The following is a 56215-nucleotide window of genomic DNA, read 5'->3' as shown; positions in this document are numbered from 1 at the left end:
TCGTAATCGGTCAGGTGGCGGTGCAGCACCGCGAACAGGGCGACGTAGTCCGACCGCGGAATCCCCTGTGGATAACCGGCTCGCAGCCAGCCGATGACCCGTCCGAGCAGATTCGGCCGGACCTGGGCAGATTTCGCTGGATCAGTCACGGTGTCACCCTTCTCATGCTCCGAACAGATGGATGCCGAATCGAGCGGCCAGGAATGCCTTAGCGGTGTACAGAATCCCGGTGACAATCGCGGCGACGATCAGCGCGAAGCAGGCGTAGGCACCGACGAGTGCCGGGTAATTGCGTTGAGCGGCAACGCGTTCCGCGGGCACCGTATCGGCGACCGACCAGAGCCGGATCCCGACGGCGAAGACGATCGGCAGGCCTGCGCCGAGCAGCAGACCCGCGACGGTCACCTTCCACAGCGCGTCCAGATTCGTGACGAGTGTGTGCACGATGCGCCTCCTCAGACCTGGGCCGAACGATTGGCGGTTTCCGGCGCGGGCGATCCGGCGGACACGTCACGTTCCCCGTCCTCGACGACCGGCATGGCGTCCTTCGCAACCTCGGTACCGGCGTCCGGCGTGTCACCGGGCCACTCGTTGACATTGCCGGTGTCCACCGGATCCCGCCGCGACCGCAGGTACATCACCGACGACAGCGCGATCAGCAGTGCGAATACCACCAGCACACCGGGCAGCCCGCCGATGACATGCGCGATGGCCCAGCAGCTCGCACCGGCCAGACCTGCGAGCGGCAGCGTCAGCAACCAGGCGACCGTCATCCGGCCCATCACACCCCAGCGCACCTCCGCGCCCTTGCCGAGTCCGGTGCCGAGGATGGATCCGGTCGCGGTCTGGGTGGTCGAGAGCGGCAGCCCGAAATGGGCCGAGGTGAGGATGATGGCGGCGGAAGCCGATTCGGCGGCCAGACCCTGCGGTGAGTCGATTTCGACCAGTCCCTTGCCGAGGGTGCGGATGATCCGCCAGCCGCCGAGGTAGGTGCCCGCCGCGATGGCGACGGCACAGGCCGCCATTACCCACAGCGGCATTTCGTCGTTCTTGGTCAACGTGCCGTGCGCGACCAATGCCAGGAAGATCACGCCCATGGTCTTCTGCGCGTCATTGGTGCCGTGCGCCAGCGAGACCAGCGACGCCGAGCCGATCTGGCCCCAGCGGAAGCCCTCGTTCACCTTGTCGGGATCGGAATTCCCGGTGACCCGGTAGATGCCCCAGGTGCCTATCGCGGAGACCAGCGCGGCCACGATCGGCGCGAGCAGGGCGGGCAGCACGATCTTGGTCAGCACGCCGTCCGCGCCGTGCGCCCAGATCACCCCGCCCCAGCCGAGTGCGGCGATGGTGGCGCCGATCAGGCCGCCGAACAGTGCGTGCGAGGAACTCGACGGCAGGCCGAACAGCCAGGTCAGCAGATTCCAGAGAATGCCGCCGACCAGACCAGCGAACACGATGACGATCAGCGCCTCGCCCTGCACGGCGTCGAGCCGGACGATGCCCTTGGCCACCGTCGCGGCGACCGCGACCGACAGGAATGCGCCGAGCAGATTCAGGACCGCGGAGACCGCGACCGCGACCCGTGGCCGCAGTGCGCCGGTGGCGATCGAGGTCGCCATGGCGTTGGCGGTGTCGTGGAAACCGTTGGTGAAATCGAATGCGAGTGCCGTGACGATGACGATCAGAAGTACCAATAGGTCCGCGCTCACCCCTCCAGTGTGCGGCACTCGGGATCGGGATTGCCATGCGGTTGCCGCCTGTCGGGACGCATTTTCGATCGGCTACCGTGAATCTTCGCTCTACCTGCTGACCCTCGAACAGCCGACCGGTTGGGGCGCGCCCGCGAAGCGCTGATCGATCCAGGAATTGGCGGCCGAACCCCCGGTGTCGGCGACGATCAGATGCTCGCCGAGGTGGGCCTCGAAGCGCACCGGAACCCCCAACCGGCACCAGTCGTCGTAGAGGTGTTCGGCCCCGGCGAACGGAATCCACACCTCGTTGATGCCGTGGTACAGCAAGACCGGCACCCTCGGCGCGGCGGTGCCGAGGCGGTTCTCGGCCAGGATCTCCCTGATCATCGGCAGCTCCGTCGGGTGAGCCACATCGGTGAGCGTCTCCGCGGTTATGGGCGCGAGCACGCCGAGCAGCGCCGCGTCCAGAAAGCAGAGATCCTTCGCGAATTGCGATAGCCGCCAACCGTTGTCATTGAACAGGTCCATGATCTCCGGATACTCCCTGGCCAGACCGAGGGTTGCGGCCAGGAATACGCCGGAGGCGGCATTGGCGCCGTTCATCGTATTGATGAGCAGGCCGAAGTCGGCGGGCACGCCACCGACCACCGCACCGACGAGGTTCAGCTCCCCCGCGTATTCCGGTGCGAGTTGCGCCGCCCAGCCCGAGGCGATGGCACCGCCGGAGTAGCCCGAGACCACCGTGGGCGCATCGGGCGACAGACCCAACTCGGGCGTCTGCACGGCGGCGCGTATCGAGTCCAGTACCGCATGTCCGGCCATGCGACCGGCCGCGTACGCCTGTCGCGGCCCCTGATGATCGGGCACGATCACCGCGTAGTTCTTCGACAGCGACAGCTGCACCGAGCGGAGACCGGCCGCTAGCCCCAGCTCGAGCTGCTGCGACGGCGCACAGCGATTGCCGAGTGAATCGATCGGCACGTTGTAGGCGACGAGGGGCCTGCGCCCCGAACCCTCCCACGGCCCGATGGGCATGAGCAGGGTGGCGACCACCGGCACCGGACGGCCCTTGGCATCGGTCGATCGGATCAGCAGTTCAGTGGCGGTGACCGGCGTCGGCTCCGGCCCGATATCGACGACACGGGCCGTGACCACCGCACCCGGACGCAAATTTTCGAAACCCCGCGGCGGTGTATAGAAGGGGTCGGCGAGCGGTGTCGGCATGACAGAGGCGGGATCACGCGCGGGGTGCACGATACCGGCGACCGGATCCGGCTCCGCCGCAACCGTTCCCGGCATACCGACCGCCACCACTGCCCCGACACAAGTCACCGCACCGAGCACCGCCACCTTCCGCATCGGCCGACCGATGGCCGACCACGTTCCCATCCATCGTTTTCGTGCCGCACCGAGCAACGCCGAGTCCCCGTTTCCGACCGTGTACCGGACCAAACCGGAGCCAGTCTGGCCTATGACCAGTACAAATGCCGGGAGCAGGACCGCTGGGCCCGCATAACGATTCGGACGCCCGCGCGCGAATCCCGATGCGGGGCGAGGCGGCACGGACCGCTCGATCACGGCAGCAGCGCGCGGACCGTTTCGATGGTGTCGGCATCGGCGGCGGACTTATCGGGTCGATACCGCACAACGCGGGCGAAGCGCAGGGCAACACCGCCCGGATAGCGCGGACTCACCTGGACTCCGTCGAGGGCGATCTCGACGACGAGTTCGGGCCAGAGGTAGACGGTGTATTCATCGCGGGCGCGCTCATGCCGCGGGAATTCGGCGGTCTGCCAATGCAACAGCGCATCGGTGAGGCCCTTGAAGGTCTTGCCGACCATCACCGGATCACCCGTTTCCGGATCGCGTGCACCGAGGTGCAGATTCGACAGATATCCGGTGCGACGGCCGTAACCCCATTCAGCACCGAGCACCAGCAGGTCGAGGGTGTGCGTCGGCTTGATCTTCTGCCAGGACCGGCCGCGACGGCCCGCGGCGTAAGGTGCGGTCAACGACTTGACCATCACACCTTCGTGCCCGGCCGCCAGGGCACCGTCGAAATACTCCGCGGCTGCCTCGGCGTCGGGTCGGATCAGGGCCGGGATGCTGTGTGCGGCCGCCACCTTGGTCAGCGCCGCGCGGCGCTCGTGCAGCGGCGCGTCGAGCAGATCTTCACCGTCGAGGTGCAAGCAGTCGAAGAAGTACGGGTGCAGCAGTAGTTCCCTGGTCGAGCTGACCTCGGCGAAGCGGCTCATCGTCTCCTGGAACGGACGTGGCCGTCCGGAATCGGTGAGCGCCAACGTTTCTCCGTCCAGCACCACGCTCGTGCAGTCGAGCTGGGCGACCAGATCGACCAATTCCGGCACACCGGCGGTGATATCGCGCAGCGTTCTGGTGAATACCCAGACCCGCGAACCCTCCCGGTGCACCTGGATGCGCGCGCCGTCCAGTTTGTGCTCGACGCTCACCGCGTCGCCGAATTCGGCCATCGCCTCGTCCAGTGTGGCACCGGGCGAGGCGAGCATGGGTTGGATCGGGCGGCCGACCTCGAGCCGGAATTCGCCCAGCGCCTCGGCCCCACCGGTCAGCGCGGCGACGGCCGTGACCGGTAACTGCCCGGACAGCATGTAGGCCCGCCGGACCAGTTCGATCGGCACCGCCGCGGCCACCGCGACCGCCTCGGCGACGATTGCGGTGAGCGCGCCCTGACGCAACTCGCCGCCGAGCAGACGCATCAGGAAGGCCTGCTGGTCGGCGGTCGCGGCGGTCCACAACCCGCGTAGCAATTCCTTGCGCCGGTTGGTCGAGCCCGGGCCGGAGGTGGTGGCCAATTCGCTCAGCGTGCCGTCGACCGACGAAACCGTCAGCGTCGCAAGCTCACTCGGCTCACATTCGAGTGCGGTCAAAGTGCGCCAGCCGGTGCCGATGCGCCCCTGCCGTAGTTCACCGGAGACCCAGGCGACCACCGGCTCCAGCTCATCCGGGGCGGCCTCGGACAACAGTGCGGCCAGGGTCGCGATCTTCGTCTTCCGGGACCGGGTCGCACGGACGGTCTCCGAGGCCTGCACGACATCCGAGAACAGCATCACTCGACGGTAGCCCGCCCCTGTGACATATCGCTCAGCTCTGCTGCTAACTACCCATTGGCAGGTTTGCGAATTCGCTCATAAACTGGACATATGGCCAAGACTTACGTCGGGGCGCGGCTTCGTCAGCTGCGGACCGAACGAGGGCTGAGCCAGGTCTCACTCGCCCAGAAGCTGGAGATCTCGGCGAGTTACCTCAACCAGATCGAACACGATGTGCGCCCGCTCACCGTACCGGTATTGCTGCGCATCAGCGAAGTGTTCGGGGTCGACGCGACCTTTTTCTCCTCCCAGGACGACACCCGGCTCATCGCCGAACTCCAAGAGGTCGTGATGGACCAGGAGCTCGGTATCGAGGCCGATACTCAGGAGATCGCGGATATGGTCTCCGCGCATCCGAGCATGGCGCGCGCACTGGTCAATATGCACAACCGGTACCGCAACACCTCCGCGCAGCTGGCCGCCGCCACCGAGGACCGCTTCGCCGACGGCTCCGGCAGCGCGGCGATCAGCAAACCGCATGAGGAAGTGCGTGACTTCTTCTATCAGCGGCAGAACTACATCCACGAATTGGATACCGCCGCAGAAGAACTCACCGCCCGCATCCGTTTCCACGGCGGCGATGTGAACAGCGAGATCGCCCGCCTGCTGCGCGCACACGACGTGCACATTATCGAGCGCATCGATCTCGGCGAAGGCGTATTGCACCGCTACGATCCAGAGACCCAGCGGCTGGAGATCGCGCCGCATCTGTCCGGTGGTCAGCGCACCTTCAAACTCGCCGCCGAACTCGCCTACTTCGAATGTGGCGACCTGCTCGAAAAGCTGGTCGAGGAGGGCAATTTCGCCTCCGAGGACACCCGCAAGCTGGCCATGCTCGGCCTGGCGAACTACTTCGCCGCGGCAACCGTCCTGCCCTACACGCACTTTCACGAGGTCGCCGAGGATTTCCGCTACGACATCGAGCGGCTCTCGGCCTTCTTCACCCAGAGTTACGAGACGATCTGCCATCGCCTCTCCACTCTGCAGCGGCCCAAGCTGCGCGGCGTTCCGTTCTCCTTCGTGCGCGTCGACCGCGCGGGGAATATGTCGAAACGCCAGTCCGCCACCGGTTTCCATTTTTCCTCCAGCGGCGGCACCTGCCCGCTGTGGAATGTCTACGAAACCTTCGCCTATCCGGGCAAGATCATGACGCAGATCGCCCAGATGCCCGACGGCCGCAAATACCTGTGGGTGGCCCGCACCGTCGAACGCCGCGCGACCCGATACGGCCAGGCCAGCAAGACCTTTGCGATCGGTCTGGGTTGCGAGCTGCGGCACGCGGGTCGCGTCGTCTACGCCGACGGCATCGATCTCGACGTGGCGAAGGCGACGCCGATCGGTGCGGGCTGCCGGGTCTGTGAACGCACCAATTGCCCGCAGCGCGCATTCCCGCCACTGGGCAAAGTCCTCGATATCAGCGAACACCGCAGCTCGGTATCCCCCTACGTCCTCAAATAGCACACCCCCACCCGCCGAGCGTAGCGATCAAGATCAGGTGGCAGTGGTGGTGGAGGGTTCTCGGGCGATGCCGCCACAGTTTCCACGTGATCACATGTCCAACTGGAGGGGCTGGTTCCTGGTGGCGTTTGGGTTGGGGGGTGCGGTGGGTCCTGTTGTTCTGCATCGACTTCTCGGGGTGCTGGCCCCAGAGGGTTTGGCGTTCTGTGGTTTTGCCGGGGTAGTGCTGGGTGCGTCGGCTGCCGTACGCGGCTTACCTCCCGCAGTTGGGTAGGCGGGCCTGCGGCTTCCAGCTCGGTCGACTGGCTGCGGTTGCGTTCTCGAGAGGTTGCGCAGTGTAGTCAAATGGTCGTTGGTGAGTGGGGCTTTGAGCCACCATTTGACTGCGTTCGACGGCCGCCCCCCTTTTCTGGGGCGGCCGTTGCGGTGAGTGGTCAGGCTGGTTGGGTTGGGCGCTGGATTTGTGTGCCGAGGAGGGTGAGGGCTAGTGCCAGGACCAGCAGGATGGCCAGGGTCCACGCCAGCACCGAAAAGCCGTGCGGCGCAGCGGCCGCGGCCACCAGCGGTCCGGCGGTGGCGCCGACGTAGAAGCTGAACATGGCGACCGAGGACGCGGCGGCGCGCGCCTCACCACCCAACTCCCCCGCGGTCTGCAGGACCGCGGGCGCGATGACACCGAGCCCGCCGACCAGCACGGCGAGCAGGATCGTCAGCACCGCGAGGTGGGTGCCCTCGAAGGTGGCGATCACCATGGCGGTCGCCGCGACCAGCACACCCAGCACCATCTGTCCCGGCTTGGTCAGCCGCGAGAGCGGGATGGCCAGCAGCGGCAGTGCGAACATCACCGGTAGCGCGCCCGCACGCAGGGCGAGCAGTTCACCGGAACCCTTGACCAGACCGGTGATTTCGATGCCGGTGTACACCCCGACCATCACCGCCATGGCCAGCGCGCCCGCGGCCAGCATCGGCAGCAGCGCCTTGATTCGCAGCACCGCGGGGATCGCGGCGTAGCTGTGCACGAGCGGCTTGTCGCGACCGGTGGGTGCGTCGTCGAGCATGACCGCACGCAGCACGAATGCGAGCGCCACGAAGACTACGGCCGAGCCGATGAACATCGTGCGCCACGGGAACGAGGCGACGACGGCCTGCGAGGCGATCTGCGCCAGCACGGTCGCGGCGAGGAAGGAGGTGGCGACCGACATCGTCACCACCGCCCGGTGCGCCGGTGCGATGCGAGTGGCGATATAGGCCATGATCGCGGGCGGAATCGAACCGACGACAAGCCCCTGCGCGACGCGCAGGCCGACCGCGATCGGCGCACTGAACGATAGACCGGTCAACAGTGTGACCACAGCAGCGGCGATCATGCCGGTGACCAGTACCCGGCGGTGGCCGTAGCGATCCGACAGCGGGCCGAACAACACGAAGCCACCCGCATAGCCGAAGGCGAAGGCGCTGATGATCCAGGTCATGACGCCCGCGCCCACATTCCAGTCGGCCTTCATGGCCGTGAACAGGGGAATCGGGATATACATCTGGCCGGTGGCCAGCAATGCGGACAGGACGAAAAAGGGGAGGGTACGCCCGGTGTGCGCGCGTGGTGACGCGCTGCGAGTGCGTGCCGGAGCCGGGATACCGGCCGGAAGCTGAAGAGTCGGCGTTGCCATGTGGACGAAGTTAGGCCCATGGTCGAGCAGCTGTCAACCAAATAGTTGGTTTAATGGGATGGTAAAGTCACGGTCATGACGGTCACGATGAAACGGAGCGACGCGACCAAGCAGGCGCTGCTGCGCGCCGCGCGCGACGAATTCGCCGAATACGGCCTGGCCGGCGCGCGGGTGGACCGGATCGCGGAGGCGGCCGCGGTGAACAAGGAGCGCATCTACGGCCTGTTCGGCAGCAAGGACAAGCTCTTCGACGTCATCCTGATCGACACCATGCGCGAATTCATGGATGTGGTCCAGCCCCTGGCCGAGACCGAACCCGGCGAGTACGTGGGCAAGCTGTTCGACTACCACCGCGAAAATCCGCAACTACTACGGCTTTTGCTCTGGGAGGGACTACACCGCGGCACCGACGCGCACGATATCGACGGCTGGCGCGCCCAGCACTACCTGCGGAAATTCGACCGCGCCAAGGAGCAGTTCGACGTCGACGCCAGCCACGCGGGCCGACTGCTGCTCGCCCTGTGCGGCCTGTCCAACTGGAGCCTCGCCGTCCCGCAGACCACTCGCCTGCTGCTCGGCGCTGATGCCGAGAACCAGCAGGCGACCCGCGAATTCATGATGGAGTTCGCCAGGGCGGCACTGCGAACGGATAAGTCGATCCCGCACCGCGAGCCGATCAACGAGTTGACCACCGAATCGACCAGCGTTGACGGCGCACCCGCGGCCGATGCGCCGACCGATCCCGTAGACCGCGCAGCGCAACGTCTACGCGAGGCCCAAGCCGCCGCCGACGCTGCCCGCGACGAACTCGCCGCCGCTCTCCGCGACGCCCACACCGAAGGCACCAGCGCCAACCAACTCGCCCGCCAGGTGTCGGGAACCCTGTCTCGCCCTGTCGTGCTGAAGCTTCTCGCCGAGTGAGCGCTTTTCGGTTCAGGCGGTATCGACGCCGCTCGGATCCAGAGTCAATCCCGGACCGCGCGTGAGAGTTTCGTGAACTCGATCGCCTGCTGGGCACGCGCGAGCACGTGCGTGCGCGAGCTACCGATGTGCGCGGTGAGCGTGCGCAGCGCGGCAGCGGGATCGCCATCGAGTAGTTGTTCGGCGATAGCGATGTGCTCGGCGGTCATGGTGGCGATCCGCTCGGGCGTCGGCAGGTCCAGGGTCCGGACCGGGCGGACCCGGACGTACACACCGGTGAGTGCGTCCGCCAGCGCTGTGTTGCCCGCCGCGGCAAGCAGAGTCGTGTGGAAATGCTCGTCCGCGGCGACCAGCGCGGGGCCCGGTTCGGGCGGATCGTCGCGAAATCCGCGCCAGATATCGAGTTCCGCGCGCACCATGGACAAGTCGTGTGCCGGTGCGGGTTCCCCGACGATGCCGATGACGCGCTGAATTCCCCTGGTCTCCAACACGATCCGCAACTCGAACAGGTTGCCCAGCTCCTCCAACCGCGGTCGATACGGATACAGCCCATCGGCGTGCCGCTCCACCAATCCGTCGGCCTGCAGCCGGGCGAGCGCTTCCCGCACGGGGGTGCGCGAAACCCCGTAGGTCTCGGCCAGGCGTTCCTCGCCGAGCCGTTCGGTGGGCACGATCGCCCCCGTGGCCAGGTCCCGCCGCAGCGATTCGTAAACCTGCTCGCTGAGCGGAACCCGCCCTCTGCGCGTCATGGCGGCCAGCTCAGATCGCCATCGCCGAGCGAACCGAGGTCTCCGCGCCCGCTCCGCCCTCGCCGGTGGATGTCACGCGGCCGGACTGCAGCACGTAATAGCGTTGCGCCGCTTGCAGTGCGAAGCCGATGTGCTGTTCCACCAGCAGCACGCTGAGTCCGCCACGACCGGTCAAATCGATGATGGTGCGCTCGATTTCGGCGACCACAGACGGCTGGATGCCCTCCGTCGGTTCATCGAGAATGAGCAGCTTCGGCTCGGTGATCAGCGCCCTGGCGATCGCCAATTGCTGGCGCTGGCCGCCGGACAGCAAGCCCGCCTTGCGATTCAACAGTTCGCGCAGCGCCGGAAACAGGTCCAGCGATTCGTCGATCAATGCCTTACCGCGCTTGCGGCCATCGGCGACGACCTGCAGATTCTCGGCGGTGCTGAGCTGCGGGAAGCTCTGTTGCCCCTGCGGCACATACGCGATTCCACGTTTGACCCGACGCGACGGCGACATCTTGGTGATCGCCGCACCGTTGAAGTTGATCTGTCCGGATTCGGCGCCGATCAGGCCGACGGCCGTGCGCAGCAGCGTGGTCTTGCCCGCGCCGTTGTGCCCCATGATCGCGACCACGCTGTCGTCGGGAACGGTGATCGAGACACCATGGATCACCTCGGTCCGGCCGTAGCCGGAATGGATGTCGATGAGCTCAAGCATCGGCGGACTCCTTCGCGGTCAACTCCTGCGCGGTCTGCGCGTCTTCGAGTTCGGTCCCGATGGCCGCGGCGGTGCCGAGGTAGACCTCCTGCACCTTCGGATCGGCCTGCACCTGTTCGACGGTGCCCTCACTGAGTACCTTGCCTGCGGCCAGCACGGTCACCGAGGTCGCGAAGGACCGCATGAAATCCATATCGTGCTCGACCACCACGACAATGCGTTCACCGCCGATGCGCCGCAACAGATTTCCGGTCTCCTCGCGCTCCTCGGCGCTCATACCCGCCACCGGTTCGTCGAGCAGCAGCACCGAGGCGTTCTGCACCAGCAGCATCCCGATCTCGAGCCACTGCTTCTGCCCGTGCGCCAGCACTCCGGCGGGCTTGTCGCGCAATTCACCGAGACCGGTGATCTCCAGTGCCTCTTCGATACTCGGCAATACCGATTTGCGGCGGCGCAGCAGGGTCAGCGCCGAACGTCCCGCACCCGCCGCGATGTCGAGGTTTTGCAGCACGCTGAGTTGTTCGAAAACGCTTGCCGTCTGGAAGGTTCGGCCGATGCCCAGCCGAGCGATCTGGTGCACCTTCTTCCCGAGGAATTCGACACCGGACTTCTGCGCCGATCCGGTGGCGGGCACCAGGCCGGTGATCGCATCGATGAGGGTGGTCTTCCCCGCCCCATTCGGTCCGATCAAGAACCGCAGATCACCTTGCAGCACAGTGAGATCCACATCGGAGACCGCCTTGAATCCATCAAAACTCACCGAGAGTCCGCGGATTTCGAGGTACTCACTCGACATGCCCGCATTGCCGCCCAGCTTGGGGTCGTGCGCGTTCATCGGGATTCCACCTTCTCCTCGGTCACGGCTTCGGGCAGCGGTTCATCGACCACCGCGGGAGCATGAACGGCGGCCCTGCGAAACTTATTGTCCAGCACCCCCTTCAACATCGGCCACACACCCGCCAGACCCGCCGGGATGAACCCGACGACCACAATGAACAGCACACCCTGCAGATAGGTCCAGCTGGACGGGAACTCCTCCGAGAGCGCCGTCTGCGCCCACGCGACGCCGATCGCGCCGAGTACCGGGCCGAGCAGTGTGGTCCGTCCGCCGATCGCCACACCGATAATGAATGCGATGGACGGCACGACACCGATGTCGGCGGGCGAGATGATGCCGACGATCGGGGTGAACAGCGCACCCGCGATGCCCGCGAAGAATCCCGCGACGACATAGGCCACGATCTTGATATTGGCCGGATCGTAACCGAGGAAGCGCACGCGTTCTTCCTGATCACGCACGGCGACAAGCAATTCGCCGTAGCGACTGCGCATAAGCTGGCGCACCGCGGCGACCACCAGCAGCAGAGTGCCCGCGGCGATGAAGAACAGCATCTGGCGGTTCGCCGGATCCGAGAGCTTGAAGCCGAAGAAGGCGCGGAAGTCCGACAATCCGGTGAATCCGCCGATCTTCTGCTGTCCGGTCAGCAGAATCGCGAGCGCCGCGGCCAGTGCCTGACTCAGGATCGCGAAATACGTGCCCTTGACCCGGCGTTTGAATACGCCGTAACCGAGTGCCGCCGCGATCAGCGCGGGCAGCACCAGAATGCCGATCAGGGCGACCGGAGCCGACGCGAAAGGCCGCCAGAACGAGGGCAATTCGCGAATACCGGCGATCTCCATGAACTCCGGCACGTCATTGTGCAGCCGGGCCGCATCGGCCATCTGCAGATGCATCGCCATGATGTAGGCGCCGATGCCGAAGAACACGCCTTGGCCGAGCGTGAGCATTCCGCCACGGCCCCAAGCCAATCCGATGCCCGCCGCCACGATCGCGAAGCACAGGAATTTGGCGAGCAGGTTGAGCCGGAAGTCGCTGAGCACGGCGGGCGCGACCGCGAACAGCAGGATCGCTGCGACGACGAAGCCGCCCCATGCGGTCATGGAAGGATGTGCGCGCCAACGTTGTCCGAGTGTGGTCATGCCAGACTCCTCGTCCGAACGGTGAATAGCCCCTGCGGACGCACCTGCAGGAAAATGACGATGATGACGAAGACGATCACCTTCGCGATCGAGGCCGTCGTCGAGTACTCGATATACGAATTCAGCAGGCCCAGTGCGAACGCCGCGATCACGGTGCCCTTGATCTGCCCGAGCCCGCCGATCACGACGACCAGGAAGGCGTCGATCAGATAGCTCTGCCCGATGGTCGGGCTGGTCGAACCGATCAGCGTCAGCGCGACGCCCGCGACCCCGGCCAAGCCGGAACCGATGAAGAAGGTGCTGATGTCGGTGACGCGGCTGGAGACGCCGCTGGTCTCGGCCAGACCCCGGTTCTGCACGACCGCGCGGATGCGCCGACCGACCGGGGTCGTCTCGAGCACAAGGGCCAGCACGATCACCGCTACGACCGCGAGCACGAGGATGAAGATGCGCGTCTTCGGCACCACCGCACCGAGAATGGTGACACCGCCGCTGAGCCAATCCGGTGCGAGCACGTTCTTGGCGGGAGCGCCGAAGATGTCACGCGCGGCCTGTTGCAGCACGAGTCCGACGCCGAAGGTGACCAGCAGGGTGTCCAGCGGCCGGTCGTACATCCACCGGATCAAGCCCATTTCCAGGGCCGCACCGAGCAGTCCGCCGACCAGGAAACCGACGAGCAATGAAACGACCAGCGATACCCCGGCCGACGAGATGACCTTCTGCACAACATAAGTCGTGTAACACCCGGCCATGATGAATTCGCCGTGCGCCATGTTGATCACGCCCATCTGACCGAAGGTCAGCGAAAGGCCCAGCGCCGCAAGCAGAAGAATGGATCCCAGACTCAGCCCGGTGAAGAGCTGGCCGATCAACACGTCCATATTTGGATTCCTAACGGGGTCGGCCGGGTGCGGGCACCCCCTCACAAGAGCCCGCACCCGGCACTAGTCGACTACTTGAGGCCCTTGGCCCACTCGTAGGACTTCAGGTACGGGTCCGGCGTGACGGCCTTGCCCGAGTCCCACACCGTGTAGATCAGTCCGTCCGGACGAATTTCGCCGATGCGAGCGGTCTTGGTGATGTGGTGGTTGGAGCCGTCGACGGTGACCAGGCCCTCCGGGGCCTCGAAGGTCACGCCGTCGGCCGCGGCCTGAATATCGGCCACCTTGAACGACTTCGCCTTCTCCACGGTGTTCTTCCACAGGAAGACCGAGGCGTAGGCGGCCTCCATCGGGTCCGAGGTCGGCTTGTCGGCACCGAATGCGGCCTTGTAGTCCGCGACGAATTTCTTGTTAACGGGCGTGTCGACCGTCTGGTAGTAATTCCACGCGGTCAACTGTCCGGCGATATTCTGCGCGCCGATCCCGGCGACCTCTTCCTCGGCGATGGATACCGAGACCACCGGCATATCAGCGGCTTTCAGGCCCGCATTGGTGTATTCGCGGAAGAATGCCACATTCGAGTCACCATTGAGGGTGTTGAATACCGCGCCCGCCTTGGCATTTCGGACCTTGTTCACAATGGTGGAGAAGTCGGTGGAGCCGAGCGGGGTGTAGTCCTCGCCCTTGATCTCGATGCCGTTCGCCGCCGCGTAGGCCTTGATCTCCCGATTGGCGGTCTGCGGGAAGACGTAGTCCGAGCCGACCAGGTACAGGGACTTGATGCCCTTCTGCTTCAGGTAATCCAGCGCGGGCAGGATCTGCTGATTGGTGGTCGCGCCGGTGTAGAAGATGTTCTTGCTGTCCTCCAGGCCCTCGTACTGGACCGGGTAGTAGAGCAGCGAGTTCAGGCTCTCGAACTTCGGCTTCATGGCCTTGCGGCTCGACGAGGTCCAGCCGCCGAATACCGCTGCGACACAGTCGGAGCTGATCAGCTTCTCCGCCTTCTCCGCGAACGTCTTCGGATCCGAGGCGCCGTCCTCCAGCACCAGATCGAGCTTCTTGCCGAGTACGCCGCCAGCGGCATTGATCTGGTCGACGGCCAGCTTGGTCGAGTTGGCGACGGTGACCTCGGAGATCGCCATGGTGCCCGACAGCGAATGCAGCGAGCCGATCTTGATCGAGTCCTTCGAGGTATCGACGCAGGACGAGGCGTTGGAGCCGCTGCTGGAGGCGTCATCCTTGGCGCCACAACCGGTCAGCAACAGACCGGCGAGTGCGACGGCCGTCGGCGCGACCAGCGCCTTGCTGACGCGGCGCGAACGCGATCGACGGATATCACGGGATTCTGGCATGGAGCGCCACCCTTCTCACTTCATCAGGTGTTCGGCGGCGCTGCGTGCGCCGCGCCGAATACGCCCGCCTTTGGCCCGGTCACGGCTGTAGACCGGGTTGTATACAAAGGCTGTATTCGTGGTGCGAACGTTAGACAGAAGTTGTTGCGCCGGAATATCTCTCGGTGACGAGTCCGTTTCGCACGTTTCCGCGATGTGAACGTTTGCGGAAATCACTCGGCAAACCACTGTGAGGACCCCCACCTGCCTACGGTTGCGTAGCAAGACAGCGGTACGGCAGGCTCTTTTTGTACAACGTCAAAACGCCGATTCCGCGGCTGCCCGGTCGTGGAGGCGTGAGTCCGAGGAGGACCGGTGGGTCACTACAAGGCGAACGTTCGGGATATCGAGTTCAACCTGTTCGAGGTGTTGGAACTGGACAAGCTCCTTGATACGGGTGCCTATGGCGATCTTGATTCGGAAACCGTGCGGGAGATCCTGGCCGAGGTGAAGCGGCTGGCCGAGGGGCCGGTGGCGGAATCCTTCGCCGCGGCCGACCGCGATCCGGTGGTCTACGATCCGGCCACCTTCTCGATTTCGGTGCCCGAACCGCTGCGCAAGACCGTCCAGGCCGTGCACGAGGCCGACTGGAGTCGGCTCGGCATGCCGGAGGGCATGGGCGGCACGCCCGCGCCCGCCGCGGTCATCTGGTCGATCAACGAGATGCTCACCTGCGCCAACCCGGCCGCGAGCTTCTTCAATATGGGCCCGGTCATGTCCTCGGTGCTGTTCAATGTCGGCACCGAGCAGCAGAAGCAATGGGCCACAAAGGGTTACGACCGCGGCTGGGCGGGCACCATGGTGCTGACCGAGCCCGATGCCGGTTCCGATGTCGGCGCGGGACGCACCAAGGCGGTCCGGCAGGAGGACGGCTCCTGGCATATCGAGGGCGTCAAGCGCTTCATCTCCGGCGGTGATGTCGGTGAGACCGCCGAGAACGTCTTCCACCTGGTACTGGCTCGTCCGGAGGGTGCCGGTCCCGGCACCAAGGGCCTCTCGCTGTTCTACGTGCCGAAATTCCTGTTCGATCACGAGACGCTGGAACTGGGCGACCGCAATGGCGTCTACGTGACCGGTGTCGAACACAAGATGGGCCTGAAGTCCTCGCCCACTTGCGAACTGACCTTCGGCGCGACCGATGTGCCCGCCAAGGGCTGGCTGGTCGGCGAGGTGCACAACGGCATCGCGCAGATGTTCCAGGTGATCGAGAACGCCCGCATGGTGGTCGGCATCAAGTCCACCGGCACGCTGTCGACCGGCTACCTCAATGCGCTCGACTACGCCAAACAACGCGTGCAGGGTGCGGATCTGACGCAGATGGCCGACAAGGCCGCTCCGCGCGTCACCACTACCCACCACCCGGATGTGCGGCGTTCGCTGGCGATGCAGAAGGCCTACGCCGAAGGTCTGCGCGCGGTATACCTTTACACCGCCGCCCATCAGAATGCCGATGTGGCGCAACTGATTTCGGGGGCGGATGCCGAATTGGCGCATCGCGTCGACGATCTGCTGCTGCCGATCGTCAAGGGTGTCGGTTCCGAGCGGGCCTACCAGTACCTGACCGAATCGCTGCAGACACTGGGCGGTTCGGGCTATCTGCAGGATTACCCGATCGAGCAGTACATCCGCGACGCGAAGATCGACTCGCTCTACGAGGGCACCACCGCCATCCAGGCGCAGGACTTCTTCTTCCGCAAGATCATTCGGGACAAGGGTGTGGCGTTCGCGCACGTCAACGGGCAGATCGCCGCCTTCCTGGAGGCGAAGACCAGCCGCTTCGAAACCGAGCGGGCGCTGCTGGCCACCGCGGTCGCCGATGTGCAGGCGATGGCCGCCACGCTGACCGGCTATCTGATGGCCTCCCAACAGGATCCGAAGGAGCTGTACAAGGTCGGGCTCGGCTCGGTGCGCTTCCTGCTCGCGGTCGGCGATCTGCTCATCGCCTGGCGACTGCTGGCGCAGGCCGAGATCGCGGCCGCCGCACTGGCCGCCGAAGCACCGGAGAAGGATCGGGCGTTCTATTCCGGAAAAGTCGCTGTCGCAAGCTTCTTCGCGAAGAACGCACTGCCGGAACTGACCGCGGTGAAGAACATTATCGCCGCGATCGATAACGACATCATGGAGCTGGACGAAGCCGCATTCTGACTCAGCAGTTGGACTGGAGGGGCCAGCACGCGGTCGGACGGTACGGCGGCGGCGAGGGCGTCACGCTGGTCGTCGAAGTGCCCGGGTCGCGGCCCGGATCAGCCGAATCGTGCGCGAGTGAGCTCGCGATCACGATGAGGACCACCACCATTCCGACCAGGGCAACCGCGAAGACCACCCACCCCGCCGCCGTCTGCCGCCTGCTCGGCGGCAGCGGCGCGGGGATGACGTGCCTGCGCAGCTCGCGCGCCGACGGCGACGGCGCTTTGGGCTGTACCTCGTCGAAGCCGTCCGCGAGCAGTTCGGCGCGGGAAGGCTTTTCGGTGAGGCCGAGCGCATCGCAAGCCGCGGCGACCCGATCCGCGGTCCAGCTACGCGGTCCGGCCGAGAAACCCTCGAGGTAGATACGGAGTTCGGTAGCGTCACGGGCATTCGAGACGACGATATCCATGCCGGGGCGCAGGTTGGTTCGAGCAGGCCGCACCGCGACCCCACGAAACGGCACGAGCACGATGGCGCCGCAGATGTGGCCCGGATCGATCAGCGCCCGCTCCAGCCGGGTCTTCACCGCATGCGTGCTGTGCTCCAGCTGATCGACGGGATTGCCGGAGATCTCCTCGTCCAGATCGGCGGGCTCCGCGCTGATCGTCCACGGACCGTCGCCCGGAATGCTCAGGATCCCGCTCTGGCGGCGGCGGAAGCCCTTGATATCGGTCGCGGTAATGCCGCGCGGGGTCAGAATGATCGCATCGACTCGACGAGATCCGTGATCGCCGACCTCCAAGCCGACCAACGCGAGACCGGTCGTCGGATACGACCGCAGGCATTCGACGAATTCCTGTTCGGCCCCGGAGAGATCAGCTCCGGTCTTGATCTTCACCAGCATCGCGTATTCCCTACCCTCATCCGGTTCGACCCGGCGTCCCACCGTCCACCGCGCCGGTACTGATGATGACCCGCCGTCGCCGCGAAGACCACCGGAAAGCCAAGAAGACCAGCACAATTCAGCTATAGCAAACCGGCCAGTCGGATCTGTCGCTGCTGACCGATCCCCTAGCGGTACCCCTAGGACCGCGCGGATAAGCCGAGGTTCCGGAACCACGCACCACACAATTCGGTGCCGCCGCCCCGCCGATCACCGGCCTACCCGCTAGTACGCTCGGATTCGGTCCGGCAGGACGGACCCCGCCACCGGCGGCGGACAAGGAGGCATGAGCATGGTTTCGGCGTTGCAACCACGCATTTCACCCGGTCGGCTCCGCGAGCTGGGTCCGATCAATTGGGTTGTCTGGCAGATACTTTCACGCGCCGCGGGGACGGATGACGCACATCTGTTCAGCACACTCGGCCGCACCAAGGGACTGTTCCGCGGCTGGCTGCACTTCTCCGGGCGATTGATGCCGGGCGGCCGACTGCCCAGGCACGAATCCGAGCTGGTCATCCTGCGCGTCGCACAACTGCGCGACTGCGCCTACGAGATGGACCATCACATTCGACTCGGCAGGCGGGCGGGCGTCACGCCGGAAATCCTGGACCGGGTTCGCACCGGCCCCGCCGCCGATGGATGGTCGGGCAAGCATCGCGCGCTGCTCACCGCCGTCGACAAGCTGGTCGAAACGCGCGATATCGACGACGCCACCTGGTCCGCGCTTGCCGAGCACTACGACGAGCGCAGCCTGATCGAAATCGTGCTGCTCATCAACCAGTACGAGGGGCTGGCCGCGACCATCACCGCGCTGCGGATCCAGCGCGACGGCGTCTGAGCGACCGCGGCGTCGGCGCACAGTTCTCCCCGCCAGCGCCGCCCATTCTCGATTTAGCAATTCCAGAGCGATCGCCCCTGACAGCCCCTAAACTGAAACACGACACGCACAGAGTGACGATTTTCATCCCGTCGTCACGTAGTAACCAGAGCTTTCGAGACACATACCGACGTGTGTCGCACGCCAAAGTGTGACAGCACCAAGATCGGAAACCCCTCCATCAAGCTAGCTGACCATTTGCTGTCGGCTCGATAGAGAAAGGGGCCGTCATGACTGTCAGCCTCGTGTTGATCGTGGCGGGATTCATTCTTCTGTCCATCGTGATCACCAGCTTCCTGCTCCCCAGCGGTGCGGATACCGCACGGCATCCGAAACCCCACAACGAGACCGGTGATCAGTAAGCCCTGCGGCTCAGCGGTTTTCGATGAGCTGGGCCAGGCCGTCCAGGACTCGAACCAGACCGAATTCGTAGGCGTGGTCGGCGCTGTAGGCGGAGTCGTGCGCCTGCCCCGCGACCGCGCCGACGCGGGCGGCCAGCGGATAGCGCTCGGCATCGAAGAATTGGGCCAGTAGCGGGGCGGCGCGTTCCCACCATTGCCGGTCGGACATGGCGCTCTCGGTCGCGGCGCGTTCGGTGTCGATAGCGATGCGCGCCACCGAGGTGACGAAGCCCAGGACGTAGGTGACGGCGGCGTCCATCTCGAGATCGTCGAGACCGAGGCCGTCGAAAGCGCGCAGTTCATGTTCATATTTGGCGGCAACGCCCGGGCCGAGCGGTGGCCGCGTGGTCGGCAGATAGGCGACCCATGGGTGGCGGACCAGCATGGCGCGATTCTCGGCGGCGATCGTCGTGACGCGATCGCGCCAGGGCAGATCGGTCAGGTCGGCACGCGACATCTCCCGATAGACCGCGTCGATCATGAGGTCGACGAGTTCCGCCTTGCCCGGCACGTAGGTGTAGGTAGCCATCGGGGTCAAGCCCAGCTCGGTGGCTACGGCTCGCATGGTGAGCGCGCCGATCCCATCCGCGTCCGCGATGTCGATCGCCGCCGCGACCACGGCATCCACACTGCTGCGCTGTTTCGGTCCACGCACCGATGTGGCGGGCACGCGCCACAGCAGTTCCAAGGTGCGCACGGGATCGCCCGCGCCGCTGCGGTCCCGTGACTGCCCGGCCATGCCGCCTCCTCGTGTTCGCGAGATCCCGATCGTATCGGCGCGATCCACATAACAGTGTGACTACTCGGGAATTTCTCTACAAAGTACAGCGTACTATGTATAGTATTTGAGTCCAGCTCCCGAGGAGGACCTTGTGAAAATCACCGCTTCCGCCATCTCGCTCAATGTCGCCGACCCGCAGGCCTCGGCAAAATTCGCCATCGACCACCTCGGCTTCACCGAGCAGATGTCGGCCGACGGTTTCGTCTCGGTCGCCCGCCCCGATGCCGGTTTCACTCTGTGCTACCTGCGCACCGGTCTCGACAGCTTCAAGCCGAAAGACAAAGCGGGGAGTGCGGGCCAGGGACTACTTGTCGCGTTCGTCGTGGACGATATCGATGCCGAGTACGAACGACTCCAGAACGAGGGCGTGCCGATCGTCACCCCGATCGAGACCGAGCCCTGGGGTGAGCGCTACTTCCAGACGGCTGATCCGAACGGCGTCATCCTGCAATTGGTGCAGTGGGTCTGATGGGAGTCGAGGTCGCATGCCGTGCCGTCGTCAAGGCATGCGACCCCGGGATTCACCATGGGCCTGCACGCACTGTCAAGGCCTCGCGGCGGCGTGCAAGCCCGGCGAACCCACCCATGCGTAACGCTGCGGCGGCGTACGACTCCCGCGACTCGCTACCAATTCCATTGACACAGAACGGGCTTGCACGCCGTATCGACGAGCGCGGATAACGCGGCCGAAATACGGCGTGCAGACCCGCCTTTGGATACGTGGAGCGGGGGCGGCGTACGACCTCGACGTCTTGGTCAACCAATTCATTTGATGCACACCGGGTTTGCACGCGTAACGCTATGTTGCGACGGCGGCGCGCAACCCGGTGAACTCACCCTTGGACACCTCAGGCGAGGGCGGCGCGGAAGACCTCGACGGCGGGGGTGGAGGGGCGGCCGAGCAGTTTCTGGAGGTCGCCGGAGTCCACATCGAGGATGCCGTCGTCGACTCCGGCGTCCGCATCCGCGAGCACCGCCGCGTAGTTGCCGGGCAGACCGGCCTGCTCGAGCGCCGCGCTGTAGTCCTGCTTGGACAGATTCTCGTAGCGCACCGGCTTGCCGGACGCCTGCGAAATCACCTGGGCGAGTTCGGCATAGGTGAGACGCTCATCGCCGCCGAGTTCGTAGATCCGGCCCGCGTGACCGTCGGTGGTCAGCACCTTGGCGGCCGCCTCGGCGTAGTCGGCGCGCGCTGCGCCGGCGACGCGACCCGCACCCGCGGCACCATGCAGCACGCCGGACTCGACCGCGTGCCCGAGCCCGCCGCAGTAGTTCTCCCAGTACCAGCCGTTGCGCAGGAGCGTGTGCGGGACAGTCGATTCCGCGAGCACCTCTTCGGTGCCCCGGTGCTCCTGGGCCAGGATGAGCGGGTTCTCGGTGGCGCGCGGAATGCTGGTGTAGGCGAGCAGTTTCACGCCCGCACGCTCGGCGGCCCGAATTACGTTGGTGTGCTGGGCGACTCGCGCACCGAATTCGTTTCCGGAGACCAGCAGCACCCGGTCGACACCGGCCAAGGCGCGGTCGAGCGCTTCGGCGTCGTCATAGGAGGCCTGCCGGACCTCGACGCCCCGCTCGGCCAGATCGGCGACCTTCTGCGGATCGCGCACGATCGCGACCACCGGCGTGGCCCCTTCGCGCAACAGCGCCTCGACGACGAGACGGCCCAGCTGCCCACCGGCTCCGGTTACGGCGACGGTCATGACTTACCTCCATGAGTCTGTACGTTTCATCATGCACTAACTAATAGTTAGTACTATGCATTCCGCAGACACTTTGGTCAAGTTGGGTACTATCGATTCCATGACCACTCAGCGCACGCCGTTGGTGGATACCGACGATCCGACGCTGGAAGCCGACGTATTCGCCCGGAACTGCACGTCACGACCGGTGCTCCAGAATGTGGCCAGCCGCTGGGGCACCCTCGCCCTGGTCGCGCTGCGCGAGGGGCCGTACCGGTTCAGCGCCCTGCGCCGTCGCGTCGACGGCGTCAGCGAGCGCATGCTCTCGCAGACCCTGCAGGCCCTGGAGCGCGACGGCATGGTCCATCGCGAGGTACAGGAAACCATCCCCCCGCGAGTCGAATACACCCTCACCGAACTCGGCGCCCTGGTCGCCGAACGCCTGGAAGACCTCATCCAGATCCTCGAAACCAACATGCCCCGCGTCCACGAAGCCCAAGCCGCCTACCACCGCGACTGACCTCCACCACGCAGGTCACGACTTGCTCGACCGATGCGCGCCCCGTCGACGGGCACTCTGGTCGAATGATCACCATGTACCGGTGGTGGAGGTCTCTCGGCCGATGCCGCAGCCGTTACATGGTGATCAACTGACCAGGGGGAAGGCCGGGGCGTTGTGGTGGGTTGGTCTGGGTATGGAAATTTCCTCGGCTGTTGATTTCGCGCGGACCACCAAGCGGTCCGTGCTCACGACGATCCGGCGCAATGGGCGCCCACAGCTGTCCAATGTGCTGCATGTGGTCGGTGACGACGGGATCATCCGCATCTCCATCACCGCCGACCGGGCCAAGTACCACAATCTGGTGCGCGATCCGTGGGCCGCCATCCACGTCACCCGCGACGACTTCTTCGCCTACGCCGTCATCGAGGGCACCGTCGATCTCACGCCCGTCGCCGCGGACCCCGACGACTCCACTGTCGACGAACTGGTCGGCTACTACCGAGCGGGTTCGGGCGAGCACCCCGACTGGGACGAATACCGCAAGGCCATGGTCACCGACCGCCGTGCCCTCGTTCGCCTGACGCCCACCCACGCCTACGGCATGCTCTGACGATCTCAGTGCTTCAGAAGCTCCGACACCGTGACGAATTGATAACCGGCGGAACGGAGTTCGCCGACTATGCGCGGAATGGCGGCGAGGGATTCGTTCCACTGGCCCATGACATGCAGTAGGACGATGGAGCCGGGCCGCACCTTGGAGACGGTTTCGGCGACGATGGCGTCGGTACCGGCCTGCTTGCCCGAGTCGGGTTCCACATCCCAGGTGATCGTCGTGCGGTCGTGGTCGGAGAGGTACTTCGGTAGGGCCCAGAGTTTCTTGCCGTAGGGCGGGCGGAAGGTGACCGGGCCCTGATAGCCGGTTTTCGCGATTTCCGCGTCGGTTCGTTCGATCTCGTCGCGGACGGTATCGCCGGAGACGAGCACCATGCGCCGATGGCTGTAGGTGTGATTGCCGATTTCGTGGCCGGACTGCGCAATGGCCCTGCCGTATTCGGGATGCGCGGCCAGATCCCGGCCCATGAGATAGAAGGTGGCCGGAATCCCGGCTTCGGCAAGGACTTTCAGCACTTCCGGTGCTTTGTCCGTCGGCCCGTCGTCGAGCGTCAACGCGACGACTTTGTCGGTCGTATCGACCCGGTTCACCAACCGCCCCGCCAGTTGGAAGGTGCGCGAGTTCATCAGGTAGTAGCCGCCGACCGCCAGCGCCAACACCACCACGAGCACCAGCGCACTACCGATCAACCATGTGCGTCGCATTGTTCAGCTCCAATGAAAAACGGTGGCGTCCGGACCTTTCGGCCCGAACACCACCGTCTTCGACACGGATCAGAAGTTGATCATGTGGCCGGCGAGGCCGTGGAACGCTTCCTGCAGGGCTTCGCTCAACGTCGGGTGGGTGTGCACGTTGCGGGTCAGCTCGTTGACGGTCAGGTCCCACTTCTGGGCCAGGGTCAGCTCCGGCAGCAGTTCGGAGACATCCGGACCGATGAGGTGACCGCCGAGCAGTTCACCGTACTTGGCGTCGGCGACCAGCTTGACGAAACCGGTCGGATCGCCGAGGCCGTGCGCCTTGCCGTTGGCGGTGAACGGGAAGGTGGCGACCTTCACGTCGTAGCCCTCGTCGCGGGCCTGCTGCTCGGTGAGGCCGAAGCTGGCGACCTGCGGCTGGCAGAAGGTGGCGCGCGGCATCATCCGGTAGTCGCCGAGGGTGACCGTCGGCGCTCCGGCGATGGTCTCCGCGGCGACCACGCCCTGGGCCTCCGCGACGTGGGCGAGCTGCAGCTTGCCGGTCACGTCACCGATGGAGTAGATGTGCGGCACATTGGTGCGCATGTTGTCGTCGATGACGATCGCGCCGCGCTCGAGCGCGACACCGGTGTTCTCCAGGCCGTAGCCCTCGACCCGGGGCGCGAAGCCGACAGCCTGCAGCACCTTGTCGACGGTGACCGTCTCCAGGTTGCCGGTCTTGTTGTCCTTGATCGACACGGTGACCTTGGAGCCGTCGTCGTCGATCGACTGCACGGCCGCACCGGTGGTGATGGTGATGCCGAGCTTCTTGTACTGCTTGGTGATCTCCTTGGAGACGTCGGCGTCCTCGTTCGGCAGCGCACGGTCCAGGAACTCCACGATGCGCACATCGACGCCGTAGTTCTTCAGGACGTAGCCGAACTCCATGCCGATCGCGCCCGCGCCGACGATGAGGATCGAGCCGGGCAGGTCGCGGGTGAGGATCTGCTCCTCGTAGGTCACCACATTCGCGCTGAGCGAGGTGCCCGGCAGCAGCTTGGTGACGGTGCCAGTGGCGATGATCACATTCGAGAAGGTGATCGTCTCGGTGCCGCCGCTGGACAGGGCGACCGAGAGGGTGTTCGCGTCGGTGAAGGTGCCCTTACCGTCGAACTCGTCGATCTTGTTCTTCTTCATCAGGAAGTGGACGCCCTTGACCCGGCCGTCGGCGACCTTGCGGCTGCGGTCGAACGCGACGCCGAAGTCGAAGCTCACGTCGCCGGAGATGCCGAAGGTCTTGGCTTCCTTGGTGAAGATATGCGCGAGTTCCGCGTTGCGCAGCAGCGCCTTGGAAGGGATGCAGCCCACATTGAGGCAGACACCACCCCAATACTTCTGCTCGACGATCGCGGTACGGAGGCCAAGTTGTGCCGCGCGGATGGCGGCGACATAACCGCCAGGACCGGCACCGAGAACGACAACGTCGTAATGGGAAGTCACGCCGTCGAGCCTAACTCTGTCGAGCAAACTTCACCCACCCGTCCCCCCACAACTATGCGATACGAGCCACATGATGCCCCGGCTTTCGGGTGCGCGGACCGATACGGGGACGGATATCGCCCTGGCTGTCGGGCGCGGCCCAGCTCGACGGTGAACTAAATCCGCTCGCACCGCCATCAGGTTCAATAGCAATTGGCTCTCGACTCCGTAGCACGCCGGTTGGTGCACCCGGCACACCACAGCGGCTGTCTCGTGAACATTATTTACCGAGACCGCACACTGCCGCATATCCGCGAGCGAACCCGGTGCGAACCGAGGCGCTTGTCGCCATCGCGCGACCAGGGGTCTTAGTCGCGCCAGACCTGCTGCGCGATGCGGGCGAAGTTGCCACCGAATACCGCCGCCCGATCGGCCGCACTGAATCCGCGATCGGCGAGTACCGCGTCCAATCCGGGCAGCTCGCTCAGTCCGAGCAGATCTTCCGGCGGTACCCACTGCAGCGGCCCCCACTTGGTGTACGCGTCGGAAAACGCCCCCGGATCCTGCGTGAGCATGTCGTTGAAATCCTCGGCATCGAAGGAGTAGTCGGATCCGATGCCGATATGTTCGATCCCGACGAGTTCCGCACCGTATTCGATATGCGCGGCCATTGCCGCGATTCGCTCGGCCCGGCCATCGATCGCATTCTGGCCCAGGAAGATTCCCACTCCATTGATACCGATAACGCCGTCGGTCCGGGCACAGGCCAGCGCCTGTTCATCGGTGATATTGCGCGGATGCGCCCACAGTGCGGCGAAATTGGAATGGCTGTAGATCATCGGAACTTCGGTGCATTCGGCCAGGTCCAGTCCGGTGCGGCGGGAGCAGTGCGAACCGTCGACGAATATGCCGACCTCGTTCTGTTTGCGGACCAGATCTCGGCCGTAGGCGGTGAGTCCGGTGTCGGTGGCATCGAGACAGCCACAACCCGCCGCGTTGGCGTGGTTGTACGTCGGCAGCATTGAGCGAACGCCCAGTTCGTAGAACATTTCGAGGTTATCCGGATCACCGCCCAGCGGCCCCGAATCCTCCAGGTCGAAGGCCAGCGAAATAGTATCGGCGGCACCGATATCGGCGAACCGCTCGACGAGCCGGAACCGACCGTCGCCCAGCGCATCCCGGCGGAACTTGTGCAGCAGCGCGAGCGAATCCTCGGTCGACTGATGTGAATACCCGACGTTCACCGATAAATACGACCCGACCGGATAGCGCGCCAGGTCGGCGATCCGAGCGGAATGCAGTAATGGCAGGCAGCAGTGCTGCTCCCAGAGAAACTGTGGCAAACCGGCCACCTTCCGCCTCGGTTCGGTATCGGAGCAGCGATCCTACTGATCCGACCGGTACGTATGTCACTACTCGAACCGATGTCGAGCAACCGGTAACAGGCCGCCCGAATTGCCCGATTCATCGAGTGATATCTCACCTTTGAAGCCTCTCGGCAACAATGTGGACATGACGGGCGTTGAGCAAACTGTGACCGATCCCTACCTGTGGCTCGAAGAAGTAACCGATGAGCGGGCCCTCGACTTCGCCCGCGCACACAACGAGCTGGTTGTCGAGCGTTTCGCCAGCTCCGATCGGTTCACCGAGCTCGAGCGCCGCATCCTGGACATGCTCGACACCGATACCAAGATCGCCTACCCGGGTCGCCGCGGCCGCTGGCTCTACAACTTCTGGCGCGATGCCGAACACCCGCGCGGGCTGTGGCGGCGCACCACCTTCGCCGAATACGCCAAGGAAGCGCCGGACTGGGACGTGCTGATCGACCTGGACGCACTCGGCACCGCCGAGGGCGAGAACTGGGTGTGGGGCGGTGCCGCGGTGCTGCGGCCGGAGCAGTCGCGTGCACTCATCAGCCTGTCCCGCGGCGGCGCGGATGCCAAGGTCGTGCGCGAATTCGATATCGAAACAAGGGAATTCATCGATCCGGCCGACCGCGGTTACTTCCTGACCGAGGCGAAGTCCGAGATCCGCTGGATCGATATCGACTCGGTGTATGTCGGCACCGATTTCGGGCCGGGTTCGCTCACCGACTCCGGCTATCCGCGTATCGCCAAGCGCTGGCGGCGCGGCACCCCGCTCACCGAGGCCGAAACGGTATTCGAGGGCGAGGCAGGCGATGTCGCGGTCTCGGCAGGCTACGACCGGACCCCCGGCTATGAACGGCATTTCGTCGGCCGCGCCACCGACTTCTTCAACGAAGAGGTGTATCTGCTCGAAAGCGACGGCAGTCTGCGGCATCTCGATGTACCGACCGATGCCAGCGAGTCCTGGTACAAGGATTGGTTCCTGGTCCGGCTGAAGTCGCCGTGGGAAATCGGTGACAAGACCTACCCGGCCGGTGCGCTGCTGGCCATGGACTTCGAGAAATTCCTTTCCGGTGCACGGGAATTCGAGGTGATTTTCACCCCGGACGAGCACACTTCACTGCACGGCTACGGCTGGACCGAGAACCATCTGCTGCTGATCACCCTCGAGGACGTGCAGACCAAGCTCTACGTCCTCACGCCAGGTCCGGACGGCTGGCGCCGGGAGCCGCTCGCCGACACCCCGCCGATGGCGACCACCAGCGTGATGAATCTCGACCCGCTGGAGGGCGGCGACGAATTCATGCTGACCACAAGCGGATTCACCACTCCCGCCACCCTGCTCGCCAGCGCGGTCGGCGGCCGGACCGAACAACTCAAACAAGAACCCGGCTTCTTCGACGCCGATGGCATCGAGACCGAGCAGTTCTTCGCGCGCTCCGATGACGGAACCATGGTGCCGTACTTCGTGATCCGCCACCGCGACCGCAAGGACACCCCCGGCCCGACGGTGATGTCCGGCTACGGCGGCTTCGAGGTATCCCGCACCCCCGCCTACAGCGGCGCCTCCGGCATGGGCTGGCTGGAACGCGGCGGCACCTGGGTAATGACCAATATCCGCGGCGGCGGCGAATACGGCCCGCAGTGGCACACCTCGGTGCAGAAGGCCAACCGGCACAAGGTCTATGAGGACTTCTCCTCGATCGCCAAGGATCTGGTGGCCCGCGGTATCACCACGCACGAACAACTGGGCGCGGTCGGCGGCAGCAACGGCGGCCTGCTCATGGGTGTCATGCTGACCCGCTATCCGGAACTGTTCGGCGCCATCGTCTGCCAGGTCCCGCTGCTCGATATGCAGCGGTATCACCTGCTGCTGGCCGGTGCGTCGTGGGTGGCCGAATACGGCGATCCGGACAAGCCCGAGGAGTGGGAGTACATCAGCAAGTACTCGCCCTACCAGAACGTCCGCGCCGACGCGGCCTACCCGCCGATCCTGCTGACCACCTCCACCCGCGACGACCGGGTCCACCCTGGCCATGCCCGCAAGATGGCGGCGCTGCTGGAGGAACAGGGCCACACCATCTGGTACCACGAGAACATCGAGGGCGGCCACGGCGGTGCGGCCGACAACAAGCAGTCGGCATTCCAGGCCGGACTCATCTACGAGTTCTTCACCCAGACGTTGATGGAGCGGTAATCAGGTTCAACCGGCCCGGTGCATCCTGCACCGGACCGACTTGTCGCGGCGGTGTGTCTACGATGTAGACTCGATCTACGCCGTAGACAAGGAGTCGTCATGCGAATCGTCGATACCCCCGGCGCGCGACTGCATACCGAAGCGGCCGGAACCGGACCGGATCTGGTCCTCATCTCCGGTGGCGGTGGTGATGCCGGAATGTACGAGGCCGTCGTTCCCCTGTTGGCCGACCGCTACCGCGTCATCACCTACGACCGGCGCGGCAATTCGCGAAGCCCGCTCACGGATTCGCACGCCGCGATCGATGTCGCGACGCAGGCGGCGGATGTCATCGCGGTCCTCGACGCCTACGCGATCGAGCGCGCACACGTCTTCGGCAGCAGCGGCGCCGCGATCATCACGCTCGAACTACTTGCCGCACACGCGGATCGGCTCATCGATGCAGTCGTGCACGAACCGCCGCTGGTCCAACTGCTGCCCGCCGAAAGCCCTGCGCGGCAGGAGATCGCCGACATAGGCGCACTCGCCGTTGCGAAAAGTCCGATGCGCGCGTTCGCGGCATTCGGCGTCATGACCATGCCGAATGTGCCAGGGATCCTTCGGTCGAGTCCGGGACAAACTCTGCTGGCCGGTGCAAGTCGCGTATCGCTCGCGATCGGAGCCGCGCTTCGCCGGATCACCCGGACTCAGCCGTCGACCATGACCCGCCAACTGAACAATGCCGACCTGCTGCTGCGACGCGAACTGCCCGCCTTCTGCTTCGACTACCACCCGGACCTGGCCGCCCTCCGGCAGGCCGAGGTGCCGTGGCAGCTGGCGACCGGACGCGAGAGCGTCGGCAAGCCGTACTACGTCGCCGCACACGCACTGGCCGGCGAACTCGGCCGCGACTGTGTGGAATTCCCTGGCGGACATGTGCCCTACCAGTTGCAGCCGAAGGAGTTCGTCACCCGGCTGGTGGAGCTGATCAGCGCATGAAAAAGCCGACTACCCGGATCGCACTGAATCGCGACTATATTGCCGCGGTGGCGCTGACCGTCATCGATACGGCCGGACTCGACGGCTTCACCATGCGGAAATTAGGTGCGGCACTGGGGGCCGACCCGATGGCGGCCTACCGGCACTTCACCGACCAGCAGGACCTGTTCGACGGCATCGCCGAGGCGATGTTCGACGAACTCGAAATGGAAACCCTTCCGTGGCAGGAAGATTGGCCGGACCTGATGAGCGCCTACGCACACCGCCTACGTTCCACCCTCCGCCGCCACCCGAACGCCGTCCCGATCTTCGCGACAAGACCGGTCCGCAGCACCACAGCAATCGAAACCGGAAACTGGATGGTCGAACGCCTACAAGGCGTCGGCTTCACCCCCGCGGTAGCCCTGCAATTCGCCCGCTGCCTGCGCGAATACGTAGTCGGCCACATCCTCAGCCACACCGTGGCCGCCGTGGCAGCCGAACGCAGCCGCAAACCCACCCCGCACACCCCCGACTACAACACCCTCGCCGCAGCCGCCGACGCCACCGCAAACACCGACCACTTCGAAATCGGCCTCACCGCAATGCTCGACGGCTTCGCAAAACATCTCAGCGAAACCGCCGACCCTACCTAGTTCGAAGGCAGATGATTCAGCGCTGCTTCGGCAGCAGACTCTCGAATGCGCTGTCCACCAACATCCTTCGCTCAGCCTCGGTGCTCGGAAGCGCGTCGGGGGAGACGCGGGCCAATTGGTTGAAGCCGTGGTAAATACTCACAGCGACAACCGCTCTGGTCCGCGCCTGTCCGGCGGTCAGCCCCAATTCACCTAGCAGTTCAGCCACGTATTCGATGCGCCGGTCGGCGACCCGGCGCAGTGTCGCGGCGACCGATGCCTGGTCCGCCGAGGCCAATAGGGCCAATTCGATGCGTCCGGTCGCCGCGTAGTCGATGACCTGGGCGAAGAGTCGATGCAACCGCTCGGCCGGATCGGTCTCGATGGCGATCTCGGCGATCACATCGTCGGTGCTGCGCTGCTCCCAGCGCGCCAGTGCCGCCTCGACGAGGGCCGCACGGTCCTTGAAATGCCAGTAGAAGCTGCCCTTGGTGGTGCCGAGCCGCTTGGCGATGGGCTCGACGGCGACCGCCGCCAGACCGCCCTCCGCCAGCGCGTCCAGTGCGGCCTGTGCCCAATCGTCGGCGCTGAGCCGTGTCTTGGCGGTCGCATCCCCTTGTGCCATTCCCGTACGCTACCGTATGGTCATTCCATACGGCCCCGTATGGGCTATCGGAGGAATGTGATGCCGACTTATGGACGGATCGAAATTCCCGAACGAGCCACCCTGGCGCGCTCGTCGGGCAGCGATTGGGATTACATCGATTCCTACGAAATAGCGTTGCCGCCGGGCGCTCCTATCGATCCTCGGAATTGGACCCGAAAGATATTCTTCGGCAACCCTTTTCCCGATCACGAATGCGATGAACGCGAGCATGTGACCGCCGATGCGACGGCGGTCCTCGACTTTGTCGTCTCGGTACTCGTCGACGACGGCACGGTCACCATCACTTCACTGGTCAAGTATCGAAATCGCTGGGGCCGAGGGTATTTCGCTGTCGTGCGGCCATTCCACCGTCGGCTCGTGCCGTGGATGCTTGCGCGCGCCGCCCGGAGTTTCGCCCGCTGACGCGCCGTTTCGAACGGATGCGGGGACGCCTCTGTTCCGCGGTCGTAGGCTGAACCCATGTCTGGCGACATACGCGGTGTGCTCTACGACATCGACGGCGTGCTGGTGACCTCCTGGCGCGAGATCGACGGCGCGGTCGACGCCGTGCGCCGCGTGCGCGAAAGTGGTTTGCGCCGAAGGTTTCTCACCAATACCACCTCCCGCACCTGCGATGAGATCGCCGAGCGACTGCGCGACGCCGGGTTCGATGTCGATACCGCGGAGATCGTCACCGCCGCCCGGCTCGCCGGCGAATATGTGGGCCGCCGCTACCCGGATGCGGCCGTGTGGGTGCTCAATCACGGCGATATCGCGGCCGACCTCGCCGAGCTGACCCTCGACGACGAAGATCCGGATGTCATCGTAATCGGCGGCGCCGGTGTGGAATTCACACATGACGCGCTGAGCCGGGTGGCGGAGCTGATGCTGGACGGCATTCCGGTCGTCGCGATGCACAGCGGCCTGACCTGGGCCACCGATACCGGGCTCCGGATCGACGCGGGCGCGTATCTGCCGGGGCTGGAGGCGGCGGGCAATGCCGAGATCGCGGTGGTCGGCAAGCCCGCGGCGGCCGGATTCCGTACCTGCGCCGACCTTATGGGTCTCGAGCCGGCCGAGGTGTTGATGATCGGTGACGATCTGCACTCCGATGTGCTCGCCGCCCAACACGCCGGTATGACCGGAGTTCTGGTGCGCACCGGCAAATTCCGACCCGCCGTTCTGGCGGCGGCTTCGGCCGCACCGGAACACGTCATCGATTCCGTCGCGGAACTGCCCGCGTTGCTGAAAGGTCTGTCGAAAGAATTATTCTAAAAAAGTCCTGCAAAACACTTTCGGCGTGCCGAACCTCTCAGCATCCTCCGTTGCGGCAAACAGTCAGTGACGCCCACTGTGGCAGCAGTTAGATCGGAGAGCGGCATCCGGTAAGCGCAATAGCAACCGAGCGGCCAACTTTCGGCTAACACCTGTTTCGCCGAAGGTTGAGACGAACGGCCCGATCGATGACGAGGGGATCGGGCCCTTCGGTATTGTCTGCCCCAATGTCACAGGATGCGAATACGGGACGAATGTATGCCGGGCAACCCGTAGAGGACCGGCAACGTCAGCGGCGTGCGCGTTTTCTGGAATCGGGCCTGACGGTCTTTGCGCGCGATGGCTACGCCAATAGTTCGGTCGGCGCTATCTGTAAGGACGCCGGGCTCTCCTCGAGGCAGTTCTATGAGGAGTTCACCGGCCGCGAATCCCTCCTACTCGAGCTCTACGAGCAGATCGATAGGGAATCGCGCGATGCGGTGACCGCCGCCCTCGAGAAGAAATCCGATGCGACCGCGCTGGAGATCATCGATGCCTCGGTGCGCGCCTACGTCGAATCCATCGGCTCCGATCCGCGCAAGGCGCGGGTGGCGCTGGTGGAGGTCGTCGGCGCCGGGCCGAAGGTGGAGAAGTTCCGGCTGGAGTTGCGTCGCGTCTGGGGCTCGCTACTCGCCGGCGCCGCGGAGGATGCCGCGTTGCACGGCGAAATCCCAACGGGCGATTACGAGATGCGGGTGCTGGCCATCATCGGCGCGGTCAACTACGTGGTGGATTCCTGGAGCGGTTCGGATCCGCGCCCGCCACTGGACGACGTGATCCGGGTACTCAGCCGAGTGATCATGGGTGCCGTCGGCGCGTAGTTGCGGCGGCTGTCGGTTAGCGTGCGCTCTATGGAGACGGTTCCCATCCAGATGCCGGACGGCACCACCGTGCCGGTGCGGCTGTTCCCGGCGACCGGTGCGCATCGACATCCGGTGCGCCCGGATGCGCCGCGTCCGGTGGTGGTGATGGTGCCCGGCCTCGGTGTCCCGGCCGGGTACTACGAACTGTTCGCCCAGGCGCTGGCCGCGCGCGGCTTCGATGCCGCGATCGGTGAACTGCGCGGCGCGGGTGACAGTCGCCCGCGTCCGAGCGCCGCGAGCACCTTCGGCTACCACGAACTGGCATCGGTCGACTTCCCGGCGATCTTCTCGGTGGTGCGTGACCGGTTCCCGGACAGCACCCCGTATCTGCTCGGCCACAGCATGGGCGGCCAGCTCGCGGTGCTGTACGCGTCGCGGATCCGCGGCCGCCTGGGTGGGCTGATCCTGATCGCCTCCGGTACCCCGTATCACCGTGGATTCCGGGGTATTTCGGGTCCTGGCATGCTGGCAGGCACCGCGGCCATATCGCTGACGGCCAATCTGGCGGGCTTCTGGCCCGGCGACCGGATCTCGCTCGGCGGGTTCGGACGCCAGTCGAAGGTGCTGATGTCGGATTGGGCCCGGCTGGCTCGCACCGGACGCTTCGTGCCGGTCGATGCGGATATCGACTACGAGGAGCGGATCGCCAGATTGAAGCTGCCAGTGCTGTCCATCACCATGACCGGCGACGATCTCACGCCGAGCAGTTCGGCCGCACATCTGCTGGCCAAGATGCCCGAGGCCGAGGTGACCACCTGGGTACAACCGGAACCGTTGGGGCACAACGGCTGGATCCGTCGGTACGGCAGCACGGTCGATCAAATCGAAAAGTGGTTGCGGGACCGCTAGATGGTGACCGCGCGCCTACGTCGCGACGAAGCGCAATCGAGCAAGCCGTCATAGGCTGGTGCTCGTGTCGAATGAGCAACGGCGGCAACTACATCTGGATGTCATCGCGGAATTCCGCGCCAATGCGGGAAAGGTCGGCGGGCAGTTCGCGAACATACCGCTGCTACTGCTGACCACCACCGGCGCCCGTACGGGCGAATCCCGAACCTGGCCACTGGCTTTTCAGCGCGACGGTGACCGGGTCGTGGTCTACGCCGCAAACGGCGGACGGCCGAATCGTCCGGGGTGGTACCACAATCTGACCGCGCACCCCGAGGCCGTCGTCGAAGTCGGTACCGAATCGTGGCCGGTGGTCGCATCGGTTGCGGAAGGTGATGAGCGGCAACAGCTTTGGGAAAGCAAGCTGGTCGACGCACCATTCCTCGCCGACTTCCAGGCCAAGGTCTCCTGGCAGATCCCAGTGGTCATCCTGGCTCCTACTAACGGCAATTCCTAAGTGTGGCTGGGAGCCTCAGCCTGTTGACTGTGGGCTCCCCTCTTATTCAGACCCGTCGATCTGTGCTCGGAACTCGCGGGCATCCGGCCCCGACAGCTCGTAGGTGACAGCGACCGGCTCTGCCGGGTTCAACTCGTCCCGCCCGGCCGGGCCAGGCACCATCGAGGCCACCAACTCCACCAGTTCCGTGTAGGTCAACGCCTGCTGCGGCGCAGACGGATCGAAATCGTTGATGGCGCCACGCTGCAACGGTTTTCCGCCGACCCGCGGCCACCACACCTCGAGTGTCGACCATGGAATGCCCTGAAGCAGAGCTACTTGCAGATCCTCGGGTGCCAGAGCGTTGCGGCCATGTTGTTCGGCGACCTGCGCGGCGCGACGCAGTAGCGAAATCACTGCCGGACTCGCCCCCGTGATCGTGGTAACGGAACCAAATCGTGAGGTCATGGCATCGACACTATCGCCCGTACTTGCTGTTGCCGCCGGTATCGAAGACCTCCATCGGTGAGCCGTCCGGCATGGTGTAGAACCGCGACCCGACGCACCACAGTCGGATTGTCTTGCCTGGTGCCGGGCAGGCGATTTTGTCATTCTTGGTCACGGGCTGCTCAGCGCACCGAATGACCACGCCACCCGCCTCCTCGCATTGCTGGATTGTGACGGCCTCCGCCGGGCCGATGGCAGCCATCACAGCTGCAACGCAGGCAGCTGTCACGAAGAGCAGGCGCTTGTTGGCAATTTGCATGATTCCCCCACGGAATCCAGGTAATTGAGCAAACACAGGCTTTGCCGTGCCTTTCATGGTTCGAGGTACAGCCGTTCGTTGGGCAGGCGAGGCAGGCCATGCGTGTGTCCAGGAATCACTGTCACCGCATCGGGGTAGTGGTGAGCGCGCCAGTCCGCTACGAAGATCAGCGCGGCAGTGAGGCAGGCAGCGAAGTCGAACCGGGCACCGTGCAGGAATACAGACAGGTGGACATCCGGGTCACTCGGCAGCGGGGACACCTGCTCACCCATGACGGTGGGCGCTGCGATCGGTCTGCGCCGATAGGCCGATGCGTTCATCTCGTAGCAGGCTTGGATCGCTCACATCGAGCGAGAAAACCCCGATTACTTTGGCCGGGTCCGGGCTGTTGGTCATCGGTCGGCTCCCGGTGGACGAATACCTACGCACATACGGATCGCCTCGACCACGGCGACTCCGGAGGGCCGGAACGTGTCACGTGGCGGTTCGATCCACACCCGCAGTCCGGCATGCCCGTCAGCGGGCGATGGCAACGCGATCTGCGCACCGAACCTGGCAACAGTGACGTTGAGCCGGAACAACTCTGAGAACAATGGCACGTCGTCGGGCAGGTCGGGCCGGACGATGAACGTCCATCGTCGCGAGCGGGGATGGGAGATAATCGGACCGACAGCGCACTGCCGAGTCTGCATGTGCGCCTTGACCATCTGACCGAGCGTGCCCGGCATGGTGACCGCGGATACGCTGCCCGCCCGCACTGTGATCCGCCCGATAGCGGGATCGACTCCAGCCGCAAGCCCACAGATCTGCCGATAGAACAAACATCGACTGGTAGGAGTGTCGGCCAGCAGATCCGGTATCGACTCGCCCATCACCGGCCACCATCCACGATGGTCAGGGTCGGCGGCCATTGGTGACCGCACGGATACACCTGCTCTGGGGTGACCAGGTCGCATACAAGAGTGATCGCCCGCTTCAGCTCGCCGACGTGCTCGATGCTGGGTGTGAGCACGGCGACGGATTCAGCGTCGCCGATATGTTGTGACAACAGCAGCTCTGCGGCGCGGGAGCCGAGGTCGAACATGACGACCTCGATGAGGAAGTAATTGTGCTCTGCCGCTATTTGTTTCAGCTCTGCGGCGGTCGACGCGCCCTCCACGGTGGTGTCCCAGCGCACCACGCCGATCGCGTTCGGCTCCAGTCCAGAACCTGCGGTGTCTATGGCAACCCCGATTGGGGGCTCCCACTCATCGAGGGCACCGATGAAGCGCGTCAGGGCCTCGGCCGACGCGTCGCAGTACACGGGACGTTGCGGCCCAATGCATGGTGCGGCCCGATTCGGTAATGCGTGGTTTGGCATTGCGGTCTCCCCAGATAGGTTCCATTTCATCCCAATTGGAGTATGCCGCTATCCAGTTAGTGGCATATGCCACTTACGGAAGTCGGGAAATATTTCGGCGAGATAGCAATGTCGGTCAGAAATTTATCGGGTACTCCTGGCGGAACGCCCACCGTTGCGGCGGATACACCGCCTCATCGAACTGAATCGGACTGTCGTCGGAGGCGTAGGCCACCAGCCAGTGAACCAAGACCGGTGACGCATCCGGCAGATCGAGCGCCGCCAACTCGTCTGCGCTGGCTGTCCGAGCGCACGCCTGATCGCGGGCATAGGCAGCGCGCATACCGAGGACGTCGGCGAGATACGGGAACGTGCCGCCCCGTATCCGCTCGGCGACCAGCAGGCGCGGCGCGGAATCGGCCAGGGCCGCCGGAAACCACGATGTAGATAGCTCCGTAGGGCCGCTCACCTCGTTGTATATGATGCGCCGCCGCCGCACGACAGAGCTGCCCTCGTCGAGTTCGAGCGCAGTCGCTACATAGTCGGGCGCGTCCACTTTGCCGACGAGTGGGAACTCGACACGCTCGGTGTCGGAGTACATCGTGCCCATCGTCGCGGCACGCTCGAAACGTTCACGCGCTCGCGGCGCGGCATTCGATTCGCGGACGAACGTGCCCGACCCGCGGCGTGATTCGACCAGTCCCTGCTGCCGCAGCGCCTGCAAAGCCTTGGTTGCAGTCGGCCTGGATACATTCCATGCGGCGGCCAGTTCCCGTTCGGATGGAACCTCCGCGCCTGGCGGCAGGTCGCCACGAACGATCTGATCCCGCAGGTATCCTGCGATTTGCAGGTATTTCGGAAGTACCTCTTCGATCTCGGGCAACACTTCATCCTTGGTCTGAGTACCATATGCCACTGGCCAGTTTATGAGTCGCGGATTGGTTGGCGAACGACGATGACGACAGTAGCGATCGCTGCGGGTGGGGGCGGCGACGCGGTCACGGCGGCCATGCTCGCCGACAAAATGCCAGCCCTGGGCGTGGCAGCCATCATGAGCTATTCATGGGATCGGTTGATGAGCGACCCGGCACCTGGTCCCAGGACGCAAGCCGACTTCCACGGGTTGATCGACCGCGGCGGAGTGTCCGAGGTGCCACCCACGGCGGCCCTGTGCGCCGACGGGAAATCGACACTTCCGCGCCTCGCGGAGCATGTCGCACAACCGCTACTCCTGATGGACATCGCGGCCGGGGCCAACGGTCTCGCGCATCAGATCCGTTGCGCGGCAGACACCTTCGACGCTAACGAGATCGTGGTGATCGACACGGGCGGCGACATCTTGGCTGCTGGAAATGAGCCGGGGTTGCGGAGTCCGCTCGCCGACTCCGTTGCCTTGGCCGCCGCGCTTACGTCCGGGCTGCCAACTCGAGTGTTCGTAGCTGGTGTCGGACTTGACGGCGAATTGTCCCGAGCAGAACTCGACGGCCGATTGAACGCTCTGGATGCGGAGCATGTAGATGACCTGATAGCCAGGGACGCGGAAGGATTCGCGAGCATCTGGTCGTGGCACCCATCGGAGGCCAATGCTCTGCTGGCCGTGGCCGCGTCCGGATGGCGCGGCTCCGTCGAGACCCAGCGCAATATCGTCGTCGAGGTCACCGACATGGCGACGCGCATCTACCAGATTTCGGCCACTGCCCTTGCGAAATCGTCACTGGCGGTATTGCTCACGCGGACATCCTCTCTCGAAGAGATCGAGCGGTTGCTGCGAGAGCGCCGCGGATACAGTGACATCGACATCGAGCGCGAACGCCTGGCGCACCGTCGCCGACCTCAGATGCCCACACCGGACACGCTCGACTTCATCGACGGTTACTCGGCCGACGCCAGCGCCCGTGGCATTGACGCTCTCACGGTGCGCCGCGTCATCGAAATGACTCACGCGACTGAACCATCTGCAACAGAAGCGTTGCGCGCCAAGCTGGCTCGCTGTCGATCAGACAACTTCAAGCCGCCTCTGTATATGGTGCGGCCAATTTCCCCCTGACCGGCAAATTGGGAAACTGGCCACGATGCGTAGGAGTGGTCGTCCGGATGTTGGTGGACAGCGCATTTCAGAGTCTGCTGCCGGAATGAATCAGCTGCCGCCACCGCAACCACCACCACCGCCCCCACCACAGCTCGAGCCCCCACCACAGCTCGAGCCCCCACCACAGCTCGAGCCCCCACCACAGCTCGAACCGCCGCCACAGTTGGAGCCGCCGCCGCAACCGCCGCCGCCTGCGTCACCACCGCTGCCTGCGGCCCATCCACTTCGACTGCGACGGTTGCGGCGCCCCCGACTGTCGCGGTTCGCGAGATTGATGATCACGAGCGCGCCGAACAACAGCACGATGCCGATCACGATCACGACCATGAATCCGTTCATTGTCCCCACCCCCGAGTGACGTTCAAGGCTTGTGCCCACCCCAAGTGCACCTGTTACGGGATCGCCGGTAAAGCCAATACTTTTGGGGCGTTTGAACGGCAGGCGGTCGATGTGCTCTGGTCAGGATTGCGAACCGTTGATGATCGCGCCGAGCAGGCCGGGGAAACGTTGCTCCAGATCGTAGCTGGCTCCCCTGGACCTCCGCCGCGGTCGGCTTCGTCGCCCTCGCGCTCGGCGTCGCAACCCTGCGCCGACCGGCACGCGCCGAAACGGCGGTGGTCGTTTCGGCGCGAAAACGCCTGTGCCCCAATAGCTGCCGGGTCGATCCGATCGGGAGCTATTTTTTCGGCGCGGATTCGGGGCGGATGGAGTCGAGCAGGTCGGCGCAGCGGGTGAGCAGTTCGCGCAGCGCGGCATGTTCGGCCTCGGTGAACTCGTCGGCCAATGCGCGTTCCACGCGGACAGCATTCACGTCCGCCTCCCGCGCGAGCGCCGCCCCCGCTTCGGTGAGACGGGTCTCCAGGACGTTCTTGTGCCAGGCATGCGGGGTGCGCTCGATGAGGCCGCGGTCCAGGAGATTGGTCAGGATCGTATTCATGGTCGGCGGGGTCACCCCGCACAGCCGGGCCAGCGCGGCGGCATTGATGCCCGGATTTTCGATGAGGAACAGCAGGGCCCCGTACTGGGGAACGGTGAGGCCCGCCGGTTTGAGCGCCGCGCTCTTCGCCGAGTTGAGGGCCTGTTCGGCGCGCTTGATATACGAGCCGAGGCGCTCGGAGGAGTGCATGGACGTCATATCCGCATGGTAACTGCCCGTCCACTGATTAGACTCTTGACGTTGATTAGAGTTCTAATATAAGTTCGTGCACATTCTAAGATGTGAATACATCCGGATGTTCGACTATCAGGAGCCACGAGCATGTTCCGCACCATCTCGACCATCGCCACCGCCATTGCCTGCACCGCCGTCACGGCGTGCGGCACCGCGACGGAGGCCGTGACCCAACCGGCGACCCACATCGGCACCGCCTACGAACTGCCCGGTGATCGCGTTTACCCGGAGGGCATCGCCGTCGATCCCCGCACCGGAGACACCTACGTCGGCTCATACGCCAACGGCGCCGTCTACCGCGCAACACCCGGCGCCGCGCGGGCCGAAATCTTCCTGCCCGAGGGGACCGACGGCCGCAAAACCGCCAATGGTTTGAAAGTCGATACGGCAGGAAGACTGTGGGTAATCGACTCGACCACCGGAGTCGCGGTGTACGACACCAGCAGCCGTGCGCTGGTCGCCCGCTTCGATATCACCGGCACCGAACCGAGCCTGGTCAATGATCTGGCCATTACGCCGGACGGCAGCGCATATCTGACCGACAGCCTGCGACCGGTGGTCTACCGGGTCACCCCGGAGCAGGTCACCGCGGCACACGGCGGAAAGGCCGATCTGACAACACAATTCGACCTGAGCAACATTGTCGGCCCGCACGCGCCGGACGCATTTACCTTGAACGGTATCGTGTCCGATGATTCCGGCCGCTATCTGCTGATCGTCGATATGAACTCCGGTGAGCTGTATCGCGTTGCGACCGCGGCGAATTCGCCGGAAATTCGCAAGGTGACCATGCGCGGCGCCGATCTGAAACACGGTGACGGACTGGAACTGCACGGCAGCACGCTGTGGGCGGCCCAGAATGCGAGCAACACCATTACCCGCTGGAAGATCAGTGATGACGGCGCGACCGTCGAGCTGGAACGCACACTCACCGACGACGCCCTGCGCATTCCCACCACATTGGTACGCAGCAATGGTCGAACGCTGGTCGTCTCTTCTCAATTCGATAAGGGCGGGCCGATGGGGCCCGGCACCCCGACCACACCGTTCGCCGTCCTGACAGTCGACGGAATCTGATCCCGCCGCGCGGCCGGTTCGTTCAACGGGCCGGCCATCGGCCTATTCGCCATATGACAACTTGATCTAAATCACGACGAAACGCCCGAACCCATCGCAGGTATGCCGCCGCGATGACGTAAGCTCGGCCGACTGACCGGGCACGCGGCTGGGGTGGCGACCTTCGGGCGAGTGTCATACGCTTCGCCGCGGAGGAAAACCGCCTCATGGAGGGACAATTGACCACTCCGAGCCATGGCGATGTCGGAACCGGCGGGCCACAAAAGGTTCCACTGTCGCAGCTGATCCACTTGATGGCCGAATATCAGAAGCTCGGCACGCACCGACAGACCTTTCTACCGGCGCCTGCGAGCGATACTTTCGTGCGTGGCTGCGGGATCGTCGCGGGCGGGTTCACGGCCGTGGGAGTCATCTGTGTGACGGTCGGGGCCTATCCCGGTGCGCTCGCGGTCGGTCTCCTCGGCCTGGTGCCCGCATCGCTGGCATTCTTCCGCGGGCGGCGCAATCGGCGGCACCGCACCGCGCGGCTGGATCTTTTCGATGTCGGCATGACCGTGTACCGCTCCGGTGAGCAGGTGGCCGGGTTCCGCTGGGACAGTGCCGAAGTGCGTCAGCAGGTCATCCCGTTCCAGAATTCCGCTCACACCGAGTACTCGCTGCGGATGTCGGGCCCCGACGGCGCCGAGGCCGCATTCGACGACATCCTGTTCGGCGACGCGCGTGAGTGGGGCAGGGCCATCCAGTCGGCCGTCACCTTGGCCCAGCTCCCCCGCGCCGTTGCCGCCATCGATGACGGCGCGACCGTCCATTTCGGCGAAATCGCCCTCGACCTGGCCGCACTCTATTTCCACAGCCGGGCCTACGCCTGGGAACAGATCCAATTGATCGATGCCCGAAGCGGTTTGGTCCGCATGAAGGTCGACGGCAGCTGGGTCTCGCTCACCCCCGTCGGCCAGATCCCCAACTTCTACATCTTCAACGAACTCGCCGAACGCCTACGCCTGGCCGCCGCCGCGGAGTTCGCCGCCGAATCGGCCGCAACCGAACCTGCGGATCTCGAACTGCCGACCGGCACACCGGCCGCCGAACCCGATGCAGCCACCCCGGCCGTCGACTCCGATCCACTCACGCCGGTAGTCGAACCCAACCCACCCACGCCGGTAATCGACTCCGATCCGACAGTCGGCAATGCGCCGGAGACAGCCGCCGAACAACAAATCGAACCCCCCACCCCAGCGGCCAAGGGCACCCCCCAAAAAACCAACCGCCCCACCCAAGACCTGAGCGCCGCCTCGAATTAACCCCCGCCCCTTCCACCGAACCAATAGCCTTGATCGTTCGGCTTCGCCATTCCATTCATCGTCTCGAATAGCCGAAGACCGAAGGCCGGTCCACCAATGGTGGACCGGCCTTCGGGTCTAGATGTGTTGCAGAGAGGCGGGACTCAGAAGTCCATGCCGCCCATGCCACCGGTCGGGTCGCCGGCGGGAGCGGCGGCCTTCTCCGGCTTGTCGGCGACGACGGCCTCGGTGGTGAGGAACAGGGCCGCGATGGAGGCCGCGTTCTGCAGGGCCGAACGGGTGACCTTGACCGGGTCGGCGACACCGGCGGCCAGGAGGTCCTGGTACTCGCCCGAGTCGGCGTTCAGGCCGTGGCCCGCCGGGAGGTTCGAGACCTTCTCGGCGACAACGCCGGGCTCGAGGCCAGCGTTGAAGGCGATCTGCTTCAGCGGAGCCGACAGCGCGACACGCACGATGTTCGCACCGGTCGCCTCGTCACCGGTGACCTTCAGGTCGTCCAGCGCCGGAGCCGACTGCAGCAGGGCCACGCCACCACCGGCGACGATGCCCTCCTCGACGGCGGCCTTGGCGTTGCGCACGGCATCCTCGATGCGGTGCTTGCGCTCCTTGAGCTCGACCTCGGTCGCGGCGCCGGCCTTGATCACCGCAACACCGCCGGCCAGCTTGGCCAGACGCTCCTGCAGCTTCTCCCGGTCGTAGTCCGAGTCCGAGTTCTCGATCTCGGTGCGGATCTGCGCGACGCGGCCCTTGATGGCCTCCGCGTCACCCGCGCCCTCGACGATGGTGGTCTCGTCCTTGGTGATGACGACCTTGCGGGCCTGGCCGAGCAGCTCGATACCGGCGGTCTCCAGGGAGAGGCCGACCTCTTCGCTGATGACCTCGCCACCGGTCAGGATGGCGATATCGGCGAGCTGCGCCTTGCGACGGTCACCGAAGCCCGGCGCCTTGACGGCAACGGACTTGAAGGTGCCGCGGATCTTGTTCACGACCAGGGTCGACAGGGCCTCGCCCTCGACGTCCTCGGCGATGATCAGCAGCGGCTTACCGGCCTGGATGACCTTCTCCAGCAGCGGCAGCAGGTCCTTGACGGTGGAAACCTTGGAACCGACGAGCAGGATGTACGGATCCTCGAGGACCGCTTCCTGACGCTCCGGGTCGGTCACGAAGTAACCCGAGATGTAGCCCTTGTCGAAGCGCATACCCTCGGTGAGCTCCAGCTGGAGCCCGAAGGTGTTGCTCTCCTCGACGGTGATGACGCCTTCCTTGCCGACCTTGTCCATGGCCTCGGCGATCAGCTCACCGATGGACGCGTCGCCGGCCGAGATACCGGCGGTGGCGGCGATCTGCTCCTTGGTCTCGACCTCCTTGGCGGTCGCGAGGAGCTTGGTGGTGACGGCCTCGACGGCCTTCTCGATGCCGCGCTTCAGACCCAGCGGGTTGGCGCCGGCCGCAACGTTGCGCAGGCCCTCACGTACGAGCGCCTGGGCGAGCACGGTGGCGGTGGTGGTGCCGTCGCCCGCGACGTCGTCGGTCTTCTTGGCGACTTCCTTGACCAGCTCGGCGCCGATCTTCTCGTACGGGTCCTCCAGGTCGATCTCCTTGGCGATGGAAACACCATCGTTGGTGATCGTGGGGGCGCCCCACTTCTTCTCCAGGACAACGTTGCGACCCTTGGGGCCCAGCGTCACCTTGACCGCGTCGGCGAGGGCGTTCAGACCCCGCTCGAGGCCGCGACGGGCCTCTTCGTCGTACGCAATTGTCTTGGCCATTGCGTTGAGATCCTCCACATGTATATGGCTGACACACAGGTCGATCGCAGGTTGGATCGCCCCAGTTACGCTGGCCAGGTTCGGTGCCCGCGACGGACGACCGAGGGTGTCGATGTGACCCGGTCTCACCGTCCCGACCTGGCACTCACACGTCGAGAGTGCCAAGCCCTTTTTAGCACTCAGGGGTATCGAGTGCAAGGTCCGCCGCGCTGCTCAGCGCCGACTCAGGCCGAGCTGCGGTCGTCCACCCGGAGTATCAATGCGACGAAAGCATCGGCCCGGCGCTCCTCGGGCGTGCGTGGTTCACCCTCATCGACCGTTACGAGTTCCGCGTCGTTCAGCAGCAACTCCGCCTCCACCCGCATGATCGCCCGAATGAACGGTGGCGCGACATCGGGCGGCAGGTCGCCGTTGATGATGTAGCTGCCGTCGGGCTGCGATTCGGTGGAGACATAGGTCAGCGCACGCTCGAGATCAGCGCGTCGCTCCCCCGCAACTAGGTCGGAATCCATGCCATCCGCCATTGCTATAGCTTACCGGTGCGCCGGATCAGCCCTTTCCCGACAGGCCGACCAGTCCGGGATCCCTGGCGCCGACCCCAGTCGTGCGAGCAGCAAATCGCTGTCCGCCAATGGCTTACGATCCGCCGATCCAGCGCAGCGCGGCGCATGAACGGCGCCGACCTTATGGTGTCCAGGTGAGTGAAAGTCCCGGCTGGAACGCTATCGACGCGGCGTTGGAGCAGCTGTACCACGACACCGCGCCCAGCCATTGGGGAACGGGGGTCCCCTGGTCGCTCGGCGGACCCGATCCGCTGGACGGCATCAGCGCCTATCCGCGCACCGAACCGGTCCCACACTGGCACTACATCAGCTACGGCATGACCGAGCTGTACGAGAAGGAATGGGATAACCCGGACGAATCGGGCTGGGGATTCGAATTCACCTTCCGCCTGCTGCGCACCCCGGCCGACGAGAAACCGCCGGTCTGGCCCGCGAACTTCCTGCAGAATCTGGCCCGCTACGTGTTCCAATCCGGGAACTGGTTCGCACCGGGTCACACCATCAAGTCGAACGGCCCGATCGCCGCGGACCATCCGGATTCGGATATCCACGCCGTCGCCTTCACCGTCGACCCGGAACTCGGCGCCATCGACACACCGCACGGGCGGATGCAGTTCCTGCAGATCGTCGGCCTGACCATGCCGGAGTACCGGGCCGCGCAGGGCGGGCACACGCTGGCGGTGCTCGACGAACTCGCGCCGCGGCTGCCGCTGTTGGTCACCGATATCGAGCGCGGACCGCTCATGGAGGAACCGAAGGCCAAGGCGAAATGGCCGCGCTGGGGCGGGGGCCTGACCGGGCGGGCGTAGATTTCGCCATGGAGGAAGATCAACGATCCCGAAGGGGGACGCCCGTGCCCGCATTGCCGTTCGATTCGCTCTATCGGCACGGGTTCGCGCGGGTGGCGGTCGCGGTGCCGCGGATCCGGGTCGTCGATCCCGCGTTCAATGTCGAGCAGACGCTCGAGCTCGCTCGGCAAGCGGCCGCCGACGGCGCGGTGCTGACGGTCTTTCCCGAACTCGGACTCTCCAGCTATACCGCCGACGATCTGTTCCACCAGGATGCGCTCGACGATGCGGTAGCCGCGGCAATCGAGCAGGTGGTCGCGGCGAGTGCGGAGATCGATACGGTGCTGGTGATCGGTGCGCCGGTGCGGACGCAGGGGCGGCTGTTCAACTGCGGCATCGCGATATGCCGCGGCATCGTCCTCGGAGCGGCGCCCAAGAGTTATCTGCCGAACTATCGCGAGTTCTATGAGAAGCGCCAGTTCGCGGCAGCACGCGAGACCCTGGAAGACCACATCACGATCGCGGGCCAGCGGGTGCCGTTCGGATCCGATCTGCTGTTCACCGCGACCAATCTCGACGGCTTCGTATTCCACCTGGAGATCTGCGAGGACGGCTGGGTTCCGTTGCCGCCCAGCGGATATGCCGCGCTGGCCGGTGCGACGGTGCTGGTCAATCTGTCGGCGAGCAATATCGTCATCGGTAAGGCCGACTATCGGCGCGCGCTGTGCACCTCGCATTCCGCGCGCTATCTGGCCGCCTATCTGTATTCGGCTGCGGGACACGGTGAATCGACCACCGATATGGCTTGGGACGGACAGGCGCTGGTTTGCGAGAACGGCGACCTCCTCGCCGAGGGCGAGCGGTTCTGCGACCATCCCCAGTTGATCACCGCGGATCTCGATCTGCGGCGGCTGGCCGCGGATCGTATTCGCACCACCAGTTTCGCCGACAATGTGCACGATCACCGCGACCGGCTGGTGCGGCTGCGGCGTATCGAGATCGAGTTGCCGGTTCCGACGAGTGCCATCACCTTGGGCCGCGAAATCCAGCGCTTCCCTTACGTTCCCAGCGATCCGGCCGCGCGCAACGAACGGTGCGCAGAGGTGCATCACATCCAGGTCGAGGGCCTGAGCACCCGGTTGCGTGCGACCGGCAGTCAGTGCTTGGTCATCGGCGTATCCGGTGGACTGGACTCCACCCAGGCGCTGATCGTCGCGGCCAAAACCATGGACCGGCTCGGACTGCCACGCGCGAATGTGCTGGCCTACACCATGCCCGGCTTCGCGACCAGCACCCGAACCCGCACCGACGCGCACGCGCTGATGGACGCGCTAGGCGTGACCGCGCAGGAGATCGATATCCGCCCGTCCGCCACCCAGATGCTGCGCGACCTGAATCACCCTGCCGCCGAAGGTATTCCGCAGTACGATATAACCTACGAGAATGTGCAGGCGGGCGAGCGCACCTCACATCTGTTCCGACTTGCCAACCAGCACAACGCGCTCGTGGTCGGCACCGGCGATCTCAGCGAACTCGCCTTGGGCTGGTGCACTTTCGGTGTCGGCGACCATATGGCGCACTACAGCGTGAACGCCTCGGTCCCCAAAACACTGATCAAATATCTGATCGCCTGGGCGGTCGACACCGATCAGTTCGGCCCCGAGGCGGGCCGGGTGCTGTCATCGATCCTGCAGACCGAGATCTCACCGGAGTTGGTGCCCAGCCACGATTCCACCGCACCGAGCCAGAGCTCCGAGGCCACCGTCGGCCCCTACGAACTGCAGGACTTCCACCTCTACTACATGCTGCGCTTCGGTTACCGCCCGAGCCGAGTCGCCTACCTGGCCCGGCACGCCTGGTCCGAGCGCGACCGCGGCAGCTGGCCGGACCTCATTCCGGCCGACCAGCGCAACACCTACGACCTGCCGATCATCAAACACTGGCTCGCCGAATTCCTGCGCCGCTTCATCCAGACCAGCCAGTTCAAACGCTCCACCCTGCCCAATGCCCCGAAAGTCGGTTCGGGCGGCTCACTTTCACCGCGCGGCGACTGGCGTGCGCCGAGCGACGCCTCCGCCGCCGCCTGGTTGGACGAACTCGCCCGCAACGTCCCGGAGAACTGAGCCGCCGTCACGCCGCGATGGGCTCACGGTATTCGAGCGGGATCCGTGAGCCACGCCGCACCGATATCCCGCGCGATCGGATGGCCCTGCGCTGCCGTGTCCTGGCCGCGTGCGCGAGCGTCAGCGAGCGGAACCATAAACACAGCGCGCCTCCGCGCGCGCCGGAGCCGAGCGCCAGCGAGGCGTAGTCGTGCGCGGATCGAATGCCGATGACTATCCAGGCAATTCGACATCGTCCAGCGATGAACGCGGCCCGGGCGTTCATGATTTCTCGGCGGCGATCACCGACAGCAATTCGGACAGATCGGCTTCGGCCTTCGCCTTGTCGACGCCGAGATCGGACAGGATTCCGGAACCGTTCTCCTGTTCGAGCAGGGCGAGCAGGACATGTTCGGTGCCGATGTAGTTGTGTCCCAAGCGAAGTGCCTCGCGGAAGGTCAGCTCGAGCACCTTCTTGGCCTCAGCGCCGAACGGAATGAGCGCAGGCACCTTCGCCGGATCGGCGGGCTGCCCGGCGATGGCGTCGTTTGCCGCATCCCGGACCGCGTCGAGTTGCACCCCTTGCGCGATGACCTCCCTGGCGCCGAGGCCTTCCGGTTGGGACAACAGGGCCAGCACCAGATGCCCGATGGAGATCTCCGGATTACTGGAGGTGCGAGCCGCCTCCTGCGAGGCCACCACCATCTTTCGCGCGCGCGGCGTGAACTTCGCGAAGCCCGCATTGGGGTCCATGGCCGCCGGATCACCGGGCCCCTTCGGCACGAACCGCTTCTGCGCGGCCTGTTTGGTGACGCCCATGCTGGCGCCGATATCGGTCCACGAGGCGCCGGAGCGGCGGGCCTGATCCACGAAGTGGCCGATCAGATGATCGGCCACTTCGCCGAAATGCCCGGCCGTGACCACCGCATCGGAGAGTTGGTCGAGCACATTGTCCGGACGTGCCTTCTTGATGCCCTCGATCAGATCGTCGAGTCGTACGTTGATTGCCATGCGTCAACCATAGGTTGACGATTCTCGATCGTCAACCGCTAGTTGACGATTTTCAGGGACGTGCCGCCCCGGCCGCACCACGCACGATCCGCTCCTTGAACCAGGCCGCCGTCCGCCCGGTCAGCACGGTCCGTCCCGGCGAGTCGTCCGCGTGCAGAAACTGGATGACGCCATCGCGCCGACCGAGGCTGATGCACTGGAAGAAGTACCGGAACCGCAGCTCACGGGGTGCGCGGCCGGCCAGCCGTGCGACGACCGCATCGGCCGCATACTTGCCGGTGGGCAATGCCGTAGCACAGGCCATCCGCAGTTCCCGACCGCCCGGACCCGCGATTACGGCAGCGTCGCCCGCCGCATAGACATCCGGATGCGATACCGATCGCAATGTCTCGTCGGTCAGCACCCGACCATGCCCGTCCACGCTGAGCCCGGCCCGCTCCGCCAGCTCCGGCACCCCGAATCCGGCGGTCCACACCGTCACGGCGGCCTCGACGACGGACCCGTCCGCCAACCGCACGCCTTCCGGAGTCACCTCGATAACCTTTGCGTCCGACCGAATCTCGACCCCGAGCCGCTCCAGCGCCCGCCGCACATGATCGCGCGCCCGCGTCGACAGCCAGGCGGCGGGCTCATCCGAGCCGAGCAGCACCACCCGCGCATCCGGTCGGGACTCGGCCAATTCCGCGGCCAGCTCGATACCCGTGGCACCGCCACCGACGACCACGATCCGCCCCGCCGGAATTCCGCCCCGCAGATACTCCGAATCCTCCGGTGTGGAAACCGAATACGCGTACTCGGCCACCCCTGGCACGCCCGCCGGATCGTTCGTACTGCCCAACGCGTAGATGAGCGAGTCGTATTCGAGATCCGGTGCGCCGTCGAGGATCACCTGCTTGTGATCGGAATCGATCCAGCGCGCCCACGCCCGCACGAAGTGGATTCGCTTGGGTTCGAGCAACTCTCGCAGATCCCATTCCGGAATCGACTGTCCCGCACTGTATTGGTGCAGCCGCACCCGTTCGACGAAGGACGCGCGGGCGTCGACAACGGTGATGTGGGCGTCGCGGGCGGTGCGCGCCAACCTGCGGGCCGCCGCCAACCCCGCGTATCCGGCGCCCAGGACGACGATTCGATGCTGTCCGGTCATGATGTGGCTCCCTTTTCGATCGGCCGACACCCCTTAGACTGGGCAGCCCTCCGATCCCTGACAGCCTCGGATCATGACCCGCGTCACTCCCGCCCGATATAGGACAGCTTCTCCGGATTGACGATCAAGCGCAGCGCGGTCACCGCATCGTCGAGGGTGTCCACGCCGACCACCAGCGCGGGTTCCCCCGCCAACCGCACGACGACCGCGAGCGCGCCGTTGATCTCCTCCAGCGCCATCACCATCCCCGGCACCTCCCACCGGAACAGTCCGGCCACGTACCGCGCGACCGCGGGAGCCCCGACGATCGGGCGCCGCGCCGCGGTGACCTGACCGCCGCCGTCCGCGGTCGAGACGACATCGGCCGCGAGCATCCGCTCCAATGCCTCGATATCCCCGATGCGAGCCGCCTTCAGGAAGCGCTCGATCAACTCGCGGGCCTGATCGGCCGGGACATCGAAGCGCGGACGCCCCTCGCGCACCCGGATACCGGCCCGGCGGAAGATCTGCTGCGAATTGGCCTCGGACACCGCCAGCATGTCCGCGATCTCCCGGTGTGCGTATCCGAACGCTTCGCGCAGCACGAAAACCGCCCGCTCGATCGGGCTCAACCGTTCCAATGCCATCAGCAACGCCAGCGATACCAGCTCGCGCTCCTCCACCGTCTCCAACGGCCCGAGCTCCCCGCGCGCGGTCGGTACCGGCTCGGGCAGCCACGGTCCGACATAGGTCTCGCGGCGGGCCCGGGCCGAAACCAGCCAGGTGCGGCAGAGATTCACGACCGCAGTGGTCAGCCAGGCCTCGGCCGAGCGAATCGTGCCGCGATCGGTGCCATCCCAGCGCAGGTAGGTCTCCTGTACCGCGTCCTCGGCCTCGGTCGCGGAGCCGAGCATCCGATAGGCGAGCGCGAACAGGCGCGGGCGATGCGCCTGGAATTCGCGCAATCCATCCGGTTCCACCGCCACCTTCTTCCGTGCTCGGCCGCCGAAGATGACGGTACCGGTCGGGATCCATCCGGCCTTCGACAGTTCGGTGGCCGACCCGATGGTCCGGCCACCACCGAAAACCCGACCCAGATCGAATCCCCAGAAGCCCAAACCACCAAGTGCCGCAACGCTGCTCATAGCCGCAGCATTCCCGCGCGACCTAGACGATTCCTTAAGGAATGCCAGGCAAGCCCCAACAGCTCAGTGGTGCAGATCGTCCGCCGGATGCTCTTTACCCGGACTGCGCAGCCGCAGGCGGCTCGCCCCGCGGATCGCCGGACGCCGCAGGGCGGGTCGTCGCCGCTGCGCCCGCCGCTGGGCCCGGCGTTCGGACGGCTTGTGCTGCCAGGTTTCCGGACGCGCGGCCACCCAGCGCTGCGAATGCCAGGCGAACGGGATGTGCCCGAGATACAGCGCGACCAGCACCAGCAGCAGCACGATCGGATAGGTGACCAGCAGCGCCGCCGCGAGCGCAGTCAGCACCAGCAGCCCGGCAGCCGCCTGCGGTGCCACCGATACCGACTTCATGGCCAGCGTCGGAATCGTGCTGACCGCCAGCGCCGCCGCGAACAAGGTCCAGGCCGCGACCTCGTAGTAGCCGACCCACCAGCCGTCACCGAACTGCACGTACAGCCCGATCGGCACCAGCGCGATCAGCGCCGCCGCCGGTGCGGGGACGCCGACGAAATACTCGCGCGCCCACTGCGGTCGAGTGTCGTCGTCTAGCAGGGTGTTGAACCTGGCCAGGCGCAGCACAAGGCTCACCGCGAAGACCAGCGCGATGATCCAGCCCGCGCTGTTGCTGTCCAGCAGCGCGATGTAGATCACCAGACCGGGCGCGACACCGAAGGAGATGGCATCGGAGAGCGAATCGAGTTCGGCGCCCATCTTGGTGGTGGCATCGAGCATCCGGGCCAGCCGACCGTCGAGGGTGTCCAGTACGGCCGCGGCGCCGACCATCGCCAAGGAGATGTCGAGCCTGTCGTCCAGGGCGAACTTCACCGCGGACAGTCCGGCGCACAGCGCCATGATTGTCACGATGCTCGGCAACAGCCGGATGGTCCGGCGCCTTCGCTGCGGTGTGGGCAGGGTCTGCTCCATCATGAGTCGGTGGAAAGTACGGCCAGCACGGTCTCGCCCCCGATCGTGCGCTGTCCGGGTTCGACGAGTAATTCGGTACCCGCCGGGAAGTACGTGTCGACCCGGGACCCGAAACGGATCAGGCCATAGGTATCGCCGATGGTCAGTTTGTCACCGGCCTGCGCGTCGCAGACGATGCGCCGCGCCAGCAGACCCGCGATCTGCACGACCACGAGCTGCGCGCCACCGGCGGTGTCGATGACCATGCTGTTGCGCTCGTTCACCGCACTGGCCTCGGGCAGATCCGCCGAACGGAACTGGCCGGACTGGTGCAGCACGGTGCGCACGGTGCCGGAGATGGGGGTGCGCTGCACATGCACGTCGAGCACCGAAAGGAAGATGCTCACGCGCGGCAGCGGCGCATCGCCGAGGCCCAGTTCGGCGGGCGGCGTCGCGGTATCGACCAGGGCGATCTCACCGTCGGCCGGGGCGACGACCACGCCCGCCCGGTTCGGCGGCACCCGGTTCGGATGCCGGAAGAAGGTCGCGCAGGCCGCGGCGGCCAGCAGACCCGTGCGGCGCACCCACTTGCGCTTACCCCCGATGACCGCCACCGCGAGCGGCGCTGCGACAAACGGCAGCCCGGCGGGATGCAGCGGGGGAATCGCGGCCCGGACCAGATCGACGACATGGCCGACTCCGGTCGTTTCGGGCGTGCCGGGCGGGGTGGGACGGCGTGCCACAGGCTCCTCTTTCGTGCTCGATGCAGACGGTTTGCGCCCTTCAACGATAGGTCCGGCGCAAGCGTTCACACCTTACGGGAATGAAGCCTGTGGCACCCGCGGTCAGCTCATGGCTTTACGGCCGGTGAACAGCCGCACCAGGAACAGCAGAATCACCGCGCCGCCGAGGCAGGTGAAGAAGCTGAACCAGAGTCCGCCGCCTTCGACATCGACGCCGAGCAATTTGAGGAGAAATCCGCCTAGCAGGCCGCCGACCACGCCGACCACGATGTTGAGGAGGATGCCTTGTTGCGCATCCGTCTTCATAATCTTGCTGGCGATCCAGCCGGCGAGACCGCCGATGATGATCCACCCGATAATCCCGAGTCCGAGCATGGTGTCCTCGAATCACTAGTTGGGGCAGCGCGCCGCACCACAGGGCGTGCTTCGGAGGTATACCCGCCAAATGTGAGAATACGCACGCCCAACACGCGCGACACGGGCTAATATGAGGGGGCCTCATGTCTACGGTGACGTAGGCGGCCGGCCGATGAGGGACTCATTTCGATGCTTTCGGGGTACAACCCGGCGGCGCCGCCGCAGGTACATAGGAGACGCATTATGGCTGCTCAAATCACCCAGACCACAGGGGCTGAGCACACGGCGATCCTCGGGCTCGGCGTTTACCGCCCCGCTCGAATCGTCACCAACGAAGAAGTCGCCGGACCCATCGACTCGAGTGACGAGTGGATCCGCACCCGTTCCGGAATCAAGACGCGGCGCTTCGCCTCGAAGGAGGAGACGATTCAGAGCATGAGCGTCGCGGCCTCTCGCGGCGCGCTCGAATCCGCGGGAATCGAGGTCGAGCAGGTCGACTGCGTCATCGTCGCCACCTCCACCCATCTCTTGCTGACTCCGGCGGCCGCGCCGCAGATCGCGACCGAACTGGGCATGAACGGCACGGCGGCGTTCGATATCTCGGCCGGATGCGCGGGCTTCTGTCACGCACTCGCGCTGGCCTCGGATCTGGTGCGCGCCGGTACCGCCAGCCATGTGCTGGTGATCGGCGTGGAGAAGCTGACCAACACCGTCAATCCGAAGGACCGCGCGACCGCCTTCCTGTTCGCCGACGGCGCGGGCGCGGTGGTGGTCGGCCCGTCGGAGGAACAGGGCATCGGCCCGACAGTCTGGGGCTCGGACGGCACCCAGCACCACGCGATCCGCCAGGACAAGGACTGGATGGAGTTCTTCGCCGAAATCGAGGAGAAGGGCCTGGACGCGGTGCGGCCCTACCTCGCCATGGAGGGTACGGCGGTATTCCGCTGGGCCGCACATTCATTGGAGAAGGTCTGCCGCGACGCCATCGATCGCGCGGGCCTATCCACCGACGACCTGGACGCGATGATCCCGCACCAGGCCAACGGCCGGATCATCGAGATCATGGCCCGGGTGCTGAAGCTGCCCGAGCACTGCGCGCTTGCCAACGATATCGAGGAGACCGGAAATACCTCGGCCGCCTCGATTCCGCTGGCCATGGAGGCGCTGCTGCGCAATGGTGAGTCGAAGCCGGGCGATACCGCGCTGCTGATCGCCTTCGGCGCTGGTCTCTCCTACGCCGCGCAGGTCGTGACGCTGCCCAACTGGCAGTAACTCAGCCCAGACCAACGGTGACCTTCAGCTTGAAGGTCACCGTCTGGGTGACCGGCTCCAGCAGTTGCCACGACAGCGAATTCGACCGCAGATAGCGTCCCCGAATCGGAATCACGCCCGGTGCACATCATCGGACGCAGGCCTGACTCGTGTCCAGCTGTGTGTGTTCCCGTTCGACGCCGGACGCGATGGGATCTACGCGGCGGCCTCGACCGCGGACTTGATCTTGCCGAGCGTTTCGTTCATCCCTTGCTCGAGTAGTTCCTCGAACGGCGCCTCGCCGCCGAGCGCGGCATCGATGGCCCTGCGGGAGAACCAGCTGGTGCCGTTGGGCACATCGCGGCGTTCGATCAGCCGGGTGCCGGTGGCGGTCGGCTCCAGCGTGTAGCTCCAGATACTGCGGTTCTCGTTGATCCGAAATGCGAAGGCCTGGTTGGGCTCATAGCGCACGATGCGCGCGGTGGTCGGCCAGTACTTCTTGCCGTCGGTATTGAGGTTGATCGTCCAGGTGCCCGCCTTAGGCGTGCCGATCGCGAGCATTCGGACACACTGCGGGCTGAACTCCGGCATCCGCTTGAGATCGGCGACGACGGCCCAGACCTGTTCCGGCGGTGCCGCGATCTCGATCGTGGCTTCGATATTTTTCGGCAACACTGCCTCCGGAGAACTGTGCGACGGACGTCCGTCCAGCACGGCTTGACGATTTGGCAACAGCCTAGTCGGCGGCTGTTGGAAGACAAATGTGTCACTATTTCGCGACTTGTTTACCCGGCCGTGTAATGGCGCGCGCACAATGGCGGATAGACGAAGCATCAGACACTGCCACAAGCTTTTCCGTCAAGCGTGAGGTGATCGGCCGTGAAACTGCGCTCGCTCTTACATCATCGGCACGGGGATCAGCTCCCGCTGCTTCCCACCATCACACCCGAGACACCCGCTACCCGAGACATCTTCGCGCCGCGTATCGCACGCCCGGCAGTTCCCGACGAACAACTGGAGCGCCTGCTCACGCCCACCGAACTCGACTTGGTGCGCGAGCATCGCGTTTGACGAGCGTTCCATACTCGATAGGTGACTGCACCCGCTGCTACGAAACCGGCCATCCTCAGCGTCGACGACGATCCGGGAGTCTCCCGGGCGGTCGTTCGCGACCTGCGCCGCCGCTACGGGGCCGAGTACCGGATTCTGCGTGCGGAGTCCGGCGCGGACGCGCTCGACGCACTGCGTGAGATGAAACTGCGCGGCCAGCCGGTCGCGGTCCTGATCGCCGATTATCGGATGCCGGGCATGGACGGCATCGAATTCCTGGAGCAGGCCATGGACCTGCACCCGTATGCCCGTCGCGTGCTGCTGACCGCCTACGCCGATACCAGCGCCGCGATCGACGCGATCAATGTCGTCGACCTCGACCACTATCTGCTCAAGCCGTGGGATCCGCCGGAGGAGAAGCTCTATCCGGTGCTGGACGGACTGCTCGAGGCCTGGCGCAGCAACGACCATAAACCCGTCACCGAGACAAAGGTGGTCGGCAACCGCTGGTCTCCGCGGTCGTCGGAGGTGCGCGAATTCCTGGCCCGCAACCAGCTGCCCTACCGCTGGTACCTGGCCGAGGAACCGGAAGGCGCTCGGCTGCTGGAGGCGGCGGGCGCAGATCCGAATATCTGTCCGGTGGTGATCACCCCGGGTGGGCAGGCACTGGTGCAACCGAGCGACGGCGAGCTCGCCGAAAGTGTCGGGCTGAACACCAATCCGACCGGCGACTTCTACGACCTGATCGTGGTCGGCGGCGGACCGGCCGGACTCGGCGCGGCGGTGTACGGCGCCTCCGAGGGGCTGCGCACGGTACTCGTCGAGCGCACCGCGACCGGCGGCCAGGCGGGCCAGAGTTCGCGCATCGAGAACTATTTGGGCTTCCCGGACGGGTTGTCCGGCGCGCAGCTGGCCGATCGGGCGCGGCGGCAGGCCGCGAAGTTCGGCGCCGAGGTGATCACCACGCGCGAGGTGGTCGGGCTCGAGGTGAACGGGTCCGCGCGCACCGTGCGATTCGCCGACGGCGGGCGGCTGTGCGCGCACACGGTGATCATCGCGACGGGTGTGGACTACCGGCGTCATCCCGCACCGGGCGTGGACGATTTCACCGGGCGCGGTGTCTATTACGGCTCGGCCATGACCGAGGCCTCCGAATGCGCCGACCACGATGTCTACATCGTCGGCGGGGCGAATTCAGCGGGGCAGGCGGCGGTATTCCTGTCCCGCAACGCGCGCACGGTGCATCTGGTGGTCCGCGCGGATTCGCTGGAGAAGTCCATGTCGCACTATCTGATCCAGCAGATCGCGCAGATACCGAATATCCGCGTGCACACCGATACCGAAGTGATCGCCGCCGACGGCGACGATCACCTGCAGCAGATCGTGGTGCGCAACAACCGGACCGGCGCGGAAGAAAAAGCCGAGGCCGAGCGGTTGTTCCTGTTCATCGGTGCCGCACCACAGACCGACTGGCTCGACGGCGTGGTCAAGCGGGACGAGGCGGGCTATGTGCTGGCCGGTCCCGATCTGCTCGTCGACGGAACCAGACCCGCGGGCTGGGAGCTACCCAGACCGCCACATCACCTGGAGACCAGCGTCCCCGGCGTTTTCGTCGCGGGTGACGTGCACGCCGATTCGGCGAAGCGGGTCGCCTCGGCGGTCGGCGAGGGTGCGATG

The 56215-nt window shown here is 65.3% G+C and carries 59 protein-coding genes (2 of these 59 only partly in view); 24 read left to right on the top strand and 35 right to left on the bottom strand.

The features are described from left to right. The 5 genes from ACQPZ2_RS05045 to ACQPZ2_RS05025 all read right to left on the bottom strand — a co-directional run. Positions 1-149, bottom strand: partial view of a DUF3349 domain-containing protein gene (locus ACQPZ2_RS05045; RefSeq protein ID WP_433524517.1) — the 5' end (the start) only. 208 nt of this gene lie to the left of the window's left edge; only the first 149 of its 357 coding nucleotides appear in the window; the start codon lies at positions 147-149; its stop codon lies off the left edge, out of view. Between the two features lie 13 nt (positions 150-162). Beyond that, positions 163-444 (bottom strand): hypothetical protein, encoded by a 282-nt coding sequence (locus ACQPZ2_RS05040; protein WP_433524516.1) that lies wholly within the window; start codon positions 442-444, stop codon positions 163-165. Between the two features lie 11 nt (positions 445-455). Continuing rightward, entirely contained in the window at positions 456-1709 is a 1254-nt protein-coding gene (locus tag ACQPZ2_RS05035; RefSeq protein WP_433524515.1) for an anion permease, read from the bottom strand. Positions 1710-1799: 90 nt separating this feature from the next. Continuing rightward, entirely contained in the window at positions 1800-3080 is a 1281-nt protein-coding gene (locus ACQPZ2_RS05030) for a lipase family protein (RefSeq protein ID WP_433524514.1), read from the bottom strand. A 185-nt stretch (positions 3081-3265) separates the two neighbouring features. Beyond that, on the bottom strand, positions 3266-4777 hold the full coding sequence (locus ACQPZ2_RS05025) for an ATP-dependent DNA ligase (RefSeq protein ID WP_433524513.1): 1512 nt from the start codon (positions 4775-4777) through the stop codon (positions 3266-3268). Between the two features lie 93 nt (positions 4778-4870). Here ACQPZ2_RS05025 and ramB point away from each other — a divergent pair, with 93 nt between their 5' ends. Further along, positions 4871-6277 carry an acetate metabolism transcriptional regulator RamB gene (gene ramB, locus ACQPZ2_RS05020; protein ID WP_063046967.1) on the top strand — a complete coding sequence of 469 codons (1407 nt, stop codon included), beginning with the start codon at positions 4871-4873 and terminating at the stop codon, positions 6275-6277. Positions 6278-6711: 434 nt separating this feature from the next. Here ramB and ACQPZ2_RS05015 read toward each other — a convergent pair whose 3' ends face one another. Beyond that, positions 6712-7944 carry an MFS transporter gene (locus tag ACQPZ2_RS05015; protein WP_433524512.1) on the bottom strand — a complete coding sequence of 411 codons (1233 nt, stop codon included), beginning with the start codon at positions 7942-7944 and terminating at the stop codon, positions 6712-6714. Between the two features lie 75 nt (positions 7945-8019). On the opposite strand from ACQPZ2_RS05015, the gene ACQPZ2_RS05010 reads away from it, so the two are divergent. Then, positions 8020-8865 carry a TetR/AcrR family transcriptional regulator gene (locus ACQPZ2_RS05010; RefSeq protein ID WP_433524511.1) on the top strand — a complete coding sequence of 282 codons (846 nt, stop codon included), beginning with the start codon at positions 8020-8022 and terminating at the stop codon, positions 8863-8865. Between the two features lie 44 nt (positions 8866-8909). On the opposite strand, the gene ACQPZ2_RS05005 is transcribed toward ACQPZ2_RS05010, so the two are convergent. From ACQPZ2_RS05005 to urtA, 6 genes are all read right to left on the bottom strand, one after another. Continuing rightward, positions 8910-9614: a GntR family transcriptional regulator gene (locus tag ACQPZ2_RS05005; RefSeq protein WP_433524510.1), complete on the bottom strand. Its 705-nt coding sequence runs from the start codon at positions 9612-9614 to the stop codon at positions 8910-8912. A 10-nt stretch (positions 9615-9624) separates the two neighbouring features. Further along, complete coding sequence (gene urtE / locus ACQPZ2_RS05000) at positions 9625-10317, bottom strand: urea ABC transporter ATP-binding subunit UrtE (RefSeq protein WP_433524509.1); 693 nt, start codon at positions 10315-10317, stop codon at positions 9625-9627. Continuing rightward, the gene (gene urtD / locus ACQPZ2_RS04995; protein WP_433524508.1) at positions 10310-11152 is read right to left on the bottom strand and encodes an urea ABC transporter ATP-binding protein UrtD; all 843 of its coding nucleotides are present in this window, start codon (positions 11150-11152) and stop codon (positions 10310-10312) included. Before urtD ends, urtE begins: the two co-directional genes overlap by 8 nt. Beyond that, the gene (gene urtC, locus ACQPZ2_RS04990) at positions 11149-12297 is read right to left on the bottom strand and encodes an urea ABC transporter permease subunit UrtC (RefSeq protein ID WP_433524507.1); all 1149 of its coding nucleotides are present in this window, start codon (positions 12295-12297) and stop codon (positions 11149-11151) included. Before urtC ends, urtD begins: the two co-directional genes overlap by 4 nt. Next, positions 12294-13178, bottom strand: coding sequence for an urea ABC transporter permease subunit UrtB (gene urtB, locus ACQPZ2_RS04985; protein ID WP_433524506.1), 885 nt, complete (start codon positions 13176-13178; stop codon positions 12294-12296). Before urtB ends, urtC begins: the two co-directional genes overlap by 4 nt. A gap of 71 nt (positions 13179-13249) precedes the next feature. After that, positions 13250-14530, bottom strand: coding sequence for an urea ABC transporter substrate-binding protein (gene urtA, locus ACQPZ2_RS04980; protein ID WP_433524505.1), 1281 nt, complete (start codon positions 14528-14530; stop codon positions 13250-13252). A 354-nt stretch (positions 14531-14884) separates the two neighbouring features. Here urtA and ACQPZ2_RS04975 point away from each other — a divergent pair, with 354 nt between their 5' ends. Beyond that, entirely contained in the window at positions 14885-16714 is a 1830-nt protein-coding gene (locus ACQPZ2_RS04975) for an acyl-CoA dehydrogenase (RefSeq protein WP_433524504.1), read from the top strand. Position 16715: 1 nt separating this feature from the next. Here ACQPZ2_RS04975 and ACQPZ2_RS04970 read toward each other — a convergent pair whose 3' ends face one another. Next, positions 16716-17600, bottom strand: a complete 885-nt coding sequence (locus tag ACQPZ2_RS04970; protein WP_433524503.1) for a nuclease-related domain-containing protein — start codon at positions 17598-17600, stop codon at positions 16716-16718. Between the two features lie 343 nt (positions 17601-17943). Here ACQPZ2_RS04970 and ACQPZ2_RS04965 point away from each other — a divergent pair, with 343 nt between their 5' ends. Together ACQPZ2_RS04965 and ACQPZ2_RS04960 are read left to right on the top strand one after the other, a co-directional pair. After that, positions 17944-18477: a carboxymuconolactone decarboxylase family protein gene (locus ACQPZ2_RS04965; RefSeq protein ID WP_084509161.1), complete on the top strand. Its 534-nt coding sequence runs from the start codon at positions 17944-17946 to the stop codon at positions 18475-18477. Between the two features lie 269 nt (positions 18478-18746). Beyond that, positions 18747-18878: a hypothetical protein gene (locus ACQPZ2_RS04960; protein ID WP_281197609.1), complete on the top strand. Its 132-nt coding sequence runs from the start codon at positions 18747-18749 to the stop codon at positions 18876-18878. Positions 18879-18888: 10 nt separating this feature from the next. Here the strand turns inward: ACQPZ2_RS04960 and ACQPZ2_RS04955 are convergent, their stop codons facing one another. Further along, a complete protein-coding gene (locus ACQPZ2_RS04955; protein WP_433524502.1) occupies positions 18889-19656 on the bottom strand; it encodes a TetR/AcrR family transcriptional regulator C-terminal domain-containing protein in 768 nt (255 codons plus the stop codon). A 133-nt stretch (positions 19657-19789) separates the two neighbouring features. On the opposite strand from ACQPZ2_RS04955, the gene ACQPZ2_RS04950 reads away from it, so the two are divergent. Beyond that, positions 19790-20167, top strand: coding sequence for a VOC family protein (locus ACQPZ2_RS04950; RefSeq protein ID WP_433524501.1), 378 nt, complete (start codon positions 19790-19792; stop codon positions 20165-20167). 379 nt (positions 20168-20546) lie between these two features. Here the strand turns inward: ACQPZ2_RS04950 and ACQPZ2_RS04945 are convergent, their stop codons facing one another. After that, positions 20547-21398, bottom strand: a complete 852-nt coding sequence (locus ACQPZ2_RS04945; RefSeq protein ID WP_433524500.1) for an SDR family oxidoreductase — start codon at positions 21396-21398, stop codon at positions 20547-20549. Between the two features lie 100 nt (positions 21399-21498). Here ACQPZ2_RS04945 and ACQPZ2_RS04940 point away from each other — a divergent pair, with 100 nt between their 5' ends. Together ACQPZ2_RS04940 and ACQPZ2_RS04935 are read left to right on the top strand one after the other, a co-directional pair. Further along, on the top strand, positions 21499-21897 hold the full coding sequence (locus tag ACQPZ2_RS04940; RefSeq protein ID WP_433524499.1) for a winged helix-turn-helix transcriptional regulator: 399 nt from the start codon (positions 21499-21501) through the stop codon (positions 21895-21897). Positions 21898-22072: 175 nt separating this feature from the next. Further along, positions 22073-22489 (top strand): PPOX class F420-dependent oxidoreductase, encoded by a 417-nt coding sequence (locus ACQPZ2_RS04935; RefSeq protein ID WP_433527326.1) that lies wholly within the window; start codon positions 22073-22075, stop codon positions 22487-22489. A 5-nt stretch (positions 22490-22494) separates the two neighbouring features. On the opposite strand, the gene ACQPZ2_RS04930 is transcribed toward ACQPZ2_RS04935, so the two are convergent. The 3 genes from ACQPZ2_RS04930 to ACQPZ2_RS04920 form a co-directional block, all read right to left on the bottom strand. Next, the gene (locus ACQPZ2_RS04930) at positions 22495-23196 is read right to left on the bottom strand and encodes a polysaccharide deacetylase family protein (RefSeq protein WP_433524498.1); all 702 of its coding nucleotides are present in this window, start codon (positions 23194-23196) and stop codon (positions 22495-22497) included. A gap of 69 nt (positions 23197-23265) precedes the next feature. Then, positions 23266-24666 carry a dihydrolipoyl dehydrogenase gene (gene lpdA, locus ACQPZ2_RS04925; protein WP_387294657.1) on the bottom strand — a complete coding sequence of 467 codons (1401 nt, stop codon included), beginning with the start codon at positions 24664-24666 and terminating at the stop codon, positions 23266-23268. A gap of 347 nt (positions 24667-25013) precedes the next feature. Next, positions 25014-25988: a dipeptidase gene (locus ACQPZ2_RS04920; RefSeq protein ID WP_433524497.1), complete on the bottom strand. Its 975-nt coding sequence runs from the start codon at positions 25986-25988 to the stop codon at positions 25014-25016. A 169-nt stretch (positions 25989-26157) separates the two neighbouring features. On the opposite strand from ACQPZ2_RS04920, the gene ACQPZ2_RS04915 reads away from it, so the two are divergent. The 3 genes from ACQPZ2_RS04915 (at position 26158) to ACQPZ2_RS04905 (ending at position 29822) form a co-directional block, all read left to right on the top strand. After that, entirely contained in the window at positions 26158-28209 is a 2052-nt protein-coding gene (locus ACQPZ2_RS04915) for a prolyl oligopeptidase family serine peptidase (RefSeq protein WP_433524496.1), read from the top strand. A 99-nt stretch (positions 28210-28308) separates the two neighbouring features. Continuing rightward, positions 28309-29187: an alpha/beta fold hydrolase gene (locus ACQPZ2_RS04910; protein ID WP_433524495.1), complete on the top strand. Its 879-nt coding sequence runs from the start codon at positions 28309-28311 to the stop codon at positions 29185-29187. Next, positions 29184-29822, top strand: coding sequence for a TetR/AcrR family transcriptional regulator C-terminal domain-containing protein (locus tag ACQPZ2_RS04905; protein WP_433524494.1), 639 nt, complete (start codon positions 29184-29186; stop codon positions 29820-29822). The genes ACQPZ2_RS04910 and ACQPZ2_RS04905 overlap by 4 nt, the downstream gene beginning before the upstream one ends. Positions 29823-29838: 16 nt before the next feature. Here ACQPZ2_RS04905 and ACQPZ2_RS04900 read toward each other — a convergent pair whose 3' ends face one another. Further along, positions 29839-30426, bottom strand: coding sequence for a TetR/AcrR family transcriptional regulator (locus tag ACQPZ2_RS04900; protein ID WP_433524493.1), 588 nt, complete (start codon positions 30424-30426; stop codon positions 29839-29841). A gap of 60 nt (positions 30427-30486) precedes the next feature. Here ACQPZ2_RS04900 and ACQPZ2_RS04895 point away from each other — a divergent pair, with 60 nt between their 5' ends. The 5 genes from ACQPZ2_RS04895 to ACQPZ2_RS04875 all read left to right on the top strand — a co-directional run bounded on the left by ACQPZ2_RS04895 (position 30487) and on the right by ACQPZ2_RS04875 (position 33969). Continuing rightward, positions 30487-30870 carry a DUF2867 domain-containing protein gene (locus ACQPZ2_RS04895; RefSeq protein WP_433524492.1) on the top strand — a complete coding sequence of 128 codons (384 nt, stop codon included), beginning with the start codon at positions 30487-30489 and terminating at the stop codon, positions 30868-30870. 57 nt (positions 30871-30927) lie between these two features. Next, positions 30928-31722, top strand: a complete 795-nt coding sequence (locus ACQPZ2_RS04890) for an HAD-IIA family hydrolase (protein WP_433524491.1) — start codon at positions 30928-30930, stop codon at positions 31720-31722. A 227-nt stretch (positions 31723-31949) separates the two neighbouring features. Continuing rightward, on the top strand, positions 31950-32582 hold the full coding sequence (locus ACQPZ2_RS04885; RefSeq protein WP_040696569.1) for a TetR/AcrR family transcriptional regulator: 633 nt from the start codon (positions 31950-31952) through the stop codon (positions 32580-32582). A gap of 30 nt (positions 32583-32612) precedes the next feature. Then, positions 32613-33473, top strand: coding sequence for an alpha/beta hydrolase family protein (locus ACQPZ2_RS04880; RefSeq protein ID WP_433524490.1), 861 nt, complete (start codon positions 32613-32615; stop codon positions 33471-33473). A gap of 64 nt (positions 33474-33537) precedes the next feature. Further along, entirely contained in the window at positions 33538-33969 is a 432-nt protein-coding gene (locus ACQPZ2_RS04875) for a nitroreductase family deazaflavin-dependent oxidoreductase (protein ID WP_433524489.1), read from the top strand. A 42-nt stretch (positions 33970-34011) separates the two neighbouring features. Here ACQPZ2_RS04875 and ACQPZ2_RS04870 read toward each other — a convergent pair whose 3' ends face one another. The 6 genes from ACQPZ2_RS04870 to ACQPZ2_RS04845 all read right to left on the bottom strand — a co-directional run bounded on the left by ACQPZ2_RS04870 (position 34012) and on the right by ACQPZ2_RS04845 (position 36969). Next, positions 34012-34416, bottom strand: a complete 405-nt coding sequence (locus ACQPZ2_RS04870; RefSeq protein ID WP_433524488.1) for a hypothetical protein — start codon at positions 34414-34416, stop codon at positions 34012-34014. A gap of 10 nt (positions 34417-34426) precedes the next feature. Beyond that, positions 34427-34771 (bottom strand): hypothetical protein, encoded by a 345-nt coding sequence (locus ACQPZ2_RS04865; RefSeq protein ID WP_433524487.1) that lies wholly within the window; start codon positions 34769-34771, stop codon positions 34427-34429. After that, positions 34768-35034, bottom strand: a complete 267-nt coding sequence (locus tag ACQPZ2_RS04860) for a hypothetical protein (RefSeq protein ID WP_433524486.1) — start codon at positions 35032-35034, stop codon at positions 34768-34770. The genes ACQPZ2_RS04865 and ACQPZ2_RS04860 overlap by 4 nt, the downstream gene beginning before the upstream one ends. 72 nt (positions 35035-35106) lie before the next feature. Continuing rightward, positions 35107-35586: a DNA-directed RNA polymerase subunit beta gene (locus tag ACQPZ2_RS04855; protein ID WP_433524485.1), complete on the bottom strand. Its 480-nt coding sequence runs from the start codon at positions 35584-35586 to the stop codon at positions 35107-35109. After that, positions 35586-36074 carry a hypothetical protein gene (locus ACQPZ2_RS04850; protein ID WP_433524484.1) on the bottom strand — a complete coding sequence of 163 codons (489 nt, stop codon included), beginning with the start codon at positions 36072-36074 and terminating at the stop codon, positions 35586-35588. The genes ACQPZ2_RS04855 and ACQPZ2_RS04850 overlap by 1 nt, the downstream gene beginning before the upstream one ends. 115 nt (positions 36075-36189) lie before the next feature. Next, complete coding sequence (locus ACQPZ2_RS04845) at positions 36190-36969, bottom strand: GntR family transcriptional regulator (protein WP_433524483.1); 780 nt, start codon at positions 36967-36969, stop codon at positions 36190-36192. Positions 36970-37008: 39 nt separating this feature from the next. Between ACQPZ2_RS04845 and ACQPZ2_RS04840 the strand changes: the two genes are divergently transcribed. Further along, the gene (locus ACQPZ2_RS04840) at positions 37009-38100 is read left to right on the top strand and encodes a DUF1152 domain-containing protein (protein ID WP_433527325.1); all 1092 of its coding nucleotides are present in this window, start codon (positions 37009-37011) and stop codon (positions 38098-38100) included. Between the two features lie 718 nt (positions 38101-38818). On the opposite strand, the gene ACQPZ2_RS04835 is transcribed toward ACQPZ2_RS04840, so the two are convergent. After that, on the bottom strand, positions 38819-39277 hold the full coding sequence (locus tag ACQPZ2_RS04835; RefSeq protein ID WP_433524482.1) for a MarR family winged helix-turn-helix transcriptional regulator: 459 nt from the start codon (positions 39275-39277) through the stop codon (positions 38819-38821). Positions 39278-39400: 123 nt separating this feature from the next. On the opposite strand from ACQPZ2_RS04835, the gene ACQPZ2_RS04830 reads away from it, so the two are divergent. After that, the gene (locus tag ACQPZ2_RS04830) at positions 39401-40390 is read left to right on the top strand and encodes an SMP-30/gluconolactonase/LRE family protein (RefSeq protein WP_433524481.1); all 990 of its coding nucleotides are present in this window, start codon (positions 39401-39403) and stop codon (positions 40388-40390) included. A 218-nt stretch (positions 40391-40608) separates the two neighbouring features. Further along, complete coding sequence (locus ACQPZ2_RS04825; protein WP_433524480.1) at positions 40609-41691, top strand: DUF6585 family protein; 1083 nt, start codon at positions 40609-40611, stop codon at positions 41689-41691. A 143-nt stretch (positions 41692-41834) separates the two neighbouring features. Here ACQPZ2_RS04825 and groL read toward each other — a convergent pair whose 3' ends face one another. Both groL and ACQPZ2_RS04815 read right to left on the bottom strand, forming a co-directional pair. Then, positions 41835-43460: a chaperonin GroEL gene (groL, locus tag ACQPZ2_RS04820; RefSeq protein WP_433524479.1), complete on the bottom strand. Its 1626-nt coding sequence runs from the start codon at positions 43458-43460 to the stop codon at positions 41835-41837. 224 nt (positions 43461-43684) lie between these two features. Beyond that, on the bottom strand, positions 43685-43972 hold the full coding sequence (locus tag ACQPZ2_RS04815; protein ID WP_245721169.1) for a hypothetical protein: 288 nt from the start codon (positions 43970-43972) through the stop codon (positions 43685-43687). Positions 43973-44157: 185 nt separating this feature from the next. Between ACQPZ2_RS04815 and ACQPZ2_RS04810 the strand changes: the two genes are divergently transcribed. After that, positions 44158-44832 carry a suppressor of fused domain protein gene (locus tag ACQPZ2_RS04810; RefSeq protein WP_433524478.1) on the top strand — a complete coding sequence of 225 codons (675 nt, stop codon included), beginning with the start codon at positions 44158-44160 and terminating at the stop codon, positions 44830-44832. A gap of 44 nt (positions 44833-44876) precedes the next feature. Further along, positions 44877-46934: an NAD(+) synthase gene (locus ACQPZ2_RS04805; protein WP_433524477.1), complete on the top strand. Its 2058-nt coding sequence runs from the start codon at positions 44877-44879 to the stop codon at positions 46932-46934. A 261-nt stretch (positions 46935-47195) separates the two neighbouring features. Here ACQPZ2_RS04805 and ACQPZ2_RS04800 read toward each other — a convergent pair whose 3' ends face one another. From ACQPZ2_RS04800 to ACQPZ2_RS04775, 6 genes are all read right to left on the bottom strand, one after another. Then, positions 47196-47924, bottom strand: a complete 729-nt coding sequence (locus ACQPZ2_RS04800) for a Clp protease N-terminal domain-containing protein (protein ID WP_433524476.1) — start codon at positions 47922-47924, stop codon at positions 47196-47198. A 52-nt stretch (positions 47925-47976) separates the two neighbouring features. After that, positions 47977-49071: an NAD(P)/FAD-dependent oxidoreductase gene (locus ACQPZ2_RS04795; RefSeq protein ID WP_433524475.1), complete on the bottom strand. Its 1095-nt coding sequence runs from the start codon at positions 49069-49071 to the stop codon at positions 47977-47979. A gap of 83 nt (positions 49072-49154) precedes the next feature. Then, on the bottom strand, positions 49155-50195 hold the full coding sequence (locus ACQPZ2_RS04790; RefSeq protein WP_433524474.1) for an RNA polymerase sigma-70 factor: 1041 nt from the start codon (positions 50193-50195) through the stop codon (positions 49155-49157). A 63-nt stretch (positions 50196-50258) separates the two neighbouring features. Beyond that, entirely contained in the window at positions 50259-51161 is a 903-nt protein-coding gene (locus ACQPZ2_RS04785; RefSeq protein WP_433524473.1) for a CDP-alcohol phosphatidyltransferase family protein, read from the bottom strand. Then, positions 51158-51880 carry a phosphatidylserine decarboxylase gene (locus ACQPZ2_RS04780; protein WP_387294635.1) on the bottom strand — a complete coding sequence of 241 codons (723 nt, stop codon included), beginning with the start codon at positions 51878-51880 and terminating at the stop codon, positions 51158-51160. Before ACQPZ2_RS04780 ends, ACQPZ2_RS04785 begins: the two co-directional genes overlap by 4 nt. Before the next feature lie 102 nt (positions 51881-51982). After that, positions 51983-52255: a GlsB/YeaQ/YmgE family stress response membrane protein gene (locus ACQPZ2_RS04775; RefSeq protein ID WP_063044923.1), complete on the bottom strand. Its 273-nt coding sequence runs from the start codon at positions 52253-52255 to the stop codon at positions 51983-51985. Positions 52256-52480: 225 nt separating this feature from the next. Here ACQPZ2_RS04775 and ACQPZ2_RS04770 point away from each other — a divergent pair, with 225 nt between their 5' ends. Further along, on the top strand, positions 52481-53509 hold the full coding sequence (locus tag ACQPZ2_RS04770; protein WP_433524472.1) for a beta-ketoacyl-ACP synthase III: 1029 nt from the start codon (positions 52481-52483) through the stop codon (positions 53507-53509). 195 nt (positions 53510-53704) lie between these two features. Here ACQPZ2_RS04770 and ACQPZ2_RS04765 read toward each other — a convergent pair whose 3' ends face one another. Next, on the bottom strand, positions 53705-54160 hold the full coding sequence (locus tag ACQPZ2_RS04765) for an SRPBCC family protein (protein ID WP_433524471.1): 456 nt from the start codon (positions 54158-54160) through the stop codon (positions 53705-53707). Between the two features lie 207 nt (positions 54161-54367). Between ACQPZ2_RS04765 and ACQPZ2_RS04760 the strand changes: the two genes are divergently transcribed. Continuing rightward, positions 54368-54559: a hypothetical protein gene (locus ACQPZ2_RS04760; protein ID WP_433524470.1), complete on the top strand. Its 192-nt coding sequence runs from the start codon at positions 54368-54370 to the stop codon at positions 54557-54559. Between the two features lie 21 nt (positions 54560-54580). Further along, positions 54581-56215, top strand: partial view of an FAD-dependent oxidoreductase gene (locus ACQPZ2_RS04755; protein ID WP_433524469.1) — the 5' portion only. 33 nt of this gene lie beyond the right edge of the window; only the first 1635 of its 1668 coding nucleotides appear in the window; the start codon lies at positions 54581-54583; its stop codon lies beyond the right edge, outside the window.

It is taken from the genome of Nocardia pseudovaccinii (genome assembly GCF_050942345.1).
GTDB classification, from domain to species: Bacteria; Actinomycetota; Actinomycetes; order Mycobacteriales; family Mycobacteriaceae; genus Nocardia; species Nocardia pseudovaccinii.
This window is presented reverse-complemented; position numbering and strand designations above follow the sequence as displayed.

Coding starts and splice junctions, on each gene's coding strand:
- ACQPZ2_RS05030 (WP_433524514.1), bottom strand. CDS start 3,080: ATGGGAACGTGGTCGGCCATCGGTCGGCCGATGCGGAAGGTGGCGGTG.
- ACQPZ2_RS05025 (WP_433524513.1), bottom strand. CDS start 4,777: ATGCTGTTCTCGGATGTCGTGCAGGCCTCGGAGACCGTCCGTGCGACC.
- ramB (WP_063046967.1), top strand. CDS start 4,871: ATGGCCAAGACTTACGTCGGGGCGCGGCTTCGTCAGCTGCGGACCGAA.
- ACQPZ2_RS05015 (WP_433524512.1), bottom strand. CDS start 7,944: ATGGCAACGCCGACTCTTCAGCTTCCGGCCGGTATCCCGGCTCCGGCA.
- ACQPZ2_RS05010 (WP_433524511.1), top strand. CDS start 8,020: ATGACGGTCACGATGAAACGGAGCGACGCGACCAAGCAGGCGCTGCTG.
- ACQPZ2_RS05005 (WP_433524510.1), bottom strand. CDS start 9,614: ATGACGCGCAGAGGGCGGGTTCCGCTCAGCGAGCAGGTTTACGAATCG.
- urtE (WP_433524509.1), bottom strand. CDS start 10,317: ATGCTTGAGCTCATCGACATCCATTCCGGCTACGGCCGGACCGAGGTG.
- urtD (WP_433524508.1), bottom strand. CDS start 11,152: ATGAACGCGCACGACCCCAAGCTGGGCGGCAATGCGGGCATGTCGAGT.
- urtC (WP_433524507.1), bottom strand. CDS start 12,297: ATGACCACACTCGGACAACGTTGGCGCGCACATCCTTCCATGACCGCA.
- urtB (WP_433524506.1), bottom strand. CDS start 13,178: ATGGACGTGTTGATCGGCCAGCTCTTCACCGGGCTGAGTCTGGGATCC.
- urtA (WP_433524505.1), bottom strand. CDS start 14,530: ATGCCAGAATCCCGTGATATCCGTCGATCGCGTTCGCGCCGCGTCAGC.
- ACQPZ2_RS04970 (WP_433524503.1), bottom strand. CDS start 17,600: ATGCTGGTGAAGATCAAGACCGGAGCTGATCTCTCCGGGGCCGAACAG.
- ACQPZ2_RS04960 (WP_281197609.1), top strand. CDS start 18,747: ATGACTGTCAGCCTCGTGTTGATCGTGGCGGGATTCATTCTTCTGTCC.
- ACQPZ2_RS04955 (WP_433524502.1), bottom strand. CDS start 19,656: ATGGCCGGGCAGTCACGGGACCGCAGCGGCGCGGGCGATCCCGTGCGC.
- ACQPZ2_RS04945 (WP_433524500.1), bottom strand. CDS start 21,398: ATGACCGTCGCCGTAACCGGAGCCGGTGGGCAGCTGGGCCGTCTCGTC.
- ACQPZ2_RS04940 (WP_433524499.1), top strand. CDS start 21,499: ATGACCACTCAGCGCACGCCGTTGGTGGATACCGACGATCCGACGCTG.
- ACQPZ2_RS04935 (WP_433527326.1), top strand. CDS start 22,073: ATGGAAATTTCCTCGGCTGTTGATTTCGCGCGGACCACCAAGCGGTCC.
- ACQPZ2_RS04930 (WP_433524498.1), bottom strand. CDS start 23,196: ATGCGACGCACATGGTTGATCGGTAGTGCGCTGGTGCTCGTGGTGGTG.
- ACQPZ2_RS04915 (WP_433524496.1), top strand. CDS start 26,158: ATGACGGGCGTTGAGCAAACTGTGACCGATCCCTACCTGTGGCTCGAA.
- ACQPZ2_RS04910 (WP_433524495.1), top strand. CDS start 28,309: ATGCGAATCGTCGATACCCCCGGCGCGCGACTGCATACCGAAGCGGCC.
- ACQPZ2_RS04905 (WP_433524494.1), top strand. CDS start 29,184: ATGAAAAAGCCGACTACCCGGATCGCACTGAATCGCGACTATATTGCC.
- ACQPZ2_RS04900 (WP_433524493.1), bottom strand. CDS start 30,426: ATGGCACAAGGGGATGCGACCGCCAAGACACGGCTCAGCGCCGACGAT.
- ACQPZ2_RS04895 (WP_433524492.1), top strand. CDS start 30,487: ATGCCGACTTATGGACGGATCGAAATTCCCGAACGAGCCACCCTGGCG.
- ACQPZ2_RS04890 (WP_433524491.1), top strand. CDS start 30,928: ATGTCTGGCGACATACGCGGTGTGCTCTACGACATCGACGGCGTGCTG.
- ACQPZ2_RS04885 (WP_040696569.1), top strand. CDS start 31,950: ATGTCACAGGATGCGAATACGGGACGAATGTATGCCGGGCAACCCGTA.
- ACQPZ2_RS04880 (WP_433524490.1), top strand. CDS start 32,613: ATGGAGACGGTTCCCATCCAGATGCCGGACGGCACCACCGTGCCGGTG.
- ACQPZ2_RS04870 (WP_433524488.1), bottom strand. CDS start 34,416: ATGACCTCACGATTTGGTTCCGTTACCACGATCACGGGGGCGAGTCCG.
- ACQPZ2_RS04865 (WP_433524487.1), bottom strand. CDS start 34,771: ATGAAAGGCACGGCAAAGCCTGTGTTTGCTCAATTACCTGGATTCCGT.
- ACQPZ2_RS04860 (WP_433524486.1), bottom strand. CDS start 35,034: ATGAACGCATCGGCCTATCGGCGCAGACCGATCGCAGCGCCCACCGTC.
- ACQPZ2_RS04855 (WP_433524485.1), bottom strand. CDS start 35,586: ATGGGCGAGTCGATACCGGATCTGCTGGCCGACACTCCTACCAGTCGA.
- ACQPZ2_RS04850 (WP_433524484.1), bottom strand. CDS start 36,074: ATGCCAAACCACGCATTACCGAATCGGGCCGCACCATGCATTGGGCCG.
- ACQPZ2_RS04840 (WP_433527325.1), top strand. CDS start 37,009: ATGACGACAGTAGCGATCGCTGCGGGTGGGGGCGGCGACGCGGTCACG.
- ACQPZ2_RS04835 (WP_433524482.1), bottom strand. CDS start 39,277: ATGACGTCCATGCACTCCTCCGAGCGCCTCGGCTCGTATATCAAGCGC.
- ACQPZ2_RS04830 (WP_433524481.1), top strand. CDS start 39,401: ATGTTCCGCACCATCTCGACCATCGCCACCGCCATTGCCTGCACCGCC.
- groL (WP_433524479.1), bottom strand. CDS start 43,460: ATGGCCAAGACAATTGCGTACGACGAAGAGGCCCGTCGCGGCCTCGAG.
- ACQPZ2_RS04815 (WP_245721169.1), bottom strand. CDS start 43,972: ATGGATTCCGACCTAGTTGCGGGGGAGCGACGCGCTGATCTCGAGCGT.
- ACQPZ2_RS04800 (WP_433524476.1), bottom strand. CDS start 47,924: ATGGCAATCAACGTACGACTCGACGATCTGATCGAGGGCATCAAGAAG.
- ACQPZ2_RS04795 (WP_433524475.1), bottom strand. CDS start 49,071: ATGACCGGACAGCATCGAATCGTCGTCCTGGGCGCCGGATACGCGGGG.
- ACQPZ2_RS04790 (WP_433524474.1), bottom strand. CDS start 50,195: ATGAGCAGCGTTGCGGCACTTGGTGGTTTGGGCTTCTGGGGATTCGAT.
- ACQPZ2_RS04785 (WP_433524473.1), bottom strand. CDS start 51,161: ATGATGGAGCAGACCCTGCCCACACCGCAGCGAAGGCGCCGGACCATC.
- ACQPZ2_RS04775 (WP_063044923.1), bottom strand. CDS start 52,255: ATGCTCGGACTCGGGATTATCGGGTGGATCATCATCGGCGGTCTCGCC.
- ACQPZ2_RS04770 (WP_433524472.1), top strand. CDS start 52,481: ATGGCTGCTCAAATCACCCAGACCACAGGGGCTGAGCACACGGCGATC.